This window comes from uncultured Bacteroides sp. (assembly GCF_910586915.1).
Classification (GTDB): Bacteria; Bacteroidota; Bacteroidia; order Bacteroidales; family Bacteroidaceae; genus Bacteroides.
Map to the genome: position 1 here is coordinate 1 of NZ_CAJULN010000018.1, position 55,664 is coordinate 55,664.

At 46.8% G+C, this 55,664-nt stretch carries 42 protein-coding genes; 26 read left to right on the forward strand and 16 right to left on the reverse strand.

What is annotated here, in order from left to right; all coding sequences use genetic code 11:
• Positions 1 to 422: 422 nt before the first annotated feature.
• From QZ331_RS08225 to leuB, 7 genes are all read left to right on the forward strand, one after another.
• Positions 423 to 1,301 carry a glycosyltransferase gene (locus tag QZ331_RS08225; RefSeq protein ID WP_294629449.1) on the forward strand — a complete coding sequence of 293 codons (879 nt, stop codon included), beginning with the start codon at positions 423 to 425 and terminating at the stop codon, positions 1,299 to 1,301.
• A gap of 114 nt (positions 1,302 to 1,415) precedes the next feature.
• On the forward strand, positions 1,416 to 1,736 hold the full coding sequence (locus tag QZ331_RS08230) for a hypothetical protein (protein WP_294629450.1): 321 nt from the start codon (positions 1,416 to 1,418) through the stop codon (positions 1,734 to 1,736).
• Between the two features lie 397 nt (positions 1,737 to 2,133).
• Entirely contained in the window at positions 2,134 to 3,630 is a 1,497-nt protein-coding gene (locus QZ331_RS08235) for a 2-isopropylmalate synthase (protein WP_294629451.1), read from the forward strand.
• 78 nt (positions 3,631 to 3,708) lie between these two features.
• A complete protein-coding gene (leuC, locus tag QZ331_RS08240; RefSeq protein WP_294629452.1) occupies positions 3,709 to 5,103 on the forward strand; it encodes a 3-isopropylmalate dehydratase large subunit in 1,395 nt (464 codons plus the stop codon).
• A gap of 44 nt (positions 5,104 to 5,147) precedes the next feature.
• Positions 5,148 to 5,750, forward strand: coding sequence for a 3-isopropylmalate dehydratase small subunit (leuD, locus tag QZ331_RS08245; protein WP_294629453.1), 603 nt, complete (start codon positions 5,148 to 5,150; stop codon positions 5,748 to 5,750).
• The gene (locus tag QZ331_RS08250) at positions 5,726 to 7,276 is read left to right on the forward strand and encodes an alpha-isopropylmalate synthase regulatory domain-containing protein (RefSeq protein WP_294629454.1); all 1,551 of its coding nucleotides are present in this window, start codon (positions 5,726 to 5,728) and stop codon (positions 7,274 to 7,276) included. The genes leuD and QZ331_RS08250 overlap by 25 nt, the downstream gene beginning before the upstream one ends.
• A gap of 12 nt (positions 7,277 to 7,288) precedes the next feature.
• Complete coding sequence (gene leuB, locus QZ331_RS08255; RefSeq protein WP_294629455.1) at positions 7,289 to 8,350, forward strand: 3-isopropylmalate dehydrogenase; 1,062 nt, start codon at positions 7,289 to 7,291, stop codon at positions 8,348 to 8,350.
• 273 nt (positions 8,351 to 8,623) lie between these two features.
• On the opposite strand, the gene QZ331_RS08260 is transcribed toward leuB, so the two are convergent.
• The 4 genes from QZ331_RS08260 to QZ331_RS08275 all read right to left on the reverse strand — a co-directional run bounded on the left by QZ331_RS08260 (position 8,624) and on the right by QZ331_RS08275 (position 16,693).
• Positions 8,624 to 9,313 (reverse strand): phosphatase PAP2 family protein, encoded by a 690-nt coding sequence (locus QZ331_RS08260; RefSeq protein ID WP_294629489.1) that lies wholly within the window; start codon positions 9,311 to 9,313, stop codon positions 8,624 to 8,626.
• Positions 9,314 to 9,409: 96 nt separating this feature from the next.
• Positions 9,410 to 11,245 carry an alkaline phosphatase family protein gene (locus QZ331_RS08265; protein ID WP_294629456.1) on the reverse strand — a complete coding sequence of 612 codons (1,836 nt, stop codon included), beginning with the start codon at positions 11,243 to 11,245 and terminating at the stop codon, positions 9,410 to 9,412.
• 169 nt (positions 11,246 to 11,414) lie between these two features.
• On the reverse strand, positions 11,415 to 13,436 hold the full coding sequence (locus QZ331_RS08270) for a RagB/SusD family nutrient uptake outer membrane protein (protein WP_294629457.1): 2,022 nt from the start codon (positions 13,434 to 13,436) through the stop codon (positions 11,415 to 11,417).
• A 20-nt stretch (positions 13,437 to 13,456) separates the two neighbouring features.
• Entirely contained in the window at positions 13,457 to 16,693 is a 3,237-nt protein-coding gene (locus QZ331_RS08275) for a TonB-dependent receptor (protein ID WP_294629458.1), read from the reverse strand.
• Positions 16,694 to 17,381: 688 nt separating this feature from the next.
• Here QZ331_RS08275 and cysK point away from each other — a divergent pair.
• Together cysK and QZ331_RS08285 are read left to right on the forward strand one after the other, a co-directional pair.
• Positions 17,382 to 18,314 (forward strand): cysteine synthase A, encoded by a 933-nt coding sequence (gene cysK / locus QZ331_RS08280; RefSeq protein WP_294629459.1) that lies wholly within the window; start codon positions 17,382 to 17,384, stop codon positions 18,312 to 18,314.
• 189 nt (positions 18,315 to 18,503) lie between these two features.
• Positions 18,504 to 19,322, forward strand: coding sequence for a tetratricopeptide repeat protein (locus tag QZ331_RS08285; protein WP_294629460.1), 819 nt, complete (start codon positions 18,504 to 18,506; stop codon positions 19,320 to 19,322).
• A gap of 47 nt (positions 19,323 to 19,369) precedes the next feature.
• Here QZ331_RS08285 and recQ read toward each other — a convergent pair whose 3' ends face one another.
• Positions 19,370 to 21,178, reverse strand: coding sequence for a DNA helicase RecQ (gene recQ, locus QZ331_RS08290; RefSeq protein WP_294629461.1), 1,809 nt, complete (start codon positions 21,176 to 21,178; stop codon positions 19,370 to 19,372).
• 269 nt (positions 21,179 to 21,447) lie between these two features.
• Between recQ and QZ331_RS08295 the strand changes: the two genes are divergently transcribed.
• The 8 genes from QZ331_RS08295 to hisS all read left to right on the forward strand — a co-directional run bounded on the left by QZ331_RS08295 (position 21,448) and on the right by hisS (position 30,365).
• Positions 21,448 to 21,912: a helix-turn-helix domain-containing protein gene (locus QZ331_RS08295; RefSeq protein WP_294629462.1), complete on the forward strand. Its 465-nt coding sequence runs from the start codon at positions 21,448 to 21,450 to the stop codon at positions 21,910 to 21,912.
• A gap of 92 nt (positions 21,913 to 22,004) precedes the next feature.
• Positions 22,005 to 24,050, forward strand: a complete 2,046-nt coding sequence (locus tag QZ331_RS08300; protein ID WP_294629463.1) for a dihydrofolate reductase — start codon at positions 22,005 to 22,007, stop codon at positions 24,048 to 24,050.
• A gap of 7 nt (positions 24,051 to 24,057) precedes the next feature.
• Positions 24,058 to 24,717: a DNA alkylation repair protein gene (locus QZ331_RS08305; protein ID WP_294629464.1), complete on the forward strand. Its 660-nt coding sequence runs from the start codon at positions 24,058 to 24,060 to the stop codon at positions 24,715 to 24,717.
• A gap of 80 nt (positions 24,718 to 24,797) precedes the next feature.
• A complete protein-coding gene (locus QZ331_RS08310; RefSeq protein WP_294629490.1) occupies positions 24,798 to 25,286 on the forward strand; it encodes a transcriptional repressor in 489 nt (162 codons plus the stop codon).
• Positions 25,283 to 26,554: an adenylosuccinate synthase gene (locus QZ331_RS08315; protein WP_294629465.1), complete on the forward strand. Its 1,272-nt coding sequence runs from the start codon at positions 25,283 to 25,285 to the stop codon at positions 26,552 to 26,554. The genes QZ331_RS08310 and QZ331_RS08315 overlap by 4 nt, the downstream gene beginning before the upstream one ends.
• Positions 26,555 to 26,692: 138 nt before the next feature.
• On the forward strand, positions 26,693 to 27,997 hold the full coding sequence (locus tag QZ331_RS08320; protein ID WP_294629466.1) for an alpha-L-fucosidase: 1,305 nt from the start codon (positions 26,693 to 26,695) through the stop codon (positions 27,995 to 27,997).
• Positions 27,998 to 28,116: 119 nt separating this feature from the next.
• Positions 28,117 to 28,797 (forward strand): zinc metallopeptidase, encoded by a 681-nt coding sequence (locus tag QZ331_RS08325; RefSeq protein ID WP_294629467.1) that lies wholly within the window; start codon positions 28,117 to 28,119, stop codon positions 28,795 to 28,797.
• A 203-nt stretch (positions 28,798 to 29,000) separates the two neighbouring features.
• Positions 29,001 to 30,365 (forward strand): histidine--tRNA ligase, encoded by a 1,365-nt coding sequence (gene hisS, locus QZ331_RS08330; RefSeq protein ID WP_294629468.1) that lies wholly within the window; start codon positions 29,001 to 29,003, stop codon positions 30,363 to 30,365.
• 383 nt (positions 30,366 to 30,748) lie between these two features.
• On the opposite strand, the gene QZ331_RS08335 is transcribed toward hisS, so the two are convergent.
• The 6 genes from QZ331_RS08335 to QZ331_RS08360 all read right to left on the reverse strand — a co-directional run bounded on the left by QZ331_RS08335 (position 30,749) and on the right by QZ331_RS08360 (position 39,037).
• The gene (locus QZ331_RS08335; protein WP_294629469.1) at positions 30,749 to 33,292 is read right to left on the reverse strand and encodes a prolyl oligopeptidase family serine peptidase; all 2,544 of its coding nucleotides are present in this window, start codon (positions 33,290 to 33,292) and stop codon (positions 30,749 to 30,751) included.
• 86 nt (positions 33,293 to 33,378) lie between these two features.
• Positions 33,379 to 34,569: a [FeFe] hydrogenase H-cluster maturation GTPase HydF gene (hydF, locus tag QZ331_RS08340; RefSeq protein ID WP_294629470.1), complete on the reverse strand. Its 1,191-nt coding sequence runs from the start codon at positions 34,567 to 34,569 to the stop codon at positions 33,379 to 33,381.
• A gap of 19 nt (positions 34,570 to 34,588) precedes the next feature.
• The gene (gene hydG / locus QZ331_RS08345) at positions 34,589 to 36,010 is read right to left on the reverse strand and encodes a [FeFe] hydrogenase H-cluster radical SAM maturase HydG (RefSeq protein ID WP_294629471.1); all 1,422 of its coding nucleotides are present in this window, start codon (positions 36,008 to 36,010) and stop codon (positions 34,589 to 34,591) included.
• Entirely contained in the window at positions 36,007 to 37,077 is a 1,071-nt protein-coding gene (gene hydE / locus QZ331_RS08350) for a [FeFe] hydrogenase H-cluster radical SAM maturase HydE (RefSeq protein WP_294629472.1), read from the reverse strand. The genes hydG and hydE overlap by 4 nt, the downstream gene beginning before the upstream one ends.
• Positions 37,058 to 38,527 (reverse strand): 4Fe-4S dicluster domain-containing protein, encoded by a 1,470-nt coding sequence (locus tag QZ331_RS08355; RefSeq protein ID WP_294629473.1) that lies wholly within the window; start codon positions 38,525 to 38,527, stop codon positions 37,058 to 37,060. Before QZ331_RS08355 ends, hydE begins: the two co-directional genes overlap by 20 nt.
• Before the next feature lie 51 nt (positions 38,528 to 38,578).
• Positions 38,579 to 39,037, reverse strand: coding sequence for a DUF4998 domain-containing protein (locus QZ331_RS08360; RefSeq protein ID WP_294629474.1), 459 nt, complete (start codon positions 39,035 to 39,037; stop codon positions 38,579 to 38,581).
• Positions 39,038 to 39,553: 516 nt separating this feature from the next.
• On the opposite strand from QZ331_RS08360, the gene QZ331_RS08365 reads away from it, so the two are divergent.
• The 9 genes from QZ331_RS08365 (at position 39,554) to QZ331_RS08405 (ending at position 49,255) form a co-directional block, all read left to right on the forward strand.
• Entirely contained in the window at positions 39,554 to 39,826 is a 273-nt protein-coding gene (locus QZ331_RS08365; RefSeq protein ID WP_294629475.1) for a co-chaperone GroES, read from the forward strand.
• A gap of 37 nt (positions 39,827 to 39,863) precedes the next feature.
• Complete coding sequence (gene groL / locus QZ331_RS08370) at positions 39,864 to 41,501, forward strand: chaperonin GroEL (protein WP_294629476.1); 1,638 nt, start codon at positions 39,864 to 39,866, stop codon at positions 41,499 to 41,501.
• A gap of 153 nt (positions 41,502 to 41,654) precedes the next feature.
• Positions 41,655 to 42,095: an AAA family ATPase gene (locus QZ331_RS08375; RefSeq protein WP_294629477.1), complete on the forward strand. Its 441-nt coding sequence runs from the start codon at positions 41,655 to 41,657 to the stop codon at positions 42,093 to 42,095.
• Positions 42,088 to 42,249 (forward strand): hypothetical protein, encoded by a 162-nt coding sequence (locus QZ331_RS08380; RefSeq protein WP_294629478.1) that lies wholly within the window; start codon positions 42,088 to 42,090, stop codon positions 42,247 to 42,249. Before QZ331_RS08375 ends, QZ331_RS08380 begins: the two co-directional genes overlap by 8 nt.
• A gap of 78 nt (positions 42,250 to 42,327) precedes the next feature.
• Complete coding sequence (locus tag QZ331_RS08385; RefSeq protein WP_294629479.1) at positions 42,328 to 42,933, forward strand: AAA family ATPase; 606 nt, start codon at positions 42,328 to 42,330, stop codon at positions 42,931 to 42,933.
• Between the two features lie 224 nt (positions 42,934 to 43,157).
• Positions 43,158 to 44,096: a site-specific integrase gene (locus QZ331_RS08390; protein ID WP_294629480.1), complete on the forward strand. Its 939-nt coding sequence runs from the start codon at positions 43,158 to 43,160 to the stop codon at positions 44,094 to 44,096.
• A 370-nt stretch (positions 44,097 to 44,466) separates the two neighbouring features.
• On the forward strand, positions 44,467 to 47,619 hold the full coding sequence (locus tag QZ331_RS08395; protein WP_294629481.1) for a hypothetical protein: 3,153 nt from the start codon (positions 44,467 to 44,469) through the stop codon (positions 47,617 to 47,619).
• Between the two features lie 108 nt (positions 47,620 to 47,727).
• The gene (locus QZ331_RS08400) at positions 47,728 to 48,834 is read left to right on the forward strand and encodes an OmpA family protein (protein WP_294629482.1); all 1,107 of its coding nucleotides are present in this window, start codon (positions 47,728 to 47,730) and stop codon (positions 48,832 to 48,834) included.
• Between the two features lie 202 nt (positions 48,835 to 49,036).
• Positions 49,037 to 49,255, forward strand: coding sequence for a winged helix-turn-helix domain-containing protein (locus QZ331_RS08405; RefSeq protein ID WP_294629483.1), 219 nt, complete (start codon positions 49,037 to 49,039; stop codon positions 49,253 to 49,255).
• Here QZ331_RS08405 and QZ331_RS08410 read toward each other — a convergent pair.
• The 5 genes from QZ331_RS08410 to QZ331_RS08430 all read right to left on the reverse strand — a co-directional run.
• Positions 49,243 to 49,719, reverse strand: coding sequence for a GAF domain-containing protein (locus QZ331_RS08410; protein ID WP_294629484.1), 477 nt, complete (start codon positions 49,717 to 49,719; stop codon positions 49,243 to 49,245). The two genes, QZ331_RS08405 and QZ331_RS08410, sit on opposite strands and share 13 nt — an antisense overlap.
• Positions 49,720 to 49,800: 81 nt before the next feature.
• Complete coding sequence (locus QZ331_RS08415; protein ID WP_294629485.1) at positions 49,801 to 51,507, reverse strand: acyl-CoA dehydrogenase family protein; 1,707 nt, start codon at positions 51,505 to 51,507, stop codon at positions 49,801 to 49,803.
• Between the two features lie 6 nt (positions 51,508 to 51,513).
• Positions 51,514 to 52,533 carry an electron transfer flavoprotein subunit alpha/FixB family protein gene (locus QZ331_RS08420; protein ID WP_294629486.1) on the reverse strand — a complete coding sequence of 340 codons (1,020 nt, stop codon included), beginning with the start codon at positions 52,531 to 52,533 and terminating at the stop codon, positions 51,514 to 51,516.
• A 10-nt stretch (positions 52,534 to 52,543) separates the two neighbouring features.
• Positions 52,544 to 53,416, reverse strand: coding sequence for an electron transfer flavoprotein subunit beta/FixA family protein (locus QZ331_RS08425; RefSeq protein WP_294629487.1), 873 nt, complete (start codon positions 53,414 to 53,416; stop codon positions 52,544 to 52,546).
• Between the two features lie 529 nt (positions 53,417 to 53,945).
• Positions 53,946 to 55,664 (reverse strand): alpha-L-fucosidase (locus QZ331_RS08430; protein WP_294629488.1); only part of this gene is annotated, 1,719 nt, incomplete at its 5' end.

Sequence of the window (55,664 nt, forward strand, 5' to 3'; positions counted from 1 at the left end):
TAATGCCCTATTGTATTCTTCTCAATATCCTCCTTGCCCGATACAAGTACACTGCACCAAGAAATCTCCGGGCGTATTCCTTTTGTTATTCATTCAGTTTTTATAACTTTGCAATAATTTCAATGGCTTAATGCGTTAAGTATTGAAAGGACTTATAATTAATTAAAGAGCGTTTGAGATATTATCCTTAATCTGAAATCTGGACAATTTCAATTCCCGGGGATAATAGACAAGAGCGCTCACGCTGATGATATATATATACTTCAAAGCAGAAGTTTTATATACCATAAAGCGTGGGCTTTTGTTTATATTACCAGGGAATGGGCAGTCCAGAGCCTCAGATTAGGTAATATGTAAAAAGTTCCCCACGCTTTTTTTGTATTATATCCGAAAGGGGGACGCGGAGTATAGAACTTATTACTATGACAGTCAGATTTAAACATTTTGTTGTTACTTTATTTAATTTGCCCCTTTGGAAAAATGACAAGAACAACTGTCCGACGGTTACCGACAAATGGCTGGAAGAACGATTTAGATTGTTCGAAAGCTATTGTTTCCCTTCTCTTCAAGCACAAACTACTTCCGATTTTGTGTGGCTGGTACTATTTGACGAAAATACTCCCGAACCTTATAAAAAAAGAATAGAGTCTTATAAAACGTTGATGCCGCAATTTCATTCCCGTTTTTGTTCGAGTGAAGAAGCGGCCGATTTCCACCATTCGGATGATAATAGGAATTGTAGATTTATCCGGGAAGAGATTGCCTCTCTTTTGGAGAATGATGAGGAGTTTGTATTAACCACCAATGTCGATAATGATGATGCCATACATCGGGAGATGCTTCAGACTTTGCAAACTCAATTTCTTGCTTCTCCTAAAGAGACTTTGTATAGTTTGAATATAGGACTTCAATATTTCCCTCGCCTTCATGTAGCCATGCATATGCGTTACCCTCATAATCATTTTCTGACACTTACCGAACGTACTGATAAGGATTTTCGTACCGTAATGTTTTACGGTCATACTAAAGCTCGGAAACTTTTGCCTACGGTTGATATTTTGGGGAAGCCCTATTGGCTGGAGGTTGTGCATAGTTGTAATGTGAATAACGACTTGCGTATAACAAGCCGCATTCGGTATCGTTGTTTGTGGAAATCCTATTCTTTGCAGGAATACGGGCTTCCGCTTCACTTCTCTTTCAGCTCGAACTTGGTGAATAATTTATTTTATTTGCCATTATACTTTTGTAAAGTGGGAATATGGCGGTTGAAACGGAAAGTGAGAATTTGTTTTGGTCGGTGATAGAATTGTAATAATATTAAGTTTTGAGAGATGTTATAGGCTGATTTGGAGAAAATAATGCTATATTTGTCGCCGACATTATTTTATTAAACGTTTAAAGCAAATTTGAAAGGTATGAAAACTAAATTATTTTTGGCTGCTGTAGCTGTAACATTTTCCTTTGCAATGATTTCTTGTACTGGTAATAAAACTGCTAACACTGCTGCACAAAGCGAAACTGCAACTGTGGAAACCGTAGAAGCTGCTACTGCCGTTGAAGCAGATGCTTGCTGCCAGGCCAGTGACTCTTGCACTGCCACTTGTGAAAAGAAGGCAGAATGCATCGAAAAGAAGGGCGAATGTTGCGAAAAGAAAGCAGACTGCGAGAAGAAGGAGAACTGCTGTGAGGAAAAGGCAGGCTGCACTGAAAAGAAAGAATGCTGCAATAAGAAGTAATTTATCTTATTTGAATCATAAAACGAGGGAACAGGGTGTATCGGACACTTTGTTCCCTCATTTTTTTGATGGATATGCGTTGTGTGAATAATATATTTGATGTTATAATTGTGTTTATCTTATGAAATGAAGTTATATTGAATAAAAAAGTAACGTATTGTTTGGATATAACGAAATAATCTCTACCTTTGCATCGTTGAACTGTAAAAAGAGACAAGAAATGAATCAGATGTTTATACATATTCTATTGTGTGGTATTATTATTCTACTATCAAGAGTTAGTGGAAGTGGGTGCTGTGTGTAAATGTGTATAATGAAGATATACGAAAGCCTTTCTCACTTCCATGTGTGAAAGGCTTTTTTTTAATGCTAATGGATATATAAAATAGAATAAGATATGGACAATAGGTTATTTATTTTCGATACCACGCTAAGGGATGGAGAGCAAGTTCCGGGATGTCAGTTGAATACGGTGGAAAAGATTCAGGTGGCAAAAGCTCTGGAAGCGTTGGGAGTAGATGTGATTGAAGCCGGCTTTCCTATTTCAAGTCCGGGAGATTTCAACTCGGTGATTGAAATCTCTAAGGCAGTGACGTGGCCTACCATTTGTGCGCTGACGCGTGCTGTTCAGAAAGACATTGATGTAGCTGTCGATGCGTTGAAGTTTGCAAAGCACAAACGTATTCATACGGGTATCGGCACTTCCGACTCGCACATCAAATATAAATTCAATTCGAACCGTGAAGAAATTATCGAGCGTGCGGTAGCTGCCGTGAAATATGCCCGTCGTTTTGTGGATGATGTAGAGTTTTATGCGGAAGACGCCGGCCGCACGGACAATGAATATTTGGCTCGTGTAGTGGAAGCCGTTATCAAGGCAGGTGCTACGGTGGTGAATATACCGGATACGACGGGCTACTGCCTGCCTTCGGAATATGGTGCCAAGATAAAATACCTGGTTGACCACGTAGACGGTATTGACAAAGCGATTCTTTCCACCCACTGCCACAATGACTTGGGGATGGCTACTGCCAATACGATAGCAGGCGTCTTGAATGGTGCGCGTCAGGTAGAGGTCACCATCAACGGTATCGGCGAACGTGCCGGAAACACGGCGCTCGAAGAGATTGCCATGATTATCAAGAGCCATCACGAAATCGACATTCAGACAAATATCAATACGCAGAAGATTTATCCGACGAGCCGCATGGTATCCAGCCTGATGAATATGCCGGTACAGCCGAACAAGGCGATTGTCGGTCGCAATGCATTTGCACATTCTTCGGGTATCCATCAGGATGGTGTATTGAAGAACGTGCAGACGTATGAGATTATCGACCCGCATGAAGTGGGTATTGACGACAACTCCATCGTATTGACTGCCCGTAGCGGACGTGCCGCTTTGAAGAATCGCCTGACTGTTCTCGGAGTTGAATTGGCGCAAGAGAAACTGGACAAGGTTTACGAGGAATTCTTGAAATTGGCTGATAAGAAGAAAGACATCAATGATGATGATATTTTGGTATTGGCAGGTGCAGACCGTAGCCAGAACCACCGTATCAAATTGGACTACTTGCAGGTGACAAGTGGCGTGGGCGTCCGTTCGGTAGCCAGTTTGGGGTTGAACATTGCCGGTGAGAAGTTTGAAGGTTGCGCCAGTGGCAATGGTCCGGTAGATGCCGCCATCAAAGCCTTGAGGAAGATTGTAGACCGGCATATGACGCTGAAAGAATTTACCATTCAGGCCATCAGCAAGGGAAGTGATGATGTAGGTAAGGTGCATATGCAGGTGGAATACGATAATCAGATTTATTATGGATTCGGTGCGAATACGGACATCATCGCCGCTTCAATAGAAGCCTATATTGACTGTATCAACAAATTCAAATCGTAAAGAAAGAGACTCACCGTGTTTTGCCAGCATGGCAGCAGGACAGTAAATAGTAATCAGAAAAAGTAAGATATAAGATAGATGAATACATTATTTGATAAGATATGGGACGCTCATGTAGTGACTACCGTAGAAGAGGGACCTACACAGCTTTACATCGACCGTTTGTATTGTCATGAAGTAACAAGCCCGCAAGCCTTTGCCGGACTGCGTAAGCGTGGAATCGGCGTGTTGCGTCCGGAAAAGGTGTTCTGTATGCCCGACCACAATACGCCAACTCACGACCAGGACAAGCCGATTGAAGACCCGGTTTCAAGAACCCAGGTAGACACTTTGACGCAGAATGCGAAAGACTTTGGACTCACTCACTACGGTATGATGCATCCCAAGAATGGAATTATCCATGTGGTGGGACCGGAACGTGGTCTGACCCTGCCGGGGATGACAATCGTCTGCGGCGACTCTCATACGTCTACCCACGGTGCGATGGGAGCGATTGCTTTCGGTATCGGAACGAGCGAAGTGGAAATGGTGCTGGCTTCACAATGCATCCTTCAGTCAAGACCGAAAACCATGCGTATCACTGTAGACGGTGAATTGGGGAAAGGAGTGACTGCGAAGGACGTGGCACTCTACATGATGTCTCAAATGACAACCAGCGGCGCTACCGGATACTTTGTAGAATATGCAGGCTCGGCCATCCGCCATCTGACTATGGAAGGGCGCCTTACTCTCTGCAATCTCTCCATCGAGATGGGCGCACGCGGCGGCATGGTTGCTCCCGACGAAGTGACTTTTGAGTATATCAAAGAGCGTGAGAATGCTCCGAAGGGAGCCGATTGGGAGAAAGCGGTTGTCTATTGGAAAACGTTGAAGAGCGACGACAAGGCCGTGTTCGACAAGGAAGTCCGTTTCGATGCAGCCGCTATCGAGCCGATGATTACCTACGGGACGAATCCGGGCATGGGTATGGGCATTACCGGTCATATTCCTACCACCGAGGGTATGGGAGAAGCTGCTCAGTCCTCTTTCAGAAAATCGCTGGATTATATGGGATTCGAGCCTGGCGAATCGTTGATAGGCAAGAAGATTGACTATGTATTCTTAGGTGCTTGCACCAACGGTCGTATCGAAGATTTCCGCGCATTTGCCTCTGTGGTGAAAGGTCGTAAGAAAGCTGACAATGTAATTGCCTGGCTGGTTCCGGGGTCGTGGATGGTAGATGCTCAGATTCGCAAAGAAGGCATCGACCGGATATTGGCCGAAGCCGGTTTTGCCATCCGTCAGCCGGGATGCTCTGCCTGCCTGGCAATGAACGATGACAAGATTCCGGCGGGGAAATATTCGGTGTCTACCAGCAACCGCAACTTTGAAGGCCGTCAGGGACCGGGTGCGCGTACCTTGCTTGCCAGTCCGTTGGTGGCTGCTGCGGCTGCTGTGACGGGTGTGATTACCGACCCGAGGGAACTGATGTAACTCCAATTGCAAATAGTAAAACCGTTAAAAAAGTAAATACCAAGATGGCTAAGACAAAATTTGATATACTGACAAGTACTTGCGTACCACTACCTTTGGAAAATATAGATACCGATCAGATTATTCCGGCCCGTTTTTTGAAAGCGACCACCCGTGAGGAGAAATTCTTCGGCGATAACCTCTTTCGTGATTGGCGTTATAAGGCCGACGGCACACTGAACGAGGATTTCGTACTGAACAATCCACTTTACGGAGGACAAGTATTGGTGGCGGGGAAAAACTTCGGTTCCGGTTCGAGCCGCGAACACGCCGCTTGGGCGATTGCCGGATATGGTTTCCGTGTGGTAGTGTCCAGTTTCTTTGCCGATATCCATAAGAATAATGAGTTGAACAACTTTGTGCTTCCGGTGGTAGTAAGCGAAGGATTCTTGCAAGAACTGTTCGATTCGATTGAAGCAGACCCGAAGATGGAAGTGGAAGTGAACCTTCTCGCGCAGACCATCACTAACAAAGCGACCGGCAAGAGCGAACCTTTCGAAATCAATGCTTACAAGAAACACTGTCTGATGAACGGATTGGACGATATTGATTTTCTGCTGAGCAATAAAGACAAGATAGAAGCATGGGAAAAGAAGGCGTGCAAATAGAAATCATGGACACCACGCTCCGCGATGGCGAGCAGACCAGCGGAGTTTCGTTTGTGCCTCATGAGAAACTGATGATTGCCCGTTTGCTATTGGAAGATTTGAAGGTAGACCGGGTGGAGGTAGCTTCGGCACGGGTATCCGATGGCGAGTTTGAGGCCGTGAAGATGATTTGCGACTGGGCTGCCCGGCGCAATTTGCTTCACAAGGTGGAGGTGTTGGGATTTGTAGACGGTCCTACCTCGGTAGACTGGGTGCAGCGTACCGGTTGCCGCGTCATCAATCTGCTTTGCAAAGGTTCGCTGAAACACTGTACGCAGCAATTGAAAAAGACCCCCGAAGAGCATTTGGCAGACGTTATTGCCGCAGTGCGCTACGCCGACGAACAGGATATCGCCGTCAATGTCTACTTGGAAGACTGGAGCAACGGTATAAAGGATTCTCCCGAATATGTGTTCCGCCTGGTGGATGGATTGAAAGAGACGAACATCAGACGGTTCATGCTGCCCGACACATTGGGAATCTTGAACCCGTTGCAAGTGATAGAGTATATGCGGAAGATGAAGAAACGTTACCCGAATACTCATTTCGATTTTCATGCGCACAATGACTATGATTTGGCGGTGAGCAATGTGCTGGCGGCCGTATTGAGCGGTGTCAAAGGACTGCACACCACCATCAACGGGCTGGGCGAGCGTGCTGGCAACGCCCCCCTTGCAAGCGTGCAGGCCATTCTGAAAGACCACTTCAATGCGGCAACCAATATCGACGAAAGCCGTCTGAACGATGTAAGCCGTGTGGTAGAGTCCTATTCGGGGATTGTGATACCCGCCAATAAGCCGATTGTGGGAGAGAATGTCTTTACGCAAGTGGCAGGCGTCCATGCCGACGGCGACAATAAGAACAACTTGTATTGCAACGACCTGCTTCCCGAGCGGTTCGGAAGGAAGCGCGAATATGCGTTGGGCAAGACAAGCGGCAAGGCGAATATCCGCAAGAACCTCGACGACCTCGGGCTGCAACTGGACGAAGAGTCCATGCGCAAAGTGACGGAACGCATCATCGAGTTGGGCGACAAGAAAGAAGTGGTGACGCAGGAGGACTTGCCATACATTGTTTCCGATGTGTTGAAACACGGTTCGATAGGCGAGAAGGTCAAGTTGAAGAGCTATTTCGTCAATCTTGCTCATGGCCTGAAGCCGATGGCAACGTTGAAGATAGAAATCAACGGAAAAGAGTATGAGGAGAGTTCGAGTGGCGACGGCCAGTATGATGCGTTCGTCCGTGCCTTGCGCAAGATATACAAGTCTACTTTAGGGCGCAGCTTCCCCATGCTCACCAATTACGCGGTGACAATTCCGCCCGGTGGCCGCACGGATGCGTTTGTGCAGACCGTAATCACGTGGAGCTACGACCAGCAGGTGTTCCGCACCCGCGGGCTGGATGCCGACCAGACGGAAGCCGCCATCAAGGCTACTATGAAGATGCTCAATCTCATAGAAGATGAATATGAAAAGAATAACGATTAAATATCAAATAACATGGATTTTAAAATAGCTGTATTAGCAGGCGACGGTATTGGACCGGAAATCTCGGTGCAAGGTGTAGAGGTGATGAGTGCCGTTTGCGAAAAGTTCGGCCATAAGGTGAGTTATGATTACGCCATCTGCGGTGCCGACGCGATAGATAAAGTGGGCGACCCGTTTCCGGAAGCAACGTACCGGACGTGCAAAGAGGCCGACGCAGTATTGTTCTCTGCCGTAGGCGACCCGAAGTTCGACAACAATCCCACCGCTAAGGTGCGTCCCGAGCAAGGGTTGCTTGCCATGCGCAAGAAGTTAGGACTTTTTGCCAATATCCGTCCCGTACAGACATTCAAATGCTTGATTCACAAATCGCCGTTGCGTGCCGAACTGGTCGAGAATGCCGACTTTATCTGTATCCGCGAACTGACCGGCGGTATGTATTTCGGCGAGAAGTATCAGGACAACGACAAGGCCTACGATACCAACTACTACACCCGTCCCGAAATCGAACGTATCTTGAAGGTGGCCTTCGAATATGCGATGAAACGCAGAAAACACCTTACGGTGGTAGACAAGGCGAACGTGCTTGCCTCTTCCCGCCTGTGGCGTCAGATTGCACAGGAGATGGCGCCTGCTTATCCGGAGGTGACTACCGACTATATGTTTGTAGACAATGCTGCCATGAAGATGATTCAGGAGCCTGCCTTCTTCGATGTGATGGTGACGGAAAATACATTCGGCGATATCCTGACGGACGAAGGGTCGGTCATCAGCGGTTCGATGGGATTGCTTCCTTCCGCTTCTACCGGCGAGAGTACTCCGGTGTTTGAGCCCATTCACGGCTCATGGCCGCAGGCGAAGGGATTGAACATTGCCAATCCGTTGGCGCAGATTCTTTCCGTAGCGATGCTGTTTGAGTATTTCGACCTGAAAGAAGAGGAAGCGTTGATTCGCAAGGCGGTGGATGCATCGCTGGACGAGAACGTGCGTACGCCGGAGATACAGGTTTCCGGTGGTGCTCGGTACGGCACAAAGGAGGTAGGACAGTGGATTGTCGATTACATCCGGAAGGCTTGACTTCACCTGCCGCTTCCTCCCCTGTCGGATGAAGCCTATGTCTGATAATGACAATAGGCCTGCTATTTTCCCTCTCATTATGAGGGAGTTGCAGCGCATATATATCCTACTTTCACCGCATATATCTCCTGTCTCCAGCATCTATATGTCCAACTTCCAGCATCTATATCTCCTGTAGCCAGCAGATATAGATGCTGTAACAAGCTGAATATTAGGCTATATTTTTAGGGTTTGGCAGTTGGGGGAAGATAGTGGAAATCGTATGTGCGAAGACTACCAACTTTTGATGGTGGAATATATAAGAATTCCAAGCAACGTCAGCAATCCAGTGTAAATAGTGACCGATGTCTGTTCGACATCCTTTCTGCTTATCTCTGTGGAAGGTGATAAATATCCTGTCGTTCTGCGGGCAATGGTGCTGAACATCCATCCTCCGAATCCTCCGATGATACCGCCCACAAGCAAGTCGCCGGGATAATGTACCCCCAAATAGATGCGGGTATAACAGTTGAGCACCGCCCATGCGAGGATGAAAAGGCTGAGCCACCGTTTGTGGAACGTGCATATCACATACAGGGCAAGTCCGAAGGAATTGGCGGCGTGGCAGGACGGAAATCCGTAGCTTCCTCCCCGGTATCCGTTTACGATGTGTACCATGTCGGCAATCGGGTTTTCAAGATTGGCAGGGCGCATCCGCGCAACAACCGGCCGGATAAGGCTGCTGCATACTTGGTCGGCAAAAGTGATGGTGAGGGCGATGGCCACTACATAGCACAGAACGGCTTTCCAATGAAAATTCTTCAGTAAGATATACAGGATGGTAGCATACATAGGTACCCATATCACCTTTCCCGTAAAAGAAGTCATAAAGTAATCCCAGAAAGGAGAGTGGATACCGTTGAAAAACAGGAAGATGTTTGTATCCGTTTCCGACAGGAACCGGAGGAGTTCACTATTTGCCATCATGCTTTACCGTTAATTTTTTGACGGCGCAAATATACAATAAAGAATAGCAAATTATCCTATATTACCTTATAAATCTTCTATAATACCCTCTTTCTACCGCTTGGCAAGGTCATCGTACAGTTTTTGCAGGAAGGCTTTTCCTTTCTCCAAGTTGGCTTCTTTGGCCGTGCCTTCATCAAGTTGCACGGCGTTGGCGTCCAGGTTATACACCAGTTGGTTTTCGGGAGTCACCATGCCGAAGAAGCTCGGGCGGGTGAAGTATCCGAAATGGGGAGAGGCCGGATTCATGATGTCTTTGCTGAAAGTAAATTCGTCGTGCGGCAATCCCAATTGCGAAAGCAAAGTGGCAGCAATGTCGATTTGTGAAGCGTATGTGTCTATGATACAGGAGTCCTTGATTGCTCCTCCAATCAGGATGAACGGAATCGTCTGCCCGTCCAGCGGGTTCTCTATCGGATGCGGATAGGCTCCCTGATGGTCGGCTACAAGTACAAACAGTGTGTTTTTCCACAATGGTGTCTCTTTATACTGCGCTACAAAGTCGCCCACGCAACTGTCGGCATATGCAAAGGCATTGAGCACTTTGTCGTCCAATTTGCGGAACGGAACTTCAAACGGCTCGTGGCTGCTCGAAGTCTGGACGATTTTCAGAAAAGGTTCCTTTTGCCGTTCCTCTTTCAAGTCTTTCATCAAGCGTTGAAACAATACGTGGTCTTGTGCTCCCCATTTGCCGGTACGCTCGGACAACGGGAAGTCTTTGTCGCAAATAATCTTTTCGATACCCGAAGATATCAGATAAGAACGCATATTGGTGAAGTCGGCATCTCCGCCATAGTAATAATTCAGGCTGTATCCGGCCTTTTTCAAGCTGCGCGGGATGGAGGGGAGCTTGTCCGTCTTTTCGGGATACTTCATGATACTCGTGCTGGGCTGTCCGGGGTAAGCACTGATGATGGAAGCCAGTCCGCGGTCGGTACGGAAACTGTTGGCGTAGAAATTACTGAATAAAATACCTTCTTTGGCAAATTTGTCCATATTGACTGCTACGCCGGGCTGTCCGCCGAAGGTTTCCATCAGGTGTGTGGAAAAACTTTCGAGAATGATAAAGACGATGTTCGGGCGTTGGGTATTCAGCAGTTGCGGAATGCTGTCGGCTGCTGTGGCGGGGGTGTCAATCATTGTTGCAAACAGCTTGTCGGCCGCTTCGGGAGCCATGAAACGGTATTGCTTGTCGAAGTTGGTCTGATGAGTGGCAGAATACATGAAACTGAATGCAGGGTTGATGGCAGCATGGTTCATCCGCTGGTCTTGGCTGAAATATACTTTGCTCACATTCATGGTCGATACGGTGAAGCCGCCACGGATAGGGAGGAAGAGGGCGGCGGTCAGCAATAGAAGCGCGAGGGATACGTTTTGCCGGCGGTAGGGGATTTTGAGCGGCTTTTTTGTTCGGATAAGGGCGAAATGGAAAATGCAGTATAGGATTGCTGCATATATCAGTATAGCCAAAAGCCCGAGTAGTACGAACCAACCGCTGACGCTTGCCATCGCATCTTTGGGAGAAGAGAAGAAATAGAAAATGGGAGTGGCGTCGAGGCGGAAGTCCCAATAGCCGTACAATCCCAAATCGACGATAAAGATGCAGGCCATCACAAAGGCGATGAGTCCGAAGTATCCCTGCCGGATGCGGCGGAGCAAGGCCGAGTTTGTCCAGGCGGAGGCGGCGAGCAACAGTCCGGGGATAGCCGTCAGATATCCTGCAAGCGACAAATCCAACGGCAGGCCGTGCCACATGACGCGCAGGTAGTCGACAAAAGATGCATGGGTATATAGGTCATGGTAGCAGACCATGAAGACCGGTTTCTGAAGAACGAATAAAAGAACAAATAGAAAGTAGGTTGTGAGAAATTGGATGATTCTCTTTTTCATATTCTGTAAACTTAAAAAGATTGAACGGATACAAAGTTACTACACTTTTCTTTATCTTTCTCATGAAGTGGTATAAAACATTCTTATTTCTTCATTCTTCGGATATACGAAAAAAGGACAGAGAACCCTTAAGAATCCCCTGTCCTTCGCTCTATGCTATGTTGAAATATTATTTCTCAGCGTGTCCGCCTGCTTTGAGCGGCCAGTTGATGTTTTGATAGATATTGCTGTTCTCCAAGTTGCGGTCGGCAGAAGCCGTGAGTATGTCACTGATTCCTATCGGATACAGATAATAGGCTTCGTGCCAGTTGTAACCCTCGCGCAATTCATTCGAACTTTCCAGGTTGCGGCTGTAGGGGCGCAGGTATTTGCTTTGGTCTTTTCCGGACACGACTGCATCCGGTGTGCCGTCTGCCTTGATATCCGGGTCGTATAGCTGATAAAGACTTTCCCAGAAATTGACTCCTTCGGGAATCCACTTGGTAGTAATCATGCGGTCGAACGAACGCCAGCGTATCAGGTCGGCAAAACGTTGTCCTTCGCTGAATAGCTCGTTCATACGTTCGCGGCGGATGTTATACAAGGTAACATCCACGGGTGTGGTTCCTGAGTACACCCCGAAATCCTTTTCTTTTGACAGGTCGGTAGCTGCGATGGTGGCATCAATGTCACTGCTTACACCGGCACGTTCGCGCAGTTGTTTCCAATACTTTTTGGCGTCGGCATCCAATGTTCCGTTCTTTTCGTAACACGCTTCCATATAATTCAGCAATGCTTCGGCTGTACGGAAAATGGGAGATGCATTGGTGCAGCGCAATTCGTCGTTTGGAGTCTGGGCGTAGTCGTATGTGTAATACTTACGCGGTTGGTATCCTGTGATGCAACGTATTTCCTGATTGGAGTTGTCTATACCCGGCTTTGCGAATGTTTGCCCATATTGGGGAGCAGTGGGGTCGGAATCGAGCAATGTGCTTTCGCTCCATACAAAGAGCTGGAGACGTTCGTCGCGGTCCTGCTTCACTTTATCAATGCTCACGTCACCCTGATAATTGCTGTCTTCAGCGTAGATGGGCAATCCGTTCTTCATCAGGAAAGATTCGGCAAAAGTACGGGTATATCCGTCGGCACAACCGGTCTTTACACGATAAGCTGCATCGTGGCTGATGCTTAAACTACGGTTGTACTGTTTCCATAACAACACTTCGGGCACATCGTTCAGTGAAGGGCGGCTGTACATTTCGAAATACTCGTTCCAACCTGTAATAGTGCCCGGCTGAGGCTCCATTATATGGTTATTGGCGGTCAGTTGTGCATTCTCCGCCACTTGTCTGGCTGCACTCATGGCTTCTGTCAGGAAGAAGTTCACTTCGTTGTCGATGTTGAAACTCTTTCCACTGTTGTAGGACATATTCGCTCCGGGCCAGTTGCTATCTCCCGGTACGCGTCCGCTTCCTTTGTGGTATTTCTCGAAGGTAGCTTCGAACAAGGCAACTCTTGACTTGAATAACAGGGCGGCTTCTTTGCTGACACGCTGGCCGTTGAACCGTTCGCGGCTTGCCAGGTGGGCAATGGCCTTATCCAAATCGCCCAAGATGAAACGTGCCACTTCATTGCGCGGGCTGCGTTTGCTGTTTTCTACAATAACCGCATCATTGTCTTCCAATACTTCGGTAACGATAGGCAAATCGCCATAGTAGGCCAGCATTCGGAAATAACATAATGCACGGAAGAAGTAACCTTCTCCGATGTAGTTCTTTATCAGTTCCGCATCGCCGGTAATCGTTCCGTTTTCGTGACCGGTGATGGCTTTGTTCAAAAAGTAATTGTAGATGCGTACTCCATTGTAGTATCCTTGAAGCGCTTTGTCTTTGGATACTTCCCAGTGGTTGTCGGCAAAAAGAGTGGTATTGCCGCCCAATCCTGCTACCATGATGTCGGTATTGCCGTCCGAACGTGCCATACCGTCATTATAACCTTGAACATGATACATTTGTCCGCTATATGGGGCAACCAGATAATCATTGTAATAATTGTTGAGGTAAGTAGCCAATTGGTCGGCCGACGTGTAGAATGATTCCGGTGTGATTTGGCTTACAGGATTCAGGTCAAGCAGGTCGTTGCATGAGGTAGTACTCATGGCAGTGGCGCCCAACAAAAGACATAATCCGATATGTTTTGTATTTATTTTCATAATATTTCTCTTTTAATAATTTAAAAACTAAGATTTACACCCACAGATATGGTACGTTGCAACGGATAAGTCTTACCGCTACCCCAACCTTCGTCGCCATATCCTCCGAATGCTTCGGGGTCAAATATATCGGTCAGACTGGTGATAGTGAACAAATTGTCGCATGACAGATAGACACGGAGGTTGCTGATTCCTGCCGGCGTCAGCAGAGATTTCGGGAAAGTATATCCCAACTGGATGTTCTTGCAACGGAGATAAGCGGCACTTTGCAAATAACGTGTCTGTGTCTGTTGATTTTTGCGGATATCGCCAAAATAGGGTTTCGGATAGTAGGCGTCGGTGTTTTCTTTTGTCCAATAATCCAAGTGGTCTTCAAAACAAGCACTTTGCCACATATTTCCTTGTGCTCCCCAGAAGTAAGCGTCACCGCTGCCGAAAGCCCAGTCGCGTTTCAATACTCCCTGGAAGAAAACAGAAAAGTCGAATCCCTTGTATGCAGCATCTAAGTTCAAACCGACGCGGTAGCGGGGAGTTGCATTACCGATACGTTTCAAGTCGCCGTGGTCTTTCAAAGTGCTTGCACCCGGAGTAACAATTCCGTCATTATTCACGTCTTTGTACATCACGTCACCTTCGTTCCAGTTGCTTCCCCAGTTGGGTTTGTTGTTTGCCAGCCAACTGTCCATTTCTTCTTTTGAAGAGGCGAGGCCTATACTTTCATAACCCCAAATCTCATTCAGATATTTGCCGTTGTAATAGCCGTAGATGCTTTGATTTTCAAACAGACCGTCGTATGGATAGTTTAGGATTTTGGAACGGTTGTCCGAAATATTGAAACGGGCTCCATATTTGAAATCGTTAATTTGGTCGCGCCAGCCGATTTCCAGTTCCCAACCCGAAGTACGCATATCGCAGTTGTTGGTTTTGGGTGCATTGGTTCCCAATACTGAACCCAAAATAGGAGCCGGACCAATCATATCTTTGGTTGTACGGCTATACCAGTCGAAAGTTCCGGTCAAACGGTTATTGAAAACTCCGAAATCGAAACCGATGTCCCATGTTTCTACCGTTTCCCAAGTCATGCTGGCGTTAACGATGCTGGGCAGTGAAGATATGTTCTGTTTTTCACCGTTTATCAGCCAATTGCTGGCGGCTGAGTTGATAGCCTGCTGTTGGTAGAACGGATACCAATCCCAAAAACTGTAATAATTGGAGCTGGTGTTACCTAATTGTCCCCAAGAAGCACGGAGTTTCAGGGTATTGACCGTTTCGCTTGCTTTTCCAAAAAACTCCTCGCGGGCAATATTCCATCCCAAAGATACGGACGGGAACCAAGCCCAACGCTTGTCGGCCAAGAAGCGTGAAGAACCGTCGTAGCGGATGTTGAACTCTGCCAGGTACTTGCCGTCATAGTCGTAATTGAAACGTCCGAAATAACCGGCAGTAGCTCTGTTCCAATAGCCGTCGCTGTTCTTTTTGTTGCTTTGTGTCTGGCTTAGGAACGGTTTGTCTTCGGTAGTAAGGTTCGTGCCGCTTGCCCACATATTGTCCTGATTGTAACGTTCGTAGTTCAATCCTAACAATACTTTTCCGTTGTGCTTTCCAAAACTGCGGGTATAATCGGTATAGACGTTTACCGCATAATAGTTTTGGTGGTAGCGGTTGTCGTAAACATAAGTCTCTGTTCCATAGCCCGAATCACGCAGCATTGGTTCATTGGCTACATTGTAGTTATAGATAGGAATTTTATTTTGAGTGGTTTTGTTGTTGGTAAGACGCAAAGCACCTTCGGCATAAATGTTCCATCCCTTCAAGGGGGTGAAGGTGAACTTTAACTGCTGGGTGAATTCGTCATTGTTTTCCTTATATATACCACCGTCTTCCAATTCGTAAATTTCCATTTCTGCCATCCAGTTGCCGTTCGGGTCCACTATCGGGCAAGAAGGCCAGCGGCGTGCAATGTTATGGAAGAACAAACCGGTCAGGTATTGGGGCTTTTCGTAATCCTTGCGTGTCCATTTGGTAGAGTATTCCAAACGTGCCCAAGAGGCCAGTTCGGCACCGATTTTGCTATTCAGTGTATAGCGGTCCAGTTCGTCGTGTCCATGAGAAATCAAGCCGTTCTGCAACAGGAAACTTCCACTGACCGACCAGTTGAACTTCTCGCTGCCGCCACTCAAACTTACATTGTGTTGGGTAGAAGGCACATTCTTCTTATAGAATTCCTCAAACCAGTCTGTGTTGGCAAAAGCCGAACCATAATTGTTCCATTTGCCGTCTGATTCATTGGCTGTAGTTCCCCAATATTCCGGTTGGTTAGGGTCTTTGAATTCACCGTTCATATACTTCTTGATGTTTTCCATTGTTTCATCAGAGAATATGTTTGAACCGCCGGCATTGGTATTCGCCGCATTGAAGTAAGTGGCAAATTGCAGTGAATTGGCCATTTGCGGCACTTGTGTTGCGGTGCTGAAACGTACATCACCGGAATAAGTGACTTTCACTTTACCGCTTTTTCCGCTCTTGGTTGTCACTAAGACTACACCGAATGCAGCACGTGAACCGTAGATAGAAGCCGAAGCGGCATCTTTCAGTACCGACACACTTTCCACATCATTCGGGTTCAGAGAGTTTAAATCTCCCTCTATACCGTCAATCAAAATCAAGGGACTGTCCACAGAACCGTCGCCGATAGAACCCGTACCACGGATATTGATGTTCATGCGGGAGTTGAGGTCACCGCCGCTTGAACTGGTGGAGAGATTCAAGCCGGGAACCGCACCTTGCAAGGCCTGGCTGACGTTGGCAACGGGGCGCGACTCAATTACATCTGAACCGACCATGCTTACCGCACCTGTCACATTTACTTTTTTCTGTGTTCCATAGCCCACTACCACTACTTCATCCAGTACTTTGGTATCATCGCTTAAGGTAATATTCAACGGAGCCCCTGTCCATTTTACCTCTTTTGTCTGATAGCCTACAAATGAAATGATGATTGTGCTTCCTTTAGGAACATTGGAAAGAGAGAAATCTCCGTCAATTCCGGTGATGGTTCCGGTTGTGGAACCTTTTACTACCACAGATGCGCCGATGATTGTTTCGCCAGTAGCATCTTTTACAACTCCGGTACAAGTACCATTTTGCTGAGTCACGCTCACGCTTGTCATTCTTTCTCCTTCGATGGCGTAAATTGTTCCGTTACAGATAGTTGACAAGAACAATAAAACACCTACGGATTTTAGATACTTAATCATATAATGATTTTTTAAAGTTTTTTGAAAAGCAAAAACTCCCAAAGTATCAAGTACCATTAGAACTTATGCTTTTCAATGAAATTTAGATTAACGGCGCAAATGTATAAAAAATGTTGTAAACAACAAGCGAAATGCTTATTTTTATTATAAAATCAACGAAGTATCTAAAATTATCCGTTATAAAATGACGAATATTTAGAAAATACTTTATGAATATTCCTTTCAAAACATACTCCAAATTTGCAGTAACGGTTGTTATCCCGCAATTTCAGATGCTTATATTGATATGCAACAGCAATATATTAAGTTCTAATGGGACTTCTTCAATCCTTTTCATAGTCTCTAATTATCAACAGAATACGTATTATGCATCGAAAAATTGTAGAAAATGGGTAGATGCTTCATTATTATGGACAGAATGTGTTGTTCATTCTTATCTCAATCATGTGAGTTTATTGACCGGATTTTATGTTTTTGGAAGAACTGAAGAATATATCCGATTGGTGTATTTTTCGGAAAAGAATCAAAAAAAGATATAGAAAACATCAGCCCAATGAAATATTTCGATAATTTTGTTGTCGGTAAATGCGACAGTAAGAGTTTGTAAATGTTGTAATTGCATAGTACGAGCCTGTGGCTGTTTGCCGGAAACGAACCAAGTGTATTTTATTGAACTGACGCTGATAAGATGGTAAAGATAGCAAAGAAACTGACTGATTTAGTAGGAAATACTCCGTTGATGGAACTTTCGGGTTACAGCAAGAAGTATGCTCTTGAACAAAACATTATTGCCAAACTGGAATCTTTTAATCCGACAGGAAGTGTGAAGGACAGGGCGGCTCTCTCCATGATTGAAGATGCCGAAGCGCGCGGAATATTGAAGCCGGGCGCCACCGTTATTGAACCGACAAGTGGAAATACAGGGGTGGGATTGGCAATGGTTGCTACGATTAAAGGGTATCATCTGATATTGACCATGCCCGAAACCATGAGTTTGGAACGGCGGAATCTCTTGAAAGCGCTCGGAGCCGAAATTGTACTGACCGACGGTGCAGGCGGGATGGCCGCTTCCATTGCTAAAGCCGAAGAACTGCGCGACGGTATTCCCGGTTCGTTGATTCTGCAACAGTTTGAGAATCCTGCCAATGCTGCTGCGCACGAGCGTACGACGGGTGAGGAGATATGGCGGGATACGGAGGGAGAAGTCGATGTGTTTGTTGCCGGAGTGGGCACGAGCGGAACGGTTTGTGGGGTTGCCCGTGCATTGAAGAAGCACAATCCGAAGATTTATATCGTAGCTGTGGAGCCGGCGGCTTCTCCCGTATTGGAGGGAGGGAAGGCGGCATCGCATCGCATTCAGGGAATCGGGGCAAACTTTATTCCGAAACTGTATGATGCCTCTTTGGTGAATGAAGTGATTGCTGTTCCCGATGAGGAAGCAATTCGTGCGGCGCGTGAGTTGGCGGCAACGGAAGGTTTGTTGGCAGGAATCTCTTCGGGTGCGGCGGTATATGCGGCACGCCGGTTGGCACAGCGTCCGGAATTTAAGGATAAAAAAATAGTAGCGTTGCTGCCCGATACGGGAGAACGTTATTTGTCTACCGGGTTATTTACGGTTTAGTCTTATAATCAGCCTGTTACAGCGCATATATATCCTGCGTCCAGCGCATATAGATGCTGGACACAGGACATATGGATGCTGCGCGTAGGACATATATGCGGTGGATGCAGGATATATATGCACTGTAACTACCTCATATAGAGAGGGAAAATAGCGGATGAACATTTTAAATCATATACCTATATTATTATGGTAAGAATTATTATAGCATTACTCTTTTCTTTTCCGGCAGTTATCTGTGCGCAGAGCTATCGGCAGTTATCTGAAAAAGCAATCGAATGCATCGAGAAGGACAGTCTTCTTCAAGCTGAAGAACTTTTGATTAAGGCTTTGGAGATGGAGCCGAAGAATGCAAGGAATGCGTTGCTTTTTTCGAATCTGGGCTTGGTACAACGTCGGTTGGGAGCGTTCGACAAGGCACTCGAATCTTATTCTTTTGCACTTAATTTTGCTCCGTTGGCAGTCCCCATTCTGCTCGACCGTGCCGCTATTTGCATGGAAATGGGAAAGACGGACAAGGCTTACACAGATTATTGTCTGGTACTCGATGAGGATAAAAACAATAAGGAAGCATTGCTGATGCGTGCTTATATTTACGCGAAGCGTAGGGATTATCCCGCCGCCCGGATAGATTACAACCGTTTGCTGGAGATTGATTCCCAAAGTTATAGCGGTCGGCTCGGACTGGCTACTTTGGAGCAGAAAGAAGGAAAGTTTCGCGAAGCTCTTGAGATTCTGAACAAGATGATTGTGGAAAGGCCTGATGACGCGACGCTTTATATCGCCCGTGCCGATGTGGAACGGGAGATGAAGCACGACGATTTGGCATTGGTCGATTTGGACGAGGCTGTCCGCCTGGATGCATCCTCGGTAGATGCGTATCTGTTGCGCGGAAATATCTATTTGGCTCAAAAGAAAAAAGTATTGGCAAAAGCGGATTTTGAAAAAGCGATATCTTTGGGCGTACCGCCTGCCGATTTGCGCGAACTGCTATGGCAGTGCAAATAACGCCACGACTTTTCATACTTGCCGATGATTCCTTCGAAGACAAGCAGCTATTCCACAAATTGCCGAATCAGGTTGACAAAATCCTTCCCGTATTTCCTTTTTTTGTGTTCGCCGATACCACTGATTTCGCCGAACTCTTCGATGGTTGTCGGGCGGGAGATGCTGAGTAAATGCAGCACTTTGTCCGACAACACGATGTAGGCGGGCAGTGCTTCCTGGTCGGCAAGTTGTTTGCGCAATCCGCGCAGTGCTTCGAAGAGGTCGCTGCTTTCGCCGCTTGCCGTGCCGAAGGGGAGTTCTTTGGCGATAACCGTTTTTTTCTTTTTCCCTTTTTGCGAAGTTTTTTCCTCGTGGCGGATGACTACCAATGTTGCTTGCGTCCTTCCGAAGAGAACATCGCTTCCGCTGGATGTTATTTTGAGATGGTTGTTCTCATTATAAGCAATTTCAAAATAACCGAGTTGAAGCATTTGCAACAGGTAGTCCTGCCAGTCGCGGGGAGAAATATCACGTCCGGCGCCAAAAGTTTTAAGTTTCTGGTAGTCTTTCCCTGTCACTTCGGCCGAATAATTTCCCCGAAGTATGTCAATCAATACGCTTGTTCCTATCTGTTGTTCTGCACGTGCGATGGCACTTAACGCTTTTTGTACAATGATTGTGCCGTCAAACCGTTGCGGGGGATTTTTGCAGACATCACAATTGCCGCAGTCTTCCGTGGTTGTTTCCCCGAAATAACTCAGCAGGATTCTTCGCCGGCAGATGTCGGCTTCCGCATACTGCTGCATACGTTGTAGCTTTTCAATATTGATGCTCTGCTGGTTGCTTTCCGTGGCAAACTTGGTCAGCAGTATCAAATCTCCCAACGAATAAAACAATACGGTGTCGCTCGGCAGACCGTCGCGTCCGGCACGCCCTATTTCCTGATAAAAACTTTCGATGCTTTTGGGCAGATTGTAGTGGATTACCCAACGGACATTCGATTTGTCTATGCCCATGCCGAAAGCAATCGTGGCACATACTACCTGAATCCGGTCGTTGATAAAATCGTCTTGTGTTTCGTCTCTTTGCTGCGTAGACAATCCGGCGTGATAGACCCCGCAACGGATTCCTTGTTTCTGCAACATCTGTGCTACCGTTTCCGTTTTGTTGCGGCTCATGCAGTAGATAATTCCGCTTGTTCCTTTATGTCGGTGGATAAATTCTACAATCGCCTTGTTCTTCTCTTTGGTTTGGAATCCCCGTTTTACTGTCAGGCTGATGTTGGGGCGGTCGAAAGAGGAGATGAAAGTGCGGGGTTCGACAAGGTGGAGTTGCCGGATAATGTCTTCTCGGGTTATTTTATCGGCAGTGGCGGTCAGGGCAACAATCGGTATGTGTGGAAATTGCCGGTGGAGTACTCCCATTTGAGTGTACTCCGGGCGGAAATCATGTCCCCATTGCGAAATACAATGGGCTTCATCAATAGCGAACAGAGAAATATGCATATCTCGCAACAGGTAGTCTTTTTCCGCCAACAGTTTCTCCGGTGAAATGTAAAGCAACTTCAAACGCCCTTCGATGCAGGCACGGCGCAGATTGGCGTTTTCTGTCTCGTCATTGCTGCTGTTCAGTGCTCCGGCGGCAATTCCGTTTGCCAATAATGCTTCCACCTGGTCTTTCATTAATGAAATCAACGGAGATACCACGACAGCCGTACCTTCGCTGAGTAGAGCGGGGAGTTGGTAACAGATGGATTTCCCTCCGCCAGTGGGCATTAGCACCAATGCATCTTTCTTATGCAGGACGTGGCGGATGATATCTTCTTGCAAAGGACGGAAACTATCGTATCCGAAATATTTTTTTAGAGTTTCTCTCATGAACGCTTTTTTTAACTTGCTGCAAAGGTACGTTTTTCTTTGACAATCTCCATCATGTACGGATTTCAGTTTCCGAGATGAAATATAAAAAGGTTAAAGTTTCTTATTATTCAACCTCATTCCTTCTTTTTCAAGGTTTTTGATTGTTTTACTGATAAAAAAATGCACAAAAAGATTGTGTGTTTAAAAAAAAAGTAAGACTTTTGTAACATACTATGTTGCAAAGATGTGATAATTAACAAGTGAACAAACCCTAACCAGTTAATTCAATGAGTGATTTAGAGAACAAAAAAGCGGAAGAAACTCCGAAAAAACGTCCCTACAATTTGAGGGAAAAGAAAGAAAAGAAAGCTGCATACAGATCGTTGATCAGACCGGAATTGGCAGACGAGTTGTATGACAAGATTCTGAATATCATCGTTGTTCAGAAGAAGTATAAGGACCCTGACTATTCGGCGAAAGACTTGGCGAAAGAACTTAAAACAAATACCCGTTACCTTTCTGCCGTAGTCAACTCGCGTTTCGGTATGAATTACTCTTGCCTGTTGAATGAATACAGAGTGAAGGATGCTTTGCATTTATTGACGGATAAGCGTTATGCCGACAAAAATGTGGAAGAAATTAGCGCTATGGTTGGCTTTGCAAATCGTCAATCTTTTTACGCAGCATTTTACAAGAACGTAGGTGAAACTCCTAACGGATATCGTAAAAGACAATTGGAAAACAAAAAGTAATCGAATTTCAGAATAAATCAAAAGGAATTACCTCTAAATGGAACTTTGGAGATAATTCCTTTTATTGTTTTTAATTAATCGACACTGACATTATGAATAAACATTTTATTTCAATGGCCTTAGCTGCCACGATTTTAACGTCGTGCGGCGGAACCAAAACAACAACTGCCGAGGCAGAAAAATTTAATTATACAGTGGAACAATTTGCAGACTTACAGATTTTGCGTTATAGAGTCCCCGGATTTGAGGAACTGACGCTCAAACAGAAAGAACTGATTTATTATCTGACAGAGGCCGCGCTGGAAGGAAGAGATATCCTCTTCGACCAGAATGGAAAATACAATTTGAGAATCCGGCGGATGCTTGAAGCAGTATATACGAACTATCAGGGAGATAAGACGATCCCGGATTTCAAGAACATGGAAGTGTACTTGAAGCGGGTGTGGTTCTCCAATGGTATTCATCATCATTATGGTTCGGAGAAATTTGTGCCCGGCTTTTCACAGGATTTCTTAAAGCAGGCTGTGCTTGGACTTGATGCGGAGTTACTTCCGTTGGCCGAAGGACAGACTGCCGGACAGCTTTGCGACGAGCTTTTCCCGGTAATCTTTGACCCGACTGTCATGCCGAAACGAGTGAATCAGGCAGACGGTGAGGATCTTGTACTGACTTCCGCATCCAATTATTACGACGGAGTGACGCAGCAGGAAGCCGAAAGTTTCTATAATGCAATGAAAGACCCGAAAGATGAAACTCCGGTTTCGTATGGTTTGAACAGCCGTTTGGTCAAAGAAAACGGCAAGTTGCAGGAAAAGGCCTGGAAAGTAGGCGGACTCTATACGCAAGCTATCGAGAAAATCGTTTATTGGTTGAAGAAAGCAGAAGGCGTAGCGGAGAATGATGCGCAGAAAGCGGTTATCGCGAAACTGATTCAATTCTATGAAACCGGTAGTTTGAAGGATTTTGATGAATACGCCATCCTTTGGGTAAAAGACCTCGATTCGCGAATCGACTTTGTGAATGGATTTACGGAAAGTTATGGCGACCCGTTGGGTATGAAGGCAAGCTGGGAGTCATTGGTGAACTTCAAAGATATAGAGTCTACACATCGCACGGAGATTATTAGCAGCAATGCACAGTGGTTTGAAGACCATTCTCCGGTAGACAAAGCCTTCAAGAAAGACGAAGTGAAGGGGGTATCGGCTAAAGTAATTACTGCTGCCATTCTTGCAGGCGACCTTTATCCTGCCACTGCTATCGGTATTAATCTGCCGAATGCAAACTGGATTCGTGCCAATCACGGTTCCAAATCGGTGACTATCGGTAATATTACAGATGCTTATAACAAAGCCGCTCACGGAAACGGATTCAACGAAGAATTTGTTTACAGCGATGCGGAAAGACAATTGATAGATGCTTACAGCGACCTCACGGACGACTTGCACACTGACTTGCACGAATGTTTGGGACACGGTTCCGGCAAGTTACTTCCCGGCGTAGACCCCGATGCATTGAAGGCTTACGGTTCTACGATTGAAGAAGCACGTGCCGACTTGTTCGGTTTGTATTACGTGGCCGACCCGAAGTTGGTGGAACTGAAACTTCTCTCTTCTCCCGAAGCATACAAGGCGCAGTTCTACACTTATCTGATGAATGGTCTGATGACGCAGTTGGTACGTATCGAACCGGGAAACACTGTGGAAGAAGCCCATATGCGTAACCGCCAGTTGATTGCTCGTTGGGTATATGAAAAAGGGGCGGCCGATAAAGTGGTGGAATTAGTGAAGAAAGACGGAAAGACCTATGTTGTCATCAATGACTATCAGAAAGTCCGTGAACTGTTCGGCGAGTTGTTAGCAGAAATTCAGCGTATCAAATCGACTGGCGATTTTGAAGCCGCCCGTTCGTTGGTAGAGAACTATGCGGTAAAAGTGGACCCGACTTTGCACGCTGAAATATTGGAGCGTTACAAAAAATTGAACTTGGCTCCATACAAAGGCTTTGTGAATCCGAAATATGAACCGGTAACAGACGAAAAGGGAAACATTACCGATGTCACGGTATCTTATGACGAAGGTTATGTGGAACAAATGTTGCGTTACAGCAAGGATTATTCTCCGCTTCCTTCCGTAAACTAATCTGAAAATGGATATTAAAGAACAAATCAGAAATATCAAAACACAGCTCCGTCTCTCAATGAACGGGGCTGTGTCTCAAAGTATGCGTGAGAAAGGGCTGGTGTACAAACTCAATTTCGGAGTGGAACTACCCCGCATCAAAATGATTGCCGAAAACTGCGAAAAGAATCACGACTTGGCGCAAGCCTTATGGAAAGAAGATATTCGCGAATGCAAGATTCTGGCAGGTATGCTTCAACCGATTGCGACTTTCTATCCCGAAATTGCGGACATTTGGGTGGAAGACATCCGGAACATCGAAATCGCGGAGTTGACTTGTATGAACCTTTTCCAATATCTGCCGTATGCTCCCGCCAAGTCTTTTCATTGGATTGCCGACGAGCGTGAATATGTGCAGACTTGTGGCTTTCTCACTGCTGCCCGGCTTCTGACGAAGAGGGGAGATATGACCGAACGTGCTTCCTGCGAACTGCTTGACCAAGCTATGTGTAACGTTCATTCCGAGAGTTATCATGTACGAAATGCAGCTTTGTTGGTGATTCGCAAATATATGCAGCATAGTGAAGAGCACGCTTTCCAAGTGTGTCGCATGGTGGAAGGAATGGCCGATTCTGCCGTAGAAGCCGAACAGATGCTTTATAATATGGTGAAGGCGGAGACTGAATGACCGCTCTAATAAATATCAAAGAAATCCTTTTGCGTTCCGCAAAAAAGGCTTAACTTTGTTCGCGCTAATTTTGGCTGATGATGGAAACTCAAAACGTGAAAGATACAGTAAGGCAGATATTCACGGAATATCTCACAGCGAACGGGCATCGTAAGACTCCTGAACGCTATGCCATACTCGATACAATCTACTCTATCGACGGCCATTTTGACATAGATATGCTCTATTCGCGGATGATGGACCAAGAGAATTTCCGGGTGAGCCGGGCCACTCTTTACAATACTATTATCCTTCTTATCAATGCACGCTTAGTTATCAAGCACCAGTTCGGAACCTCCTCCCAATACGAAAAATCATACAACCGCGAGACACATCATCATCAGATATGTACGCAGTGCGGTAAAGTGACCGAGTTCCAGAACGAGGACTTGCAGTCTGCCATTGGAAATACGAAATTAAGTCGGTTTCAACTTTCGCATTATTCCTTATATATATATGGAATATGCAGCAAGTGCGACAGAGCCAACAAAAGGAAGAAAGTTAATAACAACAATAAAAGAGAAAAATGAAAGTAGATGTTCTTTTAGGATTACAATGGGGCGACGAAGGAAAAGGAAAAGTAGTCGACGTTTTAACACCTAAGTACGATGTGGTTGCCCGTTTCCAGGGCGGCCCGAATGCCGGTCATACACTTGAGTTCGAAGGACAGAAGTATGTGCTTCGTTCCATTCCTTCCGGTATTTTTCAGGGAAACAAGGTAAACATCATCGGTAATGGTGTGGTACTTGACCCGGCACTGTTCAAAGCAGAAGCTGAGGCACTTGAAGCATCAGGTCATCCGTTGAAAGAACGTTTGCACATTTCCAAGAAAGCCCATCTTATTCTTCCGACACATCGCATTCTCGATGCAGCCTACGAAGCGGCGAAGGGGGATGCTAAGGTAGGAACTACCGGCAAAGGTATCGGCCCTACTTATACGGATAAGGTTAGCCGTACGGGTGTGCGTGTGGGTGATATCCTGCAAAACTTTGAACAGAAATATGCTGCTGCGAAGGCGCGCCACGAACAAATCCTGAAAAGTATGAATTATGAGTACGATTTGACGGAGATGGAAAAGGCTTGGCTGGAAGGTATCGAATATCTGAAACAATTCCATTTCGTAGACAGCGAGCATGAAGTGAACAACCTGTTGAAAGACGGCAAGAGCGTTCTTTGCGAAGGTGCTCAGGGTACTATGCTTGACATTGACTTCGGTTCGTATCCGTTCGTAACCTCTTCCAATACGGTTTGTGCAGGTGCTTGCACCGGTTTGGGAGTAGCCCCCAATCGTATCGGTGATGTATATGGTATCTTCAAGGCCTATTGTACACGTGTGGGTGCAGGTCCGTTCCCTACGGAATTGTTTGATGAGACAGGCGATAAGATGTGTACATTGGGACACGAGTTCGGGTCGGTGACAGGACGTAAACGTCGTTGCGGATGGATTGACCTGGTAGCGTTGAAGTATTCCGTGATGATAAACGGGGTTACCAAACTGATTATGATGAAGAGCGATGTGCTCGATACATTCGATACCATCAAAGCCTGTGTGGCTTATAAAGTGAATGGTGAGGAAATCGATTACTTCCCCTACGATATCACCGACGGCGTGGAAGTTGTGTATGCCGAACTTCCGGGTTGGAAAACAGATATGACAAAGATGCAGAGCGAAGATGAATTCCCCGAAGAGTTCAACGCTTATCTGACTTTCCTGGAAGAACAGCTTGGTGTAGAAATCAAGATTGTATCTGTAGGACCGGATAGAGCACAGACTATCGAACGTTATACTGAAGAGTAATATTTGAGATTAGGCACGGATTACGCGGGTTTACTTTTGAAAAGCCCCTGTGATTCGTGCCTGATATCTTGCATTTCAGAGATGGAATGGAAGATATATTTTCTTAACCTTTTTCAAACCAATAAATAGCTGAACGTTATGAAAACACGTTTTATCACCTTTCTTCTGTTGCTTTCACTGAGTTTCGGAGTCATTGCACAGTCTCCTTATCATCCTACCGAAGAGAATTTGAAAGCACGTCAGGAATTTCAAGACAACAAATTTGGTATTTTCCTTCATTGGGGATTGTACGCCATGCTTGCTACCGGCGAGTGGACGATGACAAACAACAATCTGAACTATAAAGAATATGAAAAACTGGCAGGAGGTTTCTATCCTTCCAAGTTTGATGCAGACAAATGGGTATCGGCCATCAAGGCTTCGGGAGCGAAATATATCTGTTTCACTACCCGTCATCACGAAGGTTTTTCCATGTTCGATACCAAATACTCGGACTATAATGTAGTCAAAGCTACCCCTTTCAAGCGTGATATTGTGAAAGAATTGGCAGAGGCGTGTGCCAAACACGGCATCAAGCTCCACTTCTATTATTCGCATATCGATTGGGGACGCGAAGATGCTCCCTGGGGACGTACGGGACGAGGAACAGGACGCCCCAATCCCGCTGGCGACTGGAAAAGCTACTACCAATTCATGAACAACCAGTTGACAGAACTTCTCACCAATTACGGTCCGGTAGGTGCTATCTGGTTTGACGGCTGGTGGGATCAGGACCAGAATCCCGACTTCGACTGGGAATTGCCCGAACAATACGCACTTATCCACAAACTGCAACCCGGCTGCCTGGTGGGCAACAACCATCACCAAGTACCTTTTGCGGGAGAAGACATTCAGATTTTCGAACGCGACCTGCCCGGTGAAAATTCGGCAGGACTTTCGGGACAGGATATAAGCCAACTGCCGTTGGAGACGTGCGAAACGATGAATGGAATGTGGGGATACAAGATTACCGACCAAAACTATAAGTCGACGAAAACACTGATTCATTATCTGGTGAAGGCAGCCGGTAAGAATGCCAATCTGCTGATGAACATCGGCCCTCAGCCCGACGGCGAACTTCCTGCGGTGGCGGTAGCACGCTTGGCGGAAGTGGGAGAGTGGATGAAACAGTACGGTGAAACCATCTATGGAACGCGTGGCGGTGCAGTCGCTCCGCACGATTGGGGAGTGACAACACAGAAAGGAAACAAACTTTATGTGCATATCCTCGATTTGAAAGACAAAGCATTGTTCTTGCCTTTGACAGATAAGAAAGTAAAGAAAGCGGTGCTGTTCAAAGACCAGTCTCCGGTTCGTTTCATAAAGACGAAAACAGGCGTTGTGCTGGAGTTTGCCGATGTGCCGAAAGACATTGACTATGTAGTAGAACTTACTATTGACTAATTTTTAGCTAATTCTTCCTAAAAGCGAGGGGAAACTATCCGGACATTGGTAGTTTCCCCTTACTTTTGGCAAACTATTTGTTTATATAGATACAAGTAATAATTAAAACGAAAAAATATATGATGTCTTATTGGGTATTATTTATTGGAATTGCCGTGGTAAGTTGGCTGGTACAGATGAATTTGCAGAACAAGTTCAAGAAGTATTCCAAGATTCCTACCGGAAACGGCATGACAGGACGTGACGTAGCTTTGAAGATGTTGCATGACAATGGAATTTATGATGTACAGGTGACACATACTCCCGGGCAATTGACCGACCACTACAATCCCACTAACAAAACAGTGAATCTGAGTGAAGGAGTCTATGAAAGCAACAGCATCATGGCGGCCGCCGTTGCAGCCCACGAATGCGGACACGCTGTGCAGCACGCTCGTATGTATGCACCGTTGAAAATGCGTAGCGCACTGGTTCCCGTTGTGAACTTTGCGTCATCAATCATGTCGTGGGTATTGTTGGGAGGTATTTTGCTGGTAGAAAGTTTCCCCGAATTGCTATTGGCGGGTATTATCCTGTTTGCCACCACCACGTTGTTCAGCTTTATCACGCTGCCTGTCGAAATAGATGCAAGCAAGCGTGCGCTTGTTTGGCTGAGTGCGTCGGGCATTACCAATTCCTACAACCATTCGCAAGCTGAAGATGCGTTGCGTTCGGCTGCCTACACCTATGTGGTAGCTGCGTTGAGCTCATTGGCTACACTGGTTTACTACATCATGATTTACATGAACAGAAGAGACTGAGAATAGCAGTACGAAAAGCTGCAAAAGATATAACATTTTTTCTGTTTTCTCCCGATGAGGGTGAGACTGCCGTACGCGGACTGAATCAGTTTCATTCTTGTCGGGATTCTTGTTTTCCTTCCAAAAGAGATATTATTTTTGTTTTTTTCTTCAATAAAATACCGTAACTTTGCAGCCTTATTTTGAATATAATTGATTGAAATATGGCAGCAAAACCAAGTATTCCTAAAGGAACTCGTGACTTTTCGCCGGTAGAGATGGCGAAGCGTAATTATATATTCAATACCATTCGCGACGTCTATCATTTATATGGTTTCCAGCAGATAGAGACCCCGTCGATGGAGATGCTTTCTACGCTGATGGGAAAGTACGGCGACGAGGGAGACAAGCTACTCTTCAAGATTCAGAACTCAGGAGATTACTTTTCGGGTATCACCGACGAAGAGTTGTTGAGCCGCAATGCAGCGAAGTTGGCAAGCAAATTTTGCGAGAAAGGATTGCGTTATGACCTTACAGTGCCCTTTGCCCGCTATGTGGTGATGCACCGCGATGAAATAACCTTCCCGTTCAAACGCTATCAGATTCAGCCGGTGTGGCGTGCCGACCGTCCTCAGAAGGGACGCTACCGCGAATTTTATCAGTGCGATGCCGATGTGGTAGGCAGCGATTCATTGCTGAACGAAGTGGAACTGATGCAGATTGTCGACACCATATTCAGCCGTTTCAATATCCGCGTATGTATTAAAATCAACAACCGTAAGATTCTTTCCGGTATTGCGGAGATTATCGGCGAGGCCGACAAGATTGTCGACATCACGGTAGCGATAGACAAACTGGATAAAATAGGGCTCGACAATGTAAATGCCGAATTGAAGTCGAAAGGTATCAGTGACGAGGCTATTGCTAAGTTGCAGCCGATTATCCTTCTTAGCGGCACGAATGCCGAGAAGCTACTGACTTTGAAAGAGGTGCTTTCGGCCAGTGAAGTAGGGCTGAAGGGAGTGGAAGAAAGCGAATTCATCCTGACTACGTTAGAAACAATGGGACTGAAGAATGAAATTGAGCTCGACCTGACTTTGGCTCGCGGGCTGAACTATTATACAGGCGCTATTTTTGAAGTGAAGGCGCTGGACGTACAAATCGGCAGTATCACAGGCGGCGGCCGTTACGACAACCTGACCGGTGTATTTGGTATGTCAGGCGTTTCGGGTGTCGGTATCTCTTTCGGGGCCGACCGTATCTTCGACGTATTGAACCAGCTCGACCTTTATCCGAAAGAGGCTGTCAACGGAACCGAACTCCTGTTTATTAACTTCGGCGCGAAGGAAGCCGCTTTCTCTATGAGTGTTCTCACTAAAGTACGCGCGGCCGGTATCCGTGCGGAGATTTTCCCGGATGCTGCCAAGATGAAGAAACAGATGAGTTATGCCAATGCGAAGAACATTCCGTTTGTGGCTATTGTCGGCGAAAACGAGATGAACGAAGGAAAGGTGATGTTGAAGAATATGGAGACGGGAGAACAGAACCTTGTTTCGGCAGAGGAGTTGATTGCTGCTGTGAAGAAGTAAAAGAGACTGTCGGCTCTTAAAAGCTGCCCCTAAAAGTTGGACTGAAAACTTTTAGGGGCAGTTTTTTTTAGGGCACTCTCTTCTCAAACTATATGTTATTATTCGCAAGATCAAGGTTTGAAACCAAAGTTTCTATTGCTTGAAACCATAGTTTCCATACGGATGGAACTATCGTTTCTTCTTGTTGAAACTGTAGTTTCATATGGGTTGAAACTTTAGTTTCATTCAGAGGAAACGAAATTGAAACTCTATAGAACTGGTGCGAATCAGCAGATGAGCCATACCCATACAAGTTAGGCACGAATCACACAGATTCACGGTTTTATAAAAAGCACCGTGAATTTGCGTGATTCGTGCCTAATGGTATGGGTAAGAGATATAGCTTACAGGTGACGTTCCGGATACAGCTCGTTCCACCATTCCGGACGGTCTTGCAGCCAGCGTGCAAACCAGGCCATGATGGAGTTGTGCCATTTGATGCGTTTGTCGTAGTCGGAGATGAAATGGTTCTCACCGTCTACCGTGATGAACTCAACAGTCTTGCCCAATAACTTCAAAGCATTGAAAATCTGGATACTCTCTCCGATGGGCACATTCGTGTCTACCGTACCGTGCAGCAACAATAGCGGCGTATTAATCTTGTCGGCGTTGAACAGAGAACCCTGCTTGGTGAACAGTTCCGGGTTCTTCCAGGGATAGCTGTCGGCAGCCGCAACCGAGTTGTACGAATATCCCCAGTAACCCTCGCCCCAGTAGCTTGTCACGTCGCTGATACCGGCGTGAGATACTGCAGCGGCGAAAATGTCAGTCCGGGTTTGCAGGTATTGAGTCATGAAACCGCCGTAAGAAGCACCGATACATCCTATTTTCTTAGCATCGACAAACGAGTGTTCTTTGCAGAACTGCTTCGTTCCTTCGATAATATCGTCCGCCGTACGCTTTCCCCATGCATTGACGTGGCGCGCAGAAAACTCCTGGCCGAAGCCGATAGTGCCACTCGGCTGAATGACATATACCACATAGTCGCGTGATGCGAACAGTTGGGCGCAATAAGGATTGCTGATACCCCGGGTGGTAGGCGTAGTGCCGCCGTAGTAGTAAACGATTAGTGGGTACTTCTTGTCGGGGTCGAAGTCGGGGGGAAGACACATCTTTCCGGTGATGACTGTACCGTCCGAAGCTGTAAAGTTCCACGGTTCTGTTTTTCCCAACTCTATTTTGTCCAATATCGGTTTCATCGGGTCGGCAAGCAGACGCGAAGTCTTTTTCTTGGTGTCGTAGAGGTAGGCCGCTCCGGAGTTGTGGTCCGTTTGTCCGATGTAGGCGGCGAGGCCTGGGTTGTATTCCGACAAGCTGAAATGGCTCACTACATCGACTTCAAGGTCCAGCTTTTCAAAGCTGCCGCTTTTCGGAGAGTAGCGGTAGATGTGCTTGCAATCGCCGTCGTCCGTATTGAAATAGATGCATCCGTCGCCACGGTTCCATTGCAAGGGGCTGACGGTGGGGTTGAACTCTTTCGTTATCGGTTGTATGTTGCGCGTAGCCAAATCCATGATGAAGGCTTGCGTATCGAAATCGTTGGCAATGGGGTGAGTGCCGCAGTTCTTGCCGATACCGCCGAATGCTTCGGGGCTTGCGGTGAGCAACAGTTGCTTTCCGTCGGGCGAATAGCTGGCGCCGCCCAAGAACCTTTCGTTGTGGAAAAGAGTATCTACCTTCAGTGTCTCCAAGTCTACCAGATAGAGAGAAGAGAGGGAGAAAGGACGCTGGGTGATGTTCTCTTTGGAGGTGCTGTACACCATATATTTTCCGTCGGGCGAGATATCTTGCAGGTAGGTGCTGTGGTTGCCGTAAGTCAGCCGTTCGGATGCTCCGCTGGCGATGTCGTACTTGGCAAGGAAACTGCGTCCGCGTGTATTGGGAATGCGGTCTGCCGGACTTACAATGCGGCGGAGGGGACCATGTTCTGCCACGCCTTCTTCACGCGGATAATAAATCAGGAAGTCCTCGTTGGGCGACCAGGTGAAGCCTTGTTCGGGGATTCCTTGCAGAACCACCTCTTCGCGGAGCGTGGCGGGGTCGAGTGCGATGACATCGTTTCCGTTCAGCGCAGGAACGGTGTAATACAACTTGTCGCTTTTCGGCATCCATTGCATACCTTCTCTTGCGTTGCTCAAAAGCACTTTACCGGTTTTCAGGTCGCTCAGTACGCAATACGTGCGCGAACGTTGGGCAGAGTGATTGTTCCAGTAACGCGTCAGTAGATACTTTCCACTGGGAGAGATGGCAACGGAGATGGTCCGGTTGCCGTACACCGTATTGTCGAGCGAGAAGCGTTGCTTGGCATCGGGAGTCAGTGTGCAGGCAATCTCTTTGAACGGAGCGTTCTTGATAAGTTCGCACTTCAGGGTAGGAGCTGCTTTGTCTTCCGTGGCAGAGAGCAGTTTGAAGGTGATTTCGTAGTCGCGTTCCGGTTCCATGCTGATGGCTATCTCGCGTGAGGAAGCGGACGTGATGCTGTCTTCGGCTACCTCTTTGGTCTGCCGGGATACTCCGTCGATGAAGAGTTCCCAACGGACGGGCGAGGTCACTTTCAGCTTTCCTTTCAGGAAACGTTCGGCACGTATGTTGGTTTTGAACACGTAGATTTTGTGGTTGGTTTCTGCTTTTTGCAGACTCAGAAAACCTGCCGTGTCGGCGGTCAGCGCTTGCATGGGCGCTTCCGGAAGGTTCAGCATCACCGGAGTTTTGAGCAGCATCTTGGTGGAGTGCTTTTCTCCTTTGGGGTTGATACTGTCGTTCATGATGGGCGTACGCACGTCGATAGCATTTCTCACTTGAAACTGCGTCAGTCGCTCTTGTGCCTGTGCTTGAAAAGCAAGCCCGGTCGCCAGTAAAATGGGGATGACCATTCTTTTCTTTTTCATGTGTTTTAAATGGATAAAGAGTTAATAAAATGTTTCGACAAATGTAAGGAATATGTTATTTGCATACAACTAAATAACTTGCTTTTTTAATATTCGATTCGCTCGAGTATCCCGGTGAGATAGGCAATGGCCACTCCGTAGTTGGTCATGGGGACGTGTTGTTTCCGTGCGCGTTCAATGCGGCTGAGCACATACTTGCGGTTGAACATACACGCTCCGCAATGAATGACCAGGGAATAGGGAGTCAAATCCTGCGGGAAATCCGTTCCGCTCACCATGTCAATCTGTAGCTTCCCGCCGATTCGCTTTCGCAGCAGGCGCGGCAGTTTCACGCGTCCGATATCTTCGGAGAGGGGTGCATGGGTGCACGCTTCCGCTATCAGCACACGCGACGACTCCGTGAGGCTTTCGATGGCGGCGGCATTTTCTACATAATACTGGATGTCTCCCTTGTACCCTGCAAAGAGGACGGAGAAAGAGGTAAGTTTGCTCTCTTCCGGTTTCTGCTCGCAGACGGTTTTGAATACTTGCGAATCGGTGATGATTAACTTCGGCGGACGGGCAAGGGCTTGCAGGGTTTCCGTCAGTTTGTCGGTCGTGCAAGTCATCACAAGACACTTCTTGTCCAACAGTTCGCGGATAGTCTGTACTTGCGGCAGGATAAGTCTGCCTTTCGGTGCCTGGATATCCTGTGGCACGACCAATAGCACGAGGTCGCCTTCACCGGCAAGTTGCCCGGTGATGCTCTGTGCGCCGAAGTCCGAAGGGAGGTTTTCGAGAATGGCTTGCCGTATTTCTTCCATACCCGTTCCCGCTTGGGCACTGACAAGCAATGGACGCCGGTTGTATTGCCGTTCGATGCGGTTGGCAAGGCGTTCGGTATCCGGGCGGATGTCAATCTTATTCAGTATAGGGATGATGGGGATGGCTTTCTCTTTCAGCAGTCTCCACAACTCGTTCTCGCAGGCGGAGGAATCCCCCTCGCAGAGCAGTAGGGCGATGTCGGTCTTTTCAATCGCTTTCTGCGTCCGGGCGATACGCATCTCGCCCAATTCTCCTTCGTCGTCGAATCCTGGAGTATCCGTGAAAAGGCAAGCCCCGAGGCCGTGGATTTCCATTGCTTTTGACACAAGGTCGGTTGTTGTGCCGGGCGTATCCGAGACGATGGCGGTATCCTGCCCGGTCAGTACGTTGATAAGAGAAGACTTGCCGCTGTTTCGTTTGCCGAAGAGGGCAATGTGAAGCCGGTTGGCGTTGGGAGTATCTGTCAAGCTCATGGTTGTCGGCTGTTAGTCGTTAAAATCTGAAGTCTCTTTTACCTTCGGCAATGGCTTTCAGGTTTCGCACGGCTATTTCTCTGATTTGGGGGTTGGGGATTCGTTGCGTTTCATCAAGAATAAGCCTTAGTCCCTTTCGGCGTGTATCTTCCGAAGCGTAATCTTCCAAGTACTCTTTCAGCGTCATCAGTGCGTTCGGTGCGCAGCAATTGGCTATCTGGCCGGATTTCACGAGCGACATAAAGCGGTCACCCGTCCGCCCTTCGCGATAACAAGCCGTGCAGAAACTGGGGATGTATCCGAGTTCGAGCAGCCAGTTGACTACTTCGTCGAGTGTCCGCGTGTCGCTTACATCAAACTGGGCGGAGTTGTTTTCGGGCAATTCGCTTTCGGCATATCCGCCCACACTGGTGCGCGAACCGCCACTGATTTGCGAAATCCCTAATTCGAGCACCTTTTTGCGGGACTCCTGCGACTCGCGTGTGGAGATAATCATTCCCGTATAGGGAACCGCAATGCGGATGACGGCTACAATCTTGCTGAATATCTCGTCCGAAATGGCGTTCGGGAAGTCGCCCGCGTCAATGTCGTCGGCCGAGCAGATGCGCGGCACGCTGATGGTATGCGGTCCTACGCCGAACCGGGCTTCCAGATGTTCGGCGTGCATCAGCAAGCCTGTAAAATCGTACCGGTACGTGTTCAATCCGAACAGCACGCCTATTCCTACATCGTCGATTCCTCCTTCCATCGCACGGTCCATCGCTTCGGTGTGATAAGCGTAATCGCTTTTCGGCCCGGTGGGGTGGAGGGCTTCGTAGTTTTCCTTGTGGTAAGTTTCCTGAAACAAGATATAGGTTCCGATACCCGCCTCTTTCAGACGGCGGTAGTTCTCTACGGTAGTGGCGGCGATGTTGACGTTCACCCGCCTTATCGCACCGTTCTTATGCTTGATGCTGTAAATAGTACGGATAGATTCGAGAATATACTCTATCGGGTTCAGCGACGGATGCTCTCCGGCTTCAAGGGCGAGACGTTTGTGTCCCATGTCCTGCAGGGCAATCACTTCCCGCCGTATCTCTTCCTGTGTCAGCTTCTTGCGTGTAATCGTCTTGTTCTTGGCATGATACGGACAGTATATGCAGCTGTTCACGCAATAGTTCGACAGGTAAAGCGGGGCGAACATAACGATGCGGTTGCCGTAAAATTTCTGTTTGATTTCTTTGGCAAGACGGAAGATATGCTCTGTCAGGTCGGGTTGGTTGCATTCCAGCAGGACGGCTGCTTCACGGTGGGTCAGTCCTTTGCACAAGGCAGCTTTCTCAATAAGTTGTTCAATCAGTGCGCGGTTGTCCTTGTTGCGTTGCGCGTATTCCAGTGTATCGAGAATCTCTCCGTGATGGATAAACTCTTCCGCTTTGGGCGAATCTGCTTGGTATATCATATCTGTTCTTTGTTTTTGTTCCGTGGTGCATTGCATTTGAAGTCTCCTCTTTCTGTGGAAATCTCGTAGCCGATTGCCTTCAACTGCTTTTGCAGCAAGGCTAATCCTTCGGCAGATTCCGCTCCGAGCGAGGCTTTGTCATTGTATAATTCATATTTCTTCCGTTCTTCGCGGGGCGACAGGTTGGGCATTACCACGTTTGCCCCTGCCAATATTCCCCGTTCCCTGCCGTCGGGAGCGAGCGTGGCAAGTGCCGTTGTTGCCGGAATCAATGCGGACGGGTGCATCAGGCGGAAGATAGACAGCAGGAGAAGTGTCTGTTCCACCGTTCCGCCGGGGTATCCGGCAAAGGGAGTGTCGTGGTGGGGTAGGAAAGGACCGAGGCCAATCATTTCCGGGCGGAGCTGTTCGATGAAACGGATGTCCTCGATGATGTGTTCCACAGTTTGTCCGGGGCTGCCGACCATGATTCCTGTTCCCGTCTGATAACCGATGTCTTTTAAATCCCGCAAGCATTGCAGACGTTGTTTGCTGGACATTTCTGCCGGATGCAGTTGTTTGTAGTGCAGTTCGTTGCGGGTTTCGTGGCGAAGCAGATAGCGGTTGGCGCCTGCCTGGAAGAAACGTTCGTATGCTTCGCGCGGTTTTTCGCCGAGCGACAGTGTGATGGCACAATCCGGATAACTCTGCCTGATGGCAGCGACCGTTTTTTCTATCCGGTCGTCTGTCAGGGCAGGGTCTTCTCCGCCTTGCAGCACGAAAGTGCGGAATCCCCGTTCGTAACCTTGCTTGCAGCACTCTAAGATATTCTCTTCGGTGAGCCGGTAACGTTCGATGTGCGGGTTGCCCTTTCGGATGCCGCAGTAAAGACAGTTATTCCGGCAATAGTTGCTGATTTCAATCAGCCCGCGGATATAAATCCTGTTGCCGAAATGGAGCAGGCTGACTTCCCGCGCCTGTTCGTTGATGTACCGCAGCGTTTCCGCATCGCATCCGGTCAACAGTTGCCGGAACTCTTCCTGCCGGAGTGTTCTTTCCTGTCGGAGTTTATTTATCCATTGTTTCATAGCTCTCTTTGCGTTTGAGAAGCTCTTGCGCCAACTGGCGGCGTCCTGAAACAATGTCGTTGTGCGTACTTGGTCCGGTGATGCATCCGCCTTCGCAAGCCATCACTTCGATAAATTGTCCGGCGGCTTTTCCTGTCTTGGCGCAAGCGCGCAGCAGGGCAATGTTTTTCTTATTGATATCCGACACCTGTATCGCATGAATCTTTTCTGCTTCCTCTTTCAGATAAGCCTTTACTGCTCCCATCACGCCGCCTGCCTGGGCAAAGCCGTGTGCTTCGCGCACGGAAGTATGTAGAATGGAGAACTCCTGCACTTGCTCCAATTGGATATCCAACCCGTCGAGGATGGAGCCTACTTCTTCAAATGTCAGAATATAATCCACAGCTTCATCGCGGCGCACCTCTTTACGCTTGCCCACGCAAGGGCCTACGAATACAATCTTTGCATCGGGATGCTTCTCTTTGGCAATCCGTGCCGTATAATACATCGGCGAGCCGGTGGTAGATACATAAGGTTTCATTCCCGGGATGTGTTTCTCTACCAGTTCTATGTAGGAAGGGCAGCAGGAAGTAGTCATGAAAGATTGTCCCTCTTCCAGTTTCTCCAACAGTTCGTGAGCTTCGTGGCTGGTGGTAGCCATCGCGCCTTCGGCCACTTCAATCACATCGGCAAATCCTATTTCTTTAAAAGCACCGTACACTTGTCCGATGGAAGTGTTGAACTGTCCGAGGATGGACGGGGCGATGATGGCAACCATCTTTTCGCCTTTCCGGATGTGTTGCAGCACATCGAACGTTTGTGAAATCTCGAAGATAGCGCCGAACGGGCAAGCATTCATGCATTTACCGCAATAGATACATTTGCTTTCGTCGATATGTTCGATACCGTGTTCGTCTTTGCTGATAGCTTTTACCGGACAAGCCTCCTCGCAGGGCACGGGGATATATACGATAGCATGGTAAGGGCAGCTTTTGTGGCAGATGCCGCAACTGATACACGTGTCGTGGTCAATCATTGCCTGCCCGTTTTTCTTGAAGCGTATCGCTCCTTTGGGGCAGTTCATGTAGCAACTGCGTGCCACGCATCCCCGGCAGAGGTTTGTTATCTCGTAGTTGATTTGCACACAAGACGAACACGCTTCGTCTATGACGCACATAATATTTTCTTTGTTCGGCTCGGAACGGTTGAGTGCCATACGTGCATAATCGGAAAGCGGAGTCACTTCGTCATGCTCATCGGTCATATCCAGTCCCATCAGTGGAAAAGTCTTGTATCGCCACACTGCCCGTTCCTTGTGTACGCAGCATCGCCCTATCGGCTTCGATTTTCGTGGGCTTAGCTCAATCGGCAGCCGGTCTATCTGTTCTACTAACTGGTCGTTTTTCCAAAGTCTGACAAGGTCAGCCAGCAATTTGTGCCGGACAATCATAATATTATTTGTAAATGCCATATTGTAATAAAGGGGTTGTTAGTTAGCTGGTGCAAAGATACGAACAGATTTTCAATAAAAAGCCGCCGGAGAATCAAATTTATTCACATAAATCCGATTCTCCAGCGGTGTTTGTTGCCGTTTCCTGCGAAGCGCTGTAATGTTGGTAGCTATTACTCTTTTCTTGTAAGTCAATGTGGTTTCGGTGCAACCGTCTACCGGACTCCAAAGGATGGTCACTCCATTCAAGTCCGCCGCCATTGAGTTGATGCTTTGTGCAGACAGTCCCGCCTGATAATTGGAACCATACACTTCGCCGGCAATGTTTCTTGCCAATGACTCTTTGCCGGTGTCGCTTCTCGTTATCATGTTGAAGATGTATTTTCCTTCCGGCAGGTTTATGATGGTAGACAATGGTTCTTTCACGTTCCGGTTCTCCGGCACGGGTACTACCACGTCTTCTTCACAACCGTTCCACGTAATCACGCAAGAACTGATGCGTGGGTCGGCGTTCAGGAACCTATTTATCATTCCATAAGACGAACCATTAAGTTCCGGCAGAACTTAATAAAGCATCTTCAAGTTCGCGTAATCTTTCTCTCCAACAGCTTTCATCGTAAAAACAGGTCGCACCAAGCAGTAGACCCAGCAGTGTCATGCGCAGGAAATTGCAGTGTCTTGCGTAGGAAACAGTCGTGTCCTGCGTAGGAAACGGCCGTATCCTGCATAGGAAACGAGCGTATCAAGCAATGGTCAAGCCACGCTCAACGGGAATTGTGCAGAACTGCTGGTTGTCAGTTTTACCGCAACTTCCTTCATCTATATAATTATATTATGTTCGCGCGTACATATTATATAAAGACAAATAGGAACACCATATGCATTTCGCCGACAGCCGGCAAAGACGGTTCAGTCATTTTGTCAGTACGTCTGTCAGTCTCTCTCTGCCAAAGACGCTTTGGCACACTTTTCGCTGAATATTCAGTGTCCCGCTTAAAAAAGGCGGGAGTATACGAACAAATGTATAATTAAAATATAAAAGTAACTATGAATATTCAACCGTTAGCAGACAGAGTGCTTATCCTCCCTGCACCTGCAGAAGAAAAAACAATTGGTGGTATCATCATCCCCGATACAGCAAAAGAAAAACCTTTGAAAGGTGAAGTAGTGGCAGTAGGTCACGGTACGAAAGACGAAGAAATGGTATTGAAAGTAGGCGATACAGTTCTCTATGGCAAATACGCCGGAACAGAACTCGACGTGGAAGGAACTAAATACCTCATCATGCGTCAGAGCGACGTTCTCGCTGTTTTGGGTTAATCGGACAATAGTAAAATTTTAAATAGTAAATAAAGAAATGGCAAAAGAAATATTATTCAATATCGACGCCCGCGACCAGTTGAAGAAAGGTGTCGACGCTTTGGCAAATGCAGTAAAAGTAACGCTCGGCCCGAAAGGACGCAACGTCATCATCGAAAAGAAATTCGGCGCTCCGCACATTACAAAAGACGGTGTGACGGTAGCCAAAGAAATCGAGTTGGCAGATGCTTATCAGAATACCGGTGCACAGTTGGTGAAAGAAGTAGCCTCCAAGACAGGTGACGATGCCGGCGACGGTACAACCACTGCAACCGTACTCGCACAGGCTATCGTAGCCGAAGGCTTGAAGAACGTTACCGCAGGCGCCAGCCCGATGGACATCAAACGCGGTATCGACAAAGCGGTAGCCAAAGTAGTGGAATCCATCCAATCGCAAGCTGAGACAGTAGGCGACAACTATGACAAGATTGAACAGGTTGCCACCATCTCTGCCAACAACGACCCTGTAATCGGTAAACTCATTGCCGACGCCATGCGCAAAGTATCCAAAGACGGTGTCATCACCATCGAAGAGGCAAAAGGAACCGACACAACCATCGGCGTGGTAGAAGGTATGCAGTTCGACCGTGGATATCTGTCGGCTTACTTCGTGACAAACACCGAAAAGATGGAATGCGAGATGGAGAAACCCTACATCCTCATCTACGACAAGAAGATTTCCAATCTGAAAGATTTCCTGCCTATCCTCGAACCGGCTGTACAGACAGGACGTCCTCTCCTGGTAATCGCAGAAGATGTAGATAGCGAAGCACTCACTACGTTGGTAGTCAACCGTCTGCGCTCTCAGTTGAAGATTTGTGCCGTGAAGGCTCCGGGCTTCGGCGACCGTCGCAAAGAAATGCTCGAAGACATCGCTACCCTGACAGGCGGTGTTGTAATCAGCGAAGAGAAAGGACTGAAACTGGAACAAGCTACCATCGAAATGCTGGGTACTGCCGACAAAGTGACAGTTTCCAAAGACAATACAACCATCGTAAACGGCGCAGGCAACAAGGATAGCATCAAAGAACGCTGCGAGCAAATCAAGGCTCAGATTGTTGCAACCAAGTCCGACTACGACCGCGAGAAATTGCAGGAACGTCTGGCTAAACTCTCGGGTGGCGTAGCTGTTCTTTACGTAGGCGCTGCTTCCGAAGTGGAAATGAAAGAGAAGAAAGACCGCGTAGACGATGCATTGCGTGCAACTCGTGCTGCTATCGAAGAGGGTATTATCCCGGGCGGCGGCGTGGCTTACATCCGCGCTATCGACGCCATCGAAGCAATGAAGGGCGATAACGCAGACGAGACAACCGGTGTGGATATCATCAAACGTGCCATCGAAGAGCCCCTTCGCCAGATTGTAGCCAACGCAGGCAAAGAGGGTGCGGTAGTTGTTCAGAAAGTACGCGAAGGCAAAGGTGACTTCGGTTACAATGCACGTCTCGACGTTTACGAGAATCTGCACGCCGCCGGTGTGGTAGACCCTGCCAAAGTGGCTCGCGTAGCTTTGGAAAACGCAGCTTCCATCGCCGGTATGTTCCTCACAACCGAATGTGTAATCGTAGAAAAGAAAGAAGACAAACCCGAAATGCCGATGGGCGCTCCCGGAATGGGAGGTATGGGCGGAATGATGTAATTCCGGTTCTTCTTTGAATGAATAGATGAAAGTCGCTTCCGGCACTCCCGGAAGCGACTTTTTTGGTATTAACTCCTCCGAAACTTAAAAGATTCTATTTTGTTTGTTATCTTTGCATATCACCTGTATTGTGAAAATGGAACATCAATCTATATGGATAAAATAGTAGAACTCTCAGTCGAAAATTTCAAGGCTGTAAAGAAAGCAGATATCGCTTTGAACGGAATAACCGTAGTGTCCGGTATCAATGGCTGCGGAAAAAGCAGCCTGTCCCAACTGTTGTACTATTCCTTTTATTATGCGAATCATTATGAGGAAATAGTAGACAGTCATTTGAGCCACTACTTGTATAGGTACAAAGAGACTTTGAAACAAATGGAACGTGCAATCAAAGGTATAATACCGGAGGCCGGCGAAGTGTACGATATATATCGCGCTTCGGTCAATGATATGGATGTTTGCCTCCGATATATACGGACATTATTTTCACGCTTCCTGGTTTATAAGGATGTAGTAGAGGACATCATGAAAAATGAGGATGCTGAAAGGACTTTGCAACGGTTTGTCCGAATCATAAAGGATACAATTGGATGATAAAACGCAAGATGATTTAGAGAAGTTGCTGGATAAGTTTTATATACTGATAGAGTTGTTATTCAACGATGCGGCAGACGAGTTGGAACAAAGGGATTACGAATTGCTTCATGACCATTTGTCGTTTTCCATGAAGCGGACACTGCCCGAATAATGGACCATTCGTGAATACGGACTGCCTTTTGCCGGAAAGGAGACAAGCAACGTCCCTTTGCTTCATTATATAAAAAGAGTGGCCTATGTCGATACTCCCATGATTGTAGGAAATCAGTTGACAAGCGGCAGGGATAAGGATTATTGGGAGAAACTGACGGATTTGCTGAGTGACGACTCCCCGCATATCGAAGTCAATACCTCTTTATGCAAAAACCTTTCACAAATAATGAAGGGTGAATCTATGATAGAAGAAGATGCGATTCGCCAATTGAAACTCTCTTATCGAAGAGCCGATGGCAGAATCTTTGAATTGAAAGATTGCGCAACAGGAATCAAGTCGTTTTCTGTCCTGCAACTTCTGCTGAAGAACGGCTTCCTCCAAAAAGATACATTGCTTATCATAGATGAACCCGAAGCTCATCTGCATCCCCAGTGGATTGTTGAATATGCGCGGATGATTGTACTGTTGCATAAAGAAATCGGAGTTAAGTTTTTTATAGCAAGCCACAGCACGGATATGGTAAGTGCCATTCGATATATTGCAGCTAAAGAAGGAGTGCAGGCGGATTTAAACTTTTATTTGGCTGAGGATTCGGAAGAAACTCCTTATGAATATACGTATCGTGACTTAGGAATCGACATAGACCCTATTTTCAAATCATTCAATAAATCGGGTGATTGATATCGACCGGTGGGAAATAGCACAAGCGAAGAAGCAACGCCGTTCTCTGAATCGTACGATGTATTTTGTGGCTCTGTTTAGTAATCTATGATAAGTATGTTATTATGTGAAATTATCTTTTTTGAAAATATGGAAATCCCGGACTTGTAAAAGTTCGGGATTTTTGTATTTTAACCGGACACTAATGAAAAGAGAAGTGTTGATAACTTTAAAAAGAAAATGCAATGTTGAAAGTTTTAGCATTTATGATGCAAGTAACCAATGGGTTACGTATGGAAGGGAGTTTCGGAACCGCTAATGTGTATCGAAGTAGTATGAATGCCCTGATGGCTTATCAAGGGAAAGAAGACCTCTCTTTTAATGAGGTAAGTCCGGAGTGGCTGAAAGGATTTGAAGTTTATCTTCGTAGTCGTGGATGCAGTTGGAATACCGTGTCTACCTATCTGCGTACGTTTCGTGCCGTGTACAATCGGGCGGTGCATCTTCGTTATGCGAAGAATGTACCCTATCTTTTCCGTTCGGTATATACCGGGACGCGCGCCGACCATAAGCGTGCGTTAGGCGAAGAAGACATGAAAAAGATGTTTACCGTTTTGCCTTCGGACTCCGGGATTCCTTCGGCAGTGATTCATGCGCAGGAATTATTTATTCTGATGTTTGTGCTCCGTGGAATGCCTTTTGTCGACCTCGCTTATTTGCGCAAAAGTGATTTGCGCGATAATGTGATTACCTACCGCCGGCGCAAAACCGGGCGTTCCCTCACAGTCACTCTAACGGCAGAAGCGATTGTGCTGATAAAGAAATATATGAATAAGAACCCTTCTTCGCCCTACCTGTTTCCTTTCTTACGCAGCCACGAGGGAACACGGGAAGCATATCGCGAATATCAGTTGGCATTGCGCAACTATAATCGGCAATTGGTGTTGTTGGGTGAAATATTAGGATTGGGAGAAAGGGTGAGTTCGTATGCCGCCCGCCATACATGGGCTACCACAGCTTATTATTGCGAGATTCATCCCGGTGTGATTTCCGAAGCGATGGGACATTCGTCTATTTCCGTGACGGAAACCTACCTGAAACCCTTTAAGAATAAGAAGATAGACGAAGCCAACAGAAAAGTACTTGATTTCGTAAACTATACGATAGTAGGTATAATAAATTGATATTTAAACTGTTACTTTATAGGTAACGGAACAAATTTCGCTGCAAATATGAGGATATTTATTAAAACAACCAAACGAATCGAAACTTTTTTGAGGAAAACTACTTAAAAACAAGAGAGTGACAATCGGAATATGTGGAATTTTATCATAGGGGTTGGCTGACTCCTATTTTTAAGAAAAAAATTTCCCGCCCCTCTGCCGGCTTCAAAAGGCAGGGGTAAAAATAGTATAGTCTTTTTAATGCATTTTTAGTATAGAATCCCCTTTTGGAGTAGGTACAAAGGTGTTTCCGTTACCTATAAAGTAACGGACAGCTATTATTGAAACTTAGTGTTTAATAATATATTATTAATGTAATTTTTAAGTAGTTATGAGAAAAAAATTTGTAAAAGTGATGTTCTTCGGAGCGCTGGCACTTTCTACAGTTACCTATGTGGGCTGTAAGGATTACGATGACGACATCGACAGCCTGAGAGAACACGTAGAAACAAACCAAGCGACACTGGACGCAAAAATCAAAGAACTCAAAGATGAGTTGGCTGCTGCTAAACAGGATATTGTTGCAGCTCAAAATGCAGCGAAAGAAGCAAAGACTGCTGCTGAAAAGGCAGAAGCTGCTGCAAAAGAAGCTGCTGCAACAGCTAAGGCAGAAGCTATCGAAGCTGCTACCAAAATGGCAGAGGACTTGAGAGCAACTATCAGCCAATATGATGGAAGAATAGAAGAGCTCTATGATAGCATGAATGAGTTTGGTGGCGTTAAGGATGATGTTAAAACTCTTCAAGAAAAACTTCTTGCTATTGAAGGCGTTCTCAGTGCTGTTGATGGCGGATTTGACAAGTTGGTTAATGAAGATAAACTCAATTCTGCAATAGCTGCTGCAAAAGAAGCTCTCGAAATTCAGATTAATACCTTGAAAAATTTCAAGGAAGCGATCGACGCTTTGAATCTGGAAACTGAATTCCCGGAAATGAAGGCTAAATTGGTTGACTTGGAAGCAGAATTAGGAGAACTGTCTGCTACAGTATCAGAACTTCAGACAGCCATCGATACTAACACGGCAGATATCGCTACATTGAAAGCTGATGTTGCAGGACTGGCTACTGAATTGACAACTATATCTAACAGTATCAGTGAAGTACAATCCGGATTGAATACACTGGTAAGTTTGTTGTCTCAACGTCTGACTGCTTTGACATTTGCTCCGTCACAGTTTATCAACGGTATTGAAGTTATCAACTTTACTACTTTGCAATATACACCGTGGACTAAGTTGCTTGCCGACCAAGCTGAAGGAACGAAGAAAACTTCTATCAATGATGGAAAGACTACTGCTTATTATTACGCTAACCCGAGCAATGTTAAAAAGGAAAACATCCTGGGATTGACGGTTATCACTAATGATGCAACCAATGAAATCAGCACAAGAGCTGGTGAAAGAATAGCTGCGACTGTTGCTGAAATTAAAGATGGTAAAGTGGCTGTTAACTTGAAGAAGTTGAGCGAAGGTTCATTCAATCAGGAATCAGTTGACGGTAAAGAGAAGTTTGCAATGATGGCTATTCAAGCTAAAATTGCGTTGACTGCTGAAGAACAAAAGGCTGGTGTTTCACCAGTAGTAACTTCCGACTGGGCACGTTTGGCAGAAACTTCTGCTATTCCTTACATACATTATGTAGAAGCGGAAACTGAAGTTGATGCAGATAAAGCTCATTTCTGGAAGTATAGCACCATCCACGATCAGGAAAGAGTATGTACTACACAAGGACAATATATCCTTAAGAAAATAGAATATACTAAAACTGACTTTGACTTGAACTCATTGGTTGAAGTTTGCGACAAGGAAGGAAATAAATATAATATCAGCGACTACGGATTGAAGTTTGAATTCGAATTGGTTAATTATTTCTTGCAAGATACCAACGAAGAATCTACAAACCAGAAAGAGTTTGCTAAGATTGAAAACGGTATTATCACTTCTCAATCTCGCAACGGAGTAGCATTTAACAGAGATGCTATCGGTCGTGAACCGCTGGTACAGGTTGTATTGAAAAATACTGCCAATAATGAAGTAGTAGATGTTCGTTATTTCAAGATTGCTTGGACAAGCCAAAGCGGTAACATTGACTTGGGCGAATTGGATGCAGACTTTGATGCTGAAAAATTTGCTTGCGATGCTACATACACTGGTACTGTAGGTATGAAAGAAATGAACGATCAGATTTACACTATCGTTAACGGCGGTATTAGCAAAGAAGAATTCCATGCATTGTACAAATTGGACAGCAGAGTATATGCTACTTTGGATGATGCTAAGAACGGTGCTTCTGCTTCTACTGTATTGGGAACAATCGAAGATGTTACTGCTGAAGGTTCTACTACTACACACAACTTGAAGTGGACAATCGGTAATATCGGATTGACTAAGGAAGAATATGAAGCAGGCAAAGTAGAAAGAACTGTATATGGCCGTTATTACAGAATAAGCGATGAAGCGGAAACATATACATTCAAGATTACTATGACACTGGCCGTAGATAAGATGGCCTTTGTTGGAGGTTATAATAGTTCTTACTGGAGTGGTACAGCAACTACAGAAAACATCAACAAGTCATTCCAAATTAATCCGGCTTTGACCAGTGATGCAAATTATGGTATTGCTAACTTCTTCGATTGCCAGATTATCGGTAGCATATTGCCGGGTTACAATAAGAATGCAGGTCTTACTTCTGTTATGGATTTGGTATCTAATGCAGATGAAGCAGAGTTCCGCTTTGATGAGACTCGTGCGAAGACGCTTCTTGGTACAGAGTGGAAGGTAATTAACAATGTATTGTATAAAGGTACTGTGGCTGCTGCTGAGATAAATGGTGATGTGATTCGTCTGTTTGAATCAACATTGCCTACTACAACGGAACACGGTGTTGCAACTTCTGCTGCTCAAGAATTGTTAGGCAAATCTGTTCCTGTGAAATTGGTTGCTACAAATTGTGCAGGTATCCCTGTTGAACTTGATCACTTCTTGGTTAACTTTATCAATCCGTTGGCTATGTCTTTGAACGGTACAGTTGAACCATTCAAAGACTTGTTGACAGGTGGTTCAACGGTTAGCGTTGACAAAGTTGTTACTATCAAAGAAAGCTTTGGAGAATACCGGAAAGTTTGGGAAAACGGTGCGGCCGCTGATGCTCAATTAGTTCAATGGTACAACGTAGAGCAAGTAACATGGAATTTGGCTAAGGCTACTACCAATCTGAAAAAAGAAGGAGAAAACATTATTATCTCCGATAAAGATGATGCAAGCACTTGGAGTACTTTTGCTGATAAATATGTATTGGAACCTGTACTCGATGCTAACGGTCAGATTGTCAAATTGACATTCAAGAACAATAGCGGTGCTCATATTCAGCAGGAATTCCGTATCTCTGTTCCTGTGTATGTGAAGACTAAATGGTCTCCGATATTGGCAGATCCGGAAAAGACAACTGTAACATTGACTGTTAAACCGGGTAGTATCAACTAATTGAGATTCCCTTTAAATTTCAATGACTAATATAGAAAGGTGTTCTTTCTGGCAAAGAGAGAGCACCTTTCTTTTTAAAAAAAGACTTCATACATAATGCTGAAACTTATGAAGAAACATCTTTTTGTAAATCTTGTCGCGCTGCTTGGTGTAGCAACGGCTTTTGCGCAGGAACCACGGAGCAACGATTCCGGCAAGATTGTTTTTCATCCTCATTGGTATGTGCAGGCTCAGGCGGGTGTGGCGCATACTGTCGGAGAAACCACGTTTAAGAATCTGTTGTCGCCGGCGGCGGCTGTCAACGTGGGATATAAATTTTCTCCAGTGTTCGGCGTGCGCATCGGCGGAAGCGGATGGCAGGCAAAAGGAGGGTGGGTGACCCCCAAGCAACACTATCAATATAAATACCTGCAAGGAAACGCCGATTTGACAGTCGACCTGAGTTCTTTGTGCTGCGGTTTTCGTCCCGACCGGATATTTAACGGTTTTCTTTTTGTGGGAGCCGGATTGAACCAGGCCTTTGACAATGACGAAGCAAATTCCTTGAATACGGGAAAACATGAGTTGGAATATCTTTGGCAAGGCTCTCAAAGATTGTTGGCAGGACGTTTCGGATTGGGAGGAGACCTGCGACTGAACGACCGCCTTTCCTTTCATATAGAAGCAAATGCGAATGTATTGTCGGATAAGTTTAATTCGAAGAAAGCTGGTAATTGCGACTGGCAAATCAATGCATTGGCAGGATTGAGCATCAGATTGGGTAAGAGCAGCAAAAAAACACCGCTCTCTACATACAGCGAACCGGAACCGCCGGTAACGGCAGCCGAAGTTGCCAAACCCGTGGAACCCGCTCCAGTGGTGGAACAGCCGCAACCTGCGAAAGAAGTTGTCGCCGCCCCCATGCAGCAGAACATCTTCTTTGCGCTCAATTCCGCTTTAATCAATAACGACCAGCAAGCGAAAATCGCTTCTTTGGCCGAATATTTGAAGAAACATCCTTTGGCAAAAGTCAACCTGACGGGATATGCCGATGTAGATACCGGCAATGCGAGGATTAATCTCAAACTGTCGGAAGCCAGGGCACGCAACGTTGCGGAAGCACTGAAATCGCAAGGTATTGCAACAGACAGAATCAACATTGACTTTAAGGGCGACACTATACAGCCTTTCGCTACTCCGAAAGAGAACCGTGTATGTGTCTGCATTACGGAATAGAGATGCTTACATAATAATGTTTCCCACAAGCATCTCTCTTTATAGTTCTTAAGGACACGGAAGTCCGGGCTTGCGAAAGTCCGGGCTTTTTTGTGTTTTCTCCCTCCGTTTTTGTCCTATTTGGATAAACAAATCCGGCCCGTTTTTGTTTTCTTTAAGTGAAATCTCCCAAAGGTATAACTCATTTAATAATGATAAAACAATGGATAAGCATGAAATCGGCTTGAATGCCGGCAAAGTTTGGCAGTTGCTCAGCAACAACGAAAAATGGGGTTATGGAGTTCTGAAAAGAAAATCCGGACTGAAAGACAAAGAATTAGGTGCCGCTTTAGGGTGGCTCTCCAAAGAGAATAAGATAGAATTCGACCAGTGCGACGAAGAACTGTATGTGTATCTCTGTGTCAATGTCTACATCGGTTGAAAGTAAGTGCAGATTTCTTCCAGGTAACGTGCGTCCACCGCATCGAAACTCTCCAACGTATCACTGTCGATGTCCAGTACTCCGATGATTTTTCCCTCTTGGTATATCGGTACCACTATCTCCGATTTTGATAGCGAACTACAAGCGATGTGTCCGGGAAACTGCTCCACATCGGCTACAATCAGTGTCCGGGCTTCTTTCCAGGCCGTGCCGCAGACTCCTCTGCTGTGGCGGATACGGGTGCAGGCGATAGGCCCTTGAAAGGGACCCAACACAAGTTCGTCCGCTTTTACCAGATAGAAACCCACCCAGAAGAAACCGAAAGTCTGTTTCAAGGCGGCTGCCGTATTGGCGAGATTGGCTATGAAATCCGTTTCCGTGCTTACTAAAGCATACAACTGGGGGAGTAATTCGCGATATTTGTCTTCTTTGTTTCCTGTATGGATGGATAGATTTTCTGCCATTTTCAAAGGGAGAGATAAGGGTATGTGAAAAAAAACAATCGGGTGGTGTCGCACGCACCATCCGATTGTATGAAATATCTGTTATTTTCTGTAGAAAGCCAGGCTTTCTTTGTCGAAGTTCTCGATAAAGTTTGAATGTTTTTCTACTTCCGCTTCCGCATAATTCAGATATACGTGTGCGGATTTGGCAAACAGTTCGGGAGCTTTGGCAGTGTCTTGAATCAGTAAGTGGCACATGATGATGTCGGCAGCCATCTCCATCAACCGGCGGGCTGTGAAGTCAAGCAACTCCTGGTCTTGCGTCTCTTTGACGGCGTTGGTGCTTGCTTCAAACTTGTCTGCCATCTTTTTCAGGCGCGACATCAACGGTTCCATTTCGGGCGAGCAGGGCACGGTTTCAAACTCGCGGATAGTGGCGAGGTAAGAACCGTTCGTCACGTATCGGATAGCAGCTACGGTCTGCAACTGGGTAGTTCCTTCGTAGATGCTGGTGATGCGTGCGTCGCGGTAGATGCGCTGGCAGGCATATTCCATCATAAAGCCCGAACCGCCGTGAATCTGAATACAGTCGTAAGCATTCTGGTTGGCATATTCGGAGTTCATACCTTTGGCAAGCGGAGTGAAACTGTCGGCCAACTTGGCATATTTCTTCTGTTCCTGACGTTCTTCCGGAGTAAGTTTGCGTTCGCGGGCGATGTCGTCCAATGCTTTGTAGATGTCTACGTAGCGGGCTGTTTGGTACAGCAATGCGCGGCCCGCATCCAACTTACCTTTCATGATAGCCAACATATCATATACCGCCGGGAATTCGATAATCGCTTTTCCGAATTGCTTGCGGTCTTTGGCATAAGCCAATCCTTCGTTGTAAGCCGCCTGGCTCAAACCTACCGACTGTGCGGCGATACCTAAACGGGCACCGTTCATCAGAGCCATTACGTATTTTATCAGACCGAGTTTGCGGTCGCCGCAAAGTTCGGCTTTGGCATTCTTGTACACCAACTCGCAGGTAGGCGAACCGTGGATACCAAGTTTGTTTTCGATACGACGCACGTTGACACCGCCCTGGCGCTTGTCATAGATGAACATAGATAAACCACGTCCGTCTCTTGTTCCCTCTTCCGACCGTGCCAGCACGAGGTGGATATCGGCGTCGCCGTTCGTGATAAAGCGCTTCACACCGTTGAGTAGCCAGCAACCCTCTTTTTCGCTGTAAGTAGCTTTCAGCATAACGGATTGCAAGTCGGAGCCGGCGTCGGGTTCTGTCAAGTCCATCGACATGGTTTCGCCCTGGCAGATGCGGGGGATGAAACGGCTGTGCTGGTCTTCGTTGCCGAATTCGTACAGTGTTTCGATACAGTCTTGCAGCGACCAGATATTGCCAAAGCCTGCATCGGCGGCGGCAACGATTTCGGCGCACATGGTGTAGGGAGTAATCGGGAAGTTCAGACCGCCGAATTTGCGCGGCATGGTCATACCGTTCAGTCCTGCTTTTACCATCGCATCGAGGTTGGCTTTCGTGCCCGATGCATATTCTACACGTCCGTTGGCGCAGTGCGGGCCTTCCTCGTCCACGCCTTCTGCATTGGGGGCAATGATTTCCCCGGTGATTTCTCCGGTAATCTCCAGCACTTTGTCGTAAGAGTCTATCGCATCTTCAAAGTCGAGGGGCGCATAGTCGAATTCATCTTTATCTCTGTAGTTGCGTTCTTTCAGTTCGCAGATACGTTTCATCATCGGATTGTTCAAGTGAAACTTGAGTTCCGGTATGTCTGTATAATAATTAGCCATCTTTCCTTACTTGCTATTTTGTTTATAATACTTTATCATCTTCGGCACGACTTCTTCGATGGTTCCGTTGATTACGTAATCGGCAATCGTGTTGATGGGAGCATCCGGGTCGTTGTTGATGGAGATGATGATACCACTTTCCTGCATACCGGCGATATGCTGTATTTGTCCGGAGATACCGCAGGCGATATAGAGTTTCGGACGGACGGTTACGCCTGTCTGCCCGATTTGACGGTCGTGGTCTGCGAAACCTGCGTCAACGGCTGCACGGCTGGCACCTACTTCCGCGTGGAGTTCTTTGGCAAGGTCGAACAACAGGTCGAAGTTTTCCTTCGAGCCTACGCCGTAACCGCCGGCTACCACAATCGGAGAACCTTTCAGGTTGTTCTTAGCCTTTTCTACGTGGCGTTCGATTACTTTCACCACATAGTCCGTGTCGGCTACATATTTCTTCACGTCGTGACGAATCACTTCTCCCTGGTAAGTAGGAGAGAGGATTTCTTTCTTCATCACACCTTCACGCACGGTTGCCATCTGCGGACGATGTTCGGGGTTTACAATCGTGGCCACGATGTTACCGCCGAAGGCGGGACGAATCTGATATAACAGGTTCTTGTATGTCTTTCCTTCTTTTTTGTCTTCGTGGTCGCCTATTTCCAGTGAGGTACAGTCGGCGGTCAGTCCGCTGGTCAAGGCGGAAGAGACGCGCGGTCCGAGGTCGCGTCCGATGACGGTGGCTCCCATCAGGCAGATTTGCGGCTGCTCTTCCTTGAAGAGATTCACAAGAATCGAAGTGTGGGGGAGTGACGTATAAGGATAAAGTCCTTCGCCGTCGAAGACGTGCAGTCTGTCTACGCCGTAAGGAAGAATTTGTTTTTCAATCTCTTTGAGGTCTGTGCCGGCAACTACAGCTTCGAGCTGGCAGTTCAACTGATTGGCTAACGAACGACCTTTGGTCAGAAGTTCAAGGCTGACATCTGCAACGTTTCCTTCTTCTATTTCGCAATATACAAATAAGTTATTCATATGATTAGTTTTATCCAATAGTGTGATTAGCTAACAGTTCAACAATCAGGTCTTCCACGTCGCGGTCGCTACCGGTGATGGTTTTGCTCTCTTTAGCCTGGAACACGATGTTCTGGATGGCTTTCACTTTGGTCGGCGAGCCTGACAGACCGCATTGTGCGAGGTCTCCATTGACATCCGCCACGCTCCATTCTTTCAGATTCAGATACTCACGCTTGTCGTACAGGTCGGTATAGTCAAGGTTGCCTTGCTGTTTTTCGGTGACCGTTTTGGCGTGTTTGTATTTTTGAACCAGCTTCGCGTTGCGCGGGCGGCAGGGAGCTGCCGAGCCGTTGACGGTAATCACGATGGGCAGCGGGCCTTCTACGGTTTCCACGCCACCGTCGATGTGGCGTTTCACTTTGATTTTGCCTTCTCCCACTTCCAGGATTTCTTCTGCATATGTGATTTGTGTCAATCCTAATTTTTCTGCTACCTGCGGACCTACCTGTGCCGTGTCTCCGTCGATAGCCTGGCGCCCGCCGATGATGATATCGTAATCTCCGATTTTACGGATGGCGGTGGCAAGTGCGTAGGAGGTAGCCAGTGTGTCGGCTCCGGCAAAAGCGCGGTCGGTCAGCAGATAACCGTTGTCCGCACCGCGAAAAAGTCCTTCACGAATAATGTCGGCTGCGCGTCCCGGTCCCATTGTCAGGATGGTTACGGTAGAGCCTGGATGGGCATCTTTCAGTCGAAGTGCTTGCTCAAGGGCATTCAGGTCTTCGGGGTTGAAGATGGCGGGAAGTGCCGCACGGTTGATTGTACCGTCGGCTTTCATGGCATCTTTCCCAACGTTGCGTGTGTCGGGAACTTGTTTTGCCAATACAACAATTTTCAAACTCATGCTATTAAATTTAGTATTAGTATTTCTACAAGTTAGCAGCCAGTAGTCAAGTAGTAATCTCTTGCTATTCAAACTATCCGGTTAACTATCAGCCTGCAAAATTAAGCAAACACTTGGTTCTGACAAGAAAACGGGGTAAAAAATGCACAGGTTTAAGGTTTTTGAGCAAAAGAGGAATGTTTTATGGGGGCTTAGGATGTTGGGATAGGAGTGGTTTCAATAAAATCAGTTACTTTGGGCAGTAGTTCATTTATTTCTTCTTCGGTTTAATTGTTCTTTGATAGCACGATTCCTTCTTTCCTTATATTCAGACTAAAAGGTGTTTGAAAAGTACGGTTCTTTCATGCTTTTTATAGGTTAATAATCAGATTGTTACAGCATCTATATGTACTGCGTACAGGACATATAGATGCTGGACGTAGCGCATATAGATGCTGCAAGTAGGACATATATGCGGTGAAAGCAGGAGCTATATTTCCTGCAAATTGCTCCTATGGAGAGGGAAAATAGCGGATAATCATTATAAACTTTACTGGATTCCGATTTCAGCAAATCCCATCGGTGTTCCCTCCTCTATCATCCGCGTTGCCTTCAGTTGAATATACCGGGCTTTGACCGGTGTGAAGTAGACGGATTGAAGAATCGGGTTGTTCTTTATATTGGAGAATTCATCTTTCGCTACTATCCGATTGACAGCATTGCTATCCGTGCCGACAGCAATTTCGTAGGCAGCGATTACCCCTTTATTATATTCGCTTTGGTCGGGGAGATAGTGGAATGAAGTCACGGTACGCTCTTCGCCCAAGTCAATCAATACAGTATTTCCGTTGATGAAACAAGTAGTTTGGTCGTTCTTGTCCATACATTTCTGCGCCTCTTCGGTGTCGGTTCCCGCAAGCGTGTAGGGATAGCTTTTCAGTTCTCCCGCTTTGGTGGTGTATTTGTCAGACGTTTCGCCGGCATAGTAGGCTTCGATGTTGTTGATGCAGAGACAAGCGCGTGAGTCGGTGAAGCGGACACGAATCTTGTCGGCGGTGATTGTCTCAAAACGTAAGAGACGTTTGTAGCCGATGGTGGTGGTCTCTTCGTTGAGCTTCACGGGGAACCATTCGTCCTTGTGGTTGTATTCCACAACGAACGATTTTACACGCTGTCCGAGAGGGATGTATTCTTGCAACATCATGCGGTTTATCTTCTCGGGTTGAGGCAAGCCGAATTCGATAGTGGCAGAGGTTACTTCGTCATTGGTAGCCCAATAAGTGTCGTAATCGCCGTCGGTTACGGCTTTTGCAGGAAACGTAGCGCCGCGTTCGTCCGATGCTTTCGGAGAGACGCCTGCCAACAGGTTGTGTGCCAATTGTTTTTGTACGTTTTGGTAGAAATTGACAGCGTTGGCAGAGTCGGTAGGATGAATCAGTCCGTTGCGGTCGACAGGGAAGTTGAGCAACAGTGTGGCGTTATGTCCTACGCTGCGGTAGTAGAGGTCGGTCAGTTGTTCTACTGTCTTCACGCGGCCGTCTTCTTCGGGGTGGTAGAACCATCCCGGACGGATGGAAACATCGCATTCGGCAGCTACCCACTGATTGCCGTCGGCATGACCGTATTGCAATTCCCGGTACTTCTCGTAGCCCGGGTGCACTTCTCCGGCGCGGAGGAAAGACCAGTTGGTGGCTCCCGCAAATCCCTTCTCATTGCCTACCCAACGGCAGCCGGGACCTCCGTCGGAGAAGATGACGGCTTGCGGCTGGAGGTCGTCTATCATCTTATAGGCGCGTGGATAGTTGTAGTAGTTTTTGCGGTCGATGGTACGGGTCTCTTTGCTGCCGCCATACCAACCGTCGCCGCCGTTGGCGCCGTCGAACCAGATTTCAAAGACGTCTCCGTAGTTGGTGAGCAGTTCGTGGAGTTGACTATAGAAGTAATCCACGTATTCGGGAGTACCGTAGTTGGCTTGGTGTCTGTCCCAGGGCGACAGATAAACGGCAAACTTGATGCCGTACTTTTTGCAAGCGTCCGACAGTTCGCGAACAATGTCGCCCTTGCCCTCTTTGTAAGGCGTGTTGCGGATGCAGTATTCGGTCAGATGGGTAGGCCACAGGCAGAAACCGTCGTGGTGCTTGGCGGTGAGGATGACACCTTTCAGGCCCGATTTTACAAACGTCTGCACCCACTGCTCGCAATCCAGCCGGGTGGGGTTGAAGGTGTTGGGGTCGGAGTCGCCGTATCCCCACTCGCGGTCGTTGAAGGT

Coding starts and splice junctions, on each gene's coding strand:
- QZ331_RS08225 (WP_294629449.1), top strand. CDS start 423: ATGACAGTCAGATTTAAACATTTTGTTGTTACTTTATTTAATTTGCCC.
- QZ331_RS08230 (WP_294629450.1), top strand. CDS start 1,416: ATGAAAACTAAATTATTTTTGGCTGCTGTAGCTGTAACATTTTCCTTT.
- QZ331_RS08235 (WP_294629451.1), top strand. CDS start 2,134: ATGGACAATAGGTTATTTATTTTCGATACCACGCTAAGGGATGGAGAG.
- leuC (WP_294629452.1), top strand. CDS start 3,709: ATGAATACATTATTTGATAAGATATGGGACGCTCATGTAGTGACTACC.
- leuD (WP_294629453.1), top strand. CDS start 5,148: ATGGCTAAGACAAAATTTGATATACTGACAAGTACTTGCGTACCACTA.
- QZ331_RS08250 (WP_294629454.1), top strand. CDS start 5,726: ATGGGAAAAGAAGGCGTGCAAATAGAAATCATGGACACCACGCTCCGC.
- leuB (WP_294629455.1), top strand. CDS start 7,289: ATGGATTTTAAAATAGCTGTATTAGCAGGCGACGGTATTGGACCGGAA.
- QZ331_RS08260 (WP_294629489.1), bottom strand. CDS start 9,313: ATGGCAAATAGTGAACTCCTCCGGTTCCTGTCGGAAACGGATACAAAC.
- QZ331_RS08265 (WP_294629456.1), bottom strand. CDS start 11,245: ATGAAAAAGAGAATCATCCAATTTCTCACAACCTACTTTCTATTTGTT.
- QZ331_RS08270 (WP_294629457.1), bottom strand. CDS start 13,436: ATGAAAATAAATACAAAACATATCGGATTATGTCTTTTGTTGGGCGCC.
- QZ331_RS08275 (WP_294629458.1), bottom strand. CDS start 16,693: ATGATTAAGTATCTAAAATCCGTAGGTGTTTTATTGTTCTTGTCAACT.
- cysK (WP_294629459.1), top strand. CDS start 17,382: ATGGTAAAGATAGCAAAGAAACTGACTGATTTAGTAGGAAATACTCCG.
- QZ331_RS08285 (WP_294629460.1), top strand. CDS start 18,504: ATGGTAAGAATTATTATAGCATTACTCTTTTCTTTTCCGGCAGTTATC.
- recQ (WP_294629461.1), bottom strand. CDS start 21,178: ATGAGAGAAACTCTAAAAAAATATTTCGGATACGATAGTTTCCGTCCT.
- QZ331_RS08295 (WP_294629462.1), top strand. CDS start 21,448: ATGAGTGATTTAGAGAACAAAAAAGCGGAAGAAACTCCGAAAAAACGT.
- QZ331_RS08300 (WP_294629463.1), top strand. CDS start 22,005: ATGAATAAACATTTTATTTCAATGGCCTTAGCTGCCACGATTTTAACG.
- QZ331_RS08305 (WP_294629464.1), top strand. CDS start 24,058: ATGGATATTAAAGAACAAATCAGAAATATCAAAACACAGCTCCGTCTC.
- QZ331_RS08310 (WP_294629490.1), top strand. CDS start 24,798: ATGGAAACTCAAAACGTGAAAGATACAGTAAGGCAGATATTCACGGAA.
- QZ331_RS08315 (WP_294629465.1), top strand. CDS start 25,283: ATGAAAGTAGATGTTCTTTTAGGATTACAATGGGGCGACGAAGGAAAA.
- QZ331_RS08320 (WP_294629466.1), top strand. CDS start 26,693: ATGAAAACACGTTTTATCACCTTTCTTCTGTTGCTTTCACTGAGTTTC.
- QZ331_RS08325 (WP_294629467.1), top strand. CDS start 28,117: ATGATGTCTTATTGGGTATTATTTATTGGAATTGCCGTGGTAAGTTGG.
- hisS (WP_294629468.1), top strand. CDS start 29,001: ATGGCAGCAAAACCAAGTATTCCTAAAGGAACTCGTGACTTTTCGCCG.
- QZ331_RS08335 (WP_294629469.1), bottom strand. CDS start 33,292: ATGAAAAAGAAAAGAATGGTCATCCCCATTTTACTGGCGACCGGGCTT.
- hydF (WP_294629470.1), bottom strand. CDS start 34,569: ATGAGCTTGACAGATACTCCCAACGCCAACCGGCTTCACATTGCCCTC.
- hydG (WP_294629471.1), bottom strand. CDS start 36,010: ATGATATACCAAGCAGATTCGCCCAAAGCGGAAGAGTTTATCCATCAC.
- hydE (WP_294629472.1), bottom strand. CDS start 37,077: ATGAAACAATGGATAAATAAACTCCGACAGGAAAGAACACTCCGGCAG.
- QZ331_RS08355 (WP_294629473.1), bottom strand. CDS start 38,527: ATGGCATTTACAAATAATATTATGATTGTCCGGCACAAATTGCTGGCT.
- QZ331_RS08360 (WP_294629474.1), bottom strand. CDS start 39,037: ATGATAAATAGGTTCCTGAACGCCGACCCACGCATCAGTTCTTGCGTG.
- QZ331_RS08365 (WP_294629475.1), top strand. CDS start 39,554: ATGAATATTCAACCGTTAGCAGACAGAGTGCTTATCCTCCCTGCACCT.
- groL (WP_294629476.1), top strand. CDS start 39,864: ATGGCAAAAGAAATATTATTCAATATCGACGCCCGCGACCAGTTGAAG.
- QZ331_RS08375 (WP_294629477.1), top strand. CDS start 41,655: ATGGATAAAATAGTAGAACTCTCAGTCGAAAATTTCAAGGCTGTAAAG.
- QZ331_RS08390 (WP_294629480.1), top strand. CDS start 43,158: ATGTTGAAAGTTTTAGCATTTATGATGCAAGTAACCAATGGGTTACGT.
- QZ331_RS08395 (WP_294629481.1), top strand. CDS start 44,467: ATGAGAAAAAAATTTGTAAAAGTGATGTTCTTCGGAGCGCTGGCACTT.
- QZ331_RS08400 (WP_294629482.1), top strand. CDS start 47,728: ATGAAGAAACATCTTTTTGTAAATCTTGTCGCGCTGCTTGGTGTAGCA.
- QZ331_RS08405 (WP_294629483.1), top strand. CDS start 49,037: ATGGATAAGCATGAAATCGGCTTGAATGCCGGCAAAGTTTGGCAGTTG.
- QZ331_RS08410 (WP_294629484.1), bottom strand. CDS start 49,719: ATGGCAGAAAATCTATCCATCCATACAGGAAACAAAGAAGACAAATAT.
- QZ331_RS08415 (WP_294629485.1), bottom strand. CDS start 51,507: ATGGCTAATTATTATACAGACATACCGGAACTCAAGTTTCACTTGAAC.
- QZ331_RS08420 (WP_294629486.1), bottom strand. CDS start 52,533: ATGAATAACTTATTTGTATATTGCGAAATAGAAGAAGGAAACGTTGCA.
- QZ331_RS08425 (WP_294629487.1), bottom strand. CDS start 53,416: ATGAGTTTGAAAATTGTTGTATTGGCAAAACAAGTTCCCGACACACGC.